The organism is Rhizobium sp. C4, assembly GCF_021026315.1.
In the GTDB taxonomy this organism is placed as follows: domain Bacteria; phylum Pseudomonadota; class Alphaproteobacteria; order Rhizobiales; family Rhizobiaceae; genus Ensifer_A.
On sequence record NZ_JAJNCX010000007.1, the window covers coordinates 1 to 57,671 of the forward strand.

Sequence of the window (57,671 nt, forward strand, 5' to 3'; positions counted from 1 at the left end):
AGCCTCCTGCTCGCGCAGCACCCCAATAATCTGCTCTTCTGTAAATCTCTGCTTCTTCATAAGTCCGTCCTCAATGGGCCGAACTCTAATCAATTTTGGAGGAAATTCTCAGTGGCAGGTCAGCCGCCTGAAGATCACGCTCGTTGATGGGCTCGATTTCTGACACGTAATCAGCCGCCAGGATGACTGGGGCAGGCAGGTTTTCTCTGATCTCTGAAATAACGATCAGGCGGCGCATGTCGCGGCATTCCGACATGAAATAACTGGCAATTCGCTCATGCTTGTCGCTGTCTTCGATGGTCATGACTGCGACATCGGGTTGATGGGATTCAGGTTGCGATCCGAAAAGCTCGGCTTTCGCCCCGTTCAGATAGTCAGAAGCATCGTAGCCTTCCGGCACCAGCAAGAGAGCTGCGCCATCATGGCCTGCGAAGAAAGCTCGATGCTGCTTCAATGCGCGCCGCAGCGAACAATAGAGCGCGTATTCGCGAGGCGTGGATCGAACGCGGCGTTGAAATTTTCCTTGAGACTTGGACATGGTCGTAAACTCGTAACGCAGAAAAAATTGGAAGAAGCGCTCAACCGCGATGGCGGCGTACCAGCGATTCCGGGCTGATCAGCGAGTCGAGGTCGATGTCGACAAAACGCTGCAGAACAAGGCTCGCGAGCCCGGCTATGGGGTTCGTCTCCCTGAACGCATTCAGACTTTCTGCGAGTGATAGTGTGCCGTGTTCTTCGAGACCGGCGAGCAGCCGGATACGATCAGCCAATGACACTTCGACGCCGACATATCGGAGCAGATCGCGCGCGTTCTTCAACCGGATGGGATCGATGTCACCGCGCAAAATCGCTTTGTAACCATATCCTTCACTAACGACGACGTCGTTGATCCAGGTGGGCGGCGCATCTTTCGAAAGGACGTCAATCACCAGGATGCCATTGTCGGTCTCGGCAATGATATCGGGCTTGTGCGTGTCATAGCCGTGACTGAAGGTCAGCTTGCGGCATGCCCATGCAGCAACCGAACTATCGACGTCCAACAGGCATCCAACATCACGGGCCAAAGGGCTCGTAAGGATCACGGGTCCGACACAACGGACATATTGAATTTTCGAGGAGGAATCAGTCGGGCTGAAAGCGCGACGTCTTTGGGTATGAACACTCATAACAGAACCCACAAACAGGCAATGGACCGTGCCCCATCGTCAGGGGCGGCGGATCAAAGCGATATTCGTAGGTTGTGCGAGCGTGTTTTCATGATGAGAACGAATAGAGAACAAAGGCTGAGTTGTCAAGGACTTTTATCGAGTGTTTGGGCGAATACTGACGCGGTGCATGCATTTTAAAAATGCAATGGCATTGTCGATGCTCGTGCCGTTGTCCACGTCGATCTGGAATTTGACACCTCCATCTTCCTCGTGCCGCCAGTCCAACCACGGCAGTGCTTCAGCAATCGCGGCACGCCGATCCATGACCAGGTTAAAACGCCGCTTCGAATGCTTCGGATGAATATGCATTTTCACAGACAAGCCGCCGTCATCACGCTTTTCGGCATAACAGGCGACCGTGCTCGTGGTTGTCGCGATTTTCGCACGTCCGTCTGTGAAGGTCTGTTGCACTGCATAGGGTAAGCCCTCTGTTTGGAGCCGTTCCTTCATGGCTTCCCAAAGCGGGCATGTTGCAACGATGTCATCAGGGTCACGGTCCAAACCAAGCGCGGCTCTTGCTTCGGATCGAACGACAATTGTGCCTCCCAGCCGACCATCCCGAGGGTCGAAGACCGTTCTGATGCCACGGGCGCGAAGGGCAGTGCGAATGTTGCTGGGGCTGCAATTCAAATGCGAGCGGTAGAGCTGCGCATTGGCATATTTCCCGTCAAATGCCTCGAAAGACCGTCTGCGAACCATCGATTTCGTTTTCGAGATGGGAACCAATTTCAGCTGACCCTGCTTCGCCAGGCAGGAAATCGTCTGCATCTGCAACCCGGTTTGCGCCGCGATCTCGGCAAAGGTCATGTCATCGGACCGGCGTTTGATCGCGATCTCATGACCTGCCGGAGCAACATCGACATCAAAACAAAGACTGGCGAAACCCTGATACAGGGGGTCAGCGCGAACAGGTTGCAGGCGACCTTCCAGTACTGCAATCACCACATCGGAGGGCCTTGATCCGATCCGTCTCGCATATCCGCGTAAAGGCAACTGTCCCGACATCGTTTTGGCCTTGGCTGATGGCAGCACCTTGGCAACCAGTCTTTCGACTTCCGATGCCACGTATCGACGCCCCCGCGTCTGCCCCCTCGACACGGCCGTGATCGAATTGATGAAGCCTGCCTTTTCCAGTCTTGAGAACTCATGAGCGCGCAAGCCGGAAATTTCTTCGCTTTCTGTTGCCGTTACGAGCTGATCGATGGTGTCCTTCAATCTGTCCATCATATCCGGATCGAAAAACAGGTTGTAGCGGTCGAGACCAAGGCCCAGGTGCTTTACCAGATTTTTCAATCCGTCTTCGCTGATGTCGAGAACGCGCGATGCCTCCGCAAGGGTCAACTCCAGCCGATTTTCAGAAACCTGGTCCCTCAGAATGCGGGAAATTCTGCCCGTCTTGGCAAGGGCCTCCCTCATGGCTGCGATGCAATCGTCCACTAGGTCCGACCGTTCGCAAGGAACCACGAAGTTCAATGCACCGTAGACGAATTTCGAACCTCTCTTCCGTTCTTCCAGCGTCCAGTTCTCGGTCAGCCATTGCTGGATCGAGGCGACGAGATGCATCCGGCTTGCAGACAGTGCCGCATACGAGAGGGCAATATTTTCACCGCCATTCCGTCCACCCCTACGTTGAAAAATGCGCGACAGGAAAGTGATCGCATCGATAATCTCCGCCAACGGCCTGCCGACAAACAACTCCGGCTCCGGACCGCAGTCATGGCGCAGGCGGTGGATGATGAATCCTTCGAACCGGGTGCAAGCATCGGAATGTCTGCACGCTGTTCGCGCGAGGTCTTCGCCACGAGGCGTTAACGTGACACCCGACTTGACCCACCGGAGCCATTCTCCTGCTTCGCTCTTTCCGTTGAGCTTCAGACCATGCAACGGGCAGTTCTGGAATGCCTGGATGTCCCACCAGACCTTGTGCGTGTGATCCTCGGCGAGACATGCCGGACATAAACGCCGCTTGGTGATGCTCAGCTGACGGACACGAACGGCATCGTCGCCAAGGTGGTAGAGCTTTCCTCTCCGCAATGGCGTTGCCTGGATCAAGACGTTTCTCGACGCTTCATCGAGCCCAAGCGTCAACAGCGAGTTCAGCAGCTCCTCGGGATTGATGTGCTTTCCATTCAGCCCGATTTCCGTCGCATAGATTTTCGTGCTCGAATGACCCTCATCCTCAACCAACCTCGAAAAGTAGCCATAAGATGGCTCTCCTGGTTCCGGCTTGAGGTGCCAACTGGAGAACGGGCGGGCAAGGATGTTCTCGACCTTCATGTCATTCCTCCAGGAAGAAATCGTTGGTCGCGCCGACCGACAGTTCAGACCAGGACTCTTCGTGAAGGTGGCTTCGCATGATGCAGGCCGTTCCGTCGTTGATGGCCCGGTAGGCGGCCCGACGAACAAGGTTCATGACACGGCCGATAATGCCGTCGCTGTAGCGGTAGAAATCATAGGTCCATCCCGCTCTGCTCAAGCGCGAAGAGGCTGTAAACGGCATGCGCTTGTCGATGCCCTCAAGCAGCAGTCGGAAGTGCTCCATGCCGATCTCATCCGTTCCCATCGCCTGGATATGCTTGGCAGGGAAGCCGCCCCGTCCGACAAGGTAATCGATGTTGCGCACGAAGGTCTGCAGCCGCTTCTCGCCAACCATCAGGACATTGAGAGAATTCAAGTCCGCCAGCTGTTTGACGAAACTCTGAAACTCGGCAACATGCTTGCGGTGACGGTCGAAAAACAGAAATTGCGCGTCATCGATGATGACCAGTTCGGTTCCTGCTCGTTTCAGCCGCAGCAGTGCGTTGCGCACCAGCGTCGGGATTTTTACAGACGGCACTGAACGGGCACCGGTCTCGAAGTAAATCCGTTCCGCCATTGTCGCAGGTGTCATTTCCGACGCTGCTGGAATGTAGACGACGGGGTAGATTTCGCCGTCATCCGCCAGTTTGGGCGGAATGTTTTCGGCGTAATACCGGCAGATGGCCGACTTGCCAGTTCGCGAATGACCAAGCAGCCCACCGATGTTGCCGGTGTCCGCGAGACCCCCTTCAATGGGATAATGGAAGCGGCGAATAAACTCCTGGGCAGCCTTGAACTGCGGATAGGGGTAGAGTGCCGTCTTTACCAACATCTGCCGCTCATGAATGGGAAGAGCGGCTGCAGCGCGACGCTCCTCGTCGGTGCGATACGGTGTGATATGGAATGTCTGTCGGCTGGTCATGATCAATCGTCCCATTCTGCGTTGCGAGCGCGGATGTCATCGATCTTGTCGACTGCACTGCTCGCAGACGTTGTTGGATTTTCAGGCGCATCGACAGCTTCTGGAGGCCGTCCATCCCGTTCCTGTTCAGACGCTGCCGTTGCTCGGACAGGGGGCTTTCGCGACGGCACGGTGGGCGCTTCAAAATCGATGCGGCCGCCGCCCTGAGGCGTGGGTTCGACCTCGATTGTCCTGGTGTATTGCAGGCGCTTCTGGTTCGAACCAAGAAAGCGTGCCAGCTTGTGAGCGGTGTTGTGCTTCTTGCGAAGCGAATGCAAGTCCATCAGCTCATTCTGAAGTGCCGCCATTGACTCGTAGAGGGCGGATGCATCCTCAATCGCCTTGTTGCGCTTGAGGTGGTATTGCATCACCTTCTCGTGCTGGAACTTGCTCAGACCCTTGGCATACTTCTGGTCAGACGGCGTTGCCGGGACCAGATAGATGCGATTGGAATACGGGTCGTGGGCCCAGACATGATCAAGGTTCTTTGGGTCCCTGATGACCATGTACTTCCGGCCCTGCTTGTGATGAGGGTGAAGCAGGATCGCCTGGAGCGATGGGTCTTGGTAGATGATATGGCTCCATTGGATGCCGTATTGCTGAATGGTGAGATATTTGCAGTTGCCCGCAAGCCGAACGAAGATTTCTTCGTCGACTGGAACAACCGGCTCGCTGAGCGCAATTCCCTTCTCCCAAAGGTCGGCAGGAACGCCTTTGGCTCGGGCAATGTGACCCAATCCGGCATGAGCCCGACGGTTATGGATTTCGGCAAAATAGCGATAGAGGAAGCCTCTGACTTCCTGCATTGTCAGGATCGGAACGCCCTTCTGCTTGATCTCGTCAAACATCTTGCGTTCGTCGATGGAGCCAGTTGTCGTGCCCGGGAGACGATGGACAAGGTCCTGATTGACCAGATGAAAGAGGTGTTCCTCGGCACCCTTTTCATGCGGGTGCCCCGGTCTGTATTCGACAGTCTGAAAGCCGAGTTGGATCGCTGCGTTCTGGATGTCGTATCCCAGGAAATGAAGCGCATTGTCGACACCAATTTTTGATGGTCTGCCATACCACGGGAATTCCACCCCCTCCGGCAGCTCCTCGGGCCGCTTCGGAAAAATGGCGTTGCGTAAACCGGAAAGGAAAGTATCGAAACTGGGAGTTCCGAAACTCAGTTCAAAACCAAGAACGATGCCGCTGTGCCGGTCTCTGAACGTCAACAGGTCCGGTCTGCCATAAGCGACCGGATGTTCGTCATCGATGACGACAATATCCAGATCGGTGTGGTCGACGTCGACAACATCGAGCGGTCGTGTCGGCCTCTCGATACGAGCCCGCGTCGCATGCTTTCGTTCCGCAAATTCGGGACCGTAGGTCAGGAAATCGTGCGTGAAGTGATCGAGGTCAGACAAACGTCGCTGAACCGTTCGATCCGACATCTGAAACTTGCCGTCTTTGAACATCCAGCCGAGATCGGCATATTCGCCCTCCGGACTGCACAATTTCCTGATGCGGGCGTCAACGGCAAGCCAGGTGCCCTTTGACCCCGATACTGCATCCTGAATTGCCAAGGAGACCATCTCTTCAACCCGCCGCGCAAACACATGTCTCCGGTTTCCCGGACGCGGCATGGGTGCCAGCGCAAGCATCCTGTCGAAATACCGTCCCTCTTCCTGTTTTCCGATCCAGCGGTAAACAGTGGGAACCGATGGAGGCGTCTCACCAAGCTTTTCTGCGACTTCGGCAATGACCCGCTTGATAATCTTCCTGGAATGTTGGCCAAGGCCTGCCTTCCTGCACGCGTCTGCAATTGCGTCCAGGTAGGCCGCCCTGCGCTTCGGCTCCTTCAATTCCTTTGCAGTCATCACCAATGCGCTGCCAGGGACTGCACCGCGATCATCCTTTTGGGAGACGGAGACCGGTCTGATCTGGTTGTTCGCATTCAGATGGGCGATCTGGAAATGGCTGAGGTAAACTTGCGCGCCATATTGCATGTCTTCCAGCACCACACGCGTCGGCGCGTCGCCAGATTTGTGCAACCATTGTTTGACGATGAAATGCCCGTAGGCCTGCCGGTCAGGCGTATAGAGGAAATACCGGTCGTTCACGTTCATCTTGAACTCCTGGGTCTCTTTGACCGAGGGGTCGTGCAACGGTACGGCAAGGGCCTCATGCGAAAGCAGCTTGTGAACCGGGTTCAAGAACTCGAAACGGTCGGGGACGATGCTCATCTTCCACCTCCCGCCACGCGCCTCACGACGCTTGTCTCCGAAAATGGACGGTCGAGATCGATCTCCAATTCGCCAAGGATCACCAGTTGCATGACGCCGGAAAATGTCAGGCTGCGATCCCGTTGAGGTCGCAGAATTTCATCGAATGCCTGGTGCTGCTGGCCGAGTTTCACCTCGCGCAACAACGTGCCAAGCGTCACCGGCATCTGAACGAAGCGGAGCAATTGCCGAAGCTTTGCGAGAGGTACGTTCGATTGCGCAACTGCCCGGTGGGCCCAGAGCGTCTTGATATTGTCGAAAAGCGGCTGCGCGTGGATATGCCGCTCATCGAGGACGGTATAGGCGCTGTCATAGACATCACGGCAGAATTCGCGAAGGTTCAGCTCCCTGTCTTCATAAAAGCTGTTTGCCTGCCGGATTTGATAGGGAACGAAGTCGATGAAGACGACCGAGCCATCCTTTTTAAGGACCGCCAGATCGGGCGTCTGTTCGCGCTTTTTCAGGTTGCCGGACTCGTCCATCACCCCGAACACGAGGGAAAGGGGATAGGGCGAAATCCGCCTCACCTGCGGATCGGTGTCGATATGCATCAACCCGTCCGCCATCAGCGGCGCGCGATAGCGGATTTTTTGTTGCGGTGCCTTGCTCGTTGGAAACCAGCCCGGCAAGGTCTTGTGCCTCAGGCGGACGGGTGGCGACCAGACGGGCTCGTGGCCATCGCTGAAAATGCTCGACAAGGAATGGCGAGCGCGAAAATCTACGCTCATGAGAAGTCTCCCTCAGCACGCAGGCCCATGGCTCGCGCGCAGCAATGATTTCGGTTCTGACGAAAGCGGGATCAGAAACCTATTAGGAGACGGGAGACGGTTGCGCCGGGACGACGCTGATGGTGCCGAAATCGGCTAGTTGAGAGTTGGCAATTGGTGTTCATGTCGACCATCGCTGTTGCATTGAAAGCAGTTCGATGGGACGGGCTCCGCGATTACGCCGAGCCAAAGGTCTGACTCAACGAAAACGAAGGAAGCGGCCGTCCCGCTTGCATAGCTGTCGTATCGATATCGTTGTCACGTTCAGGTCCTTTTAAAACGGGGCGTCAGCCTCGGATGACGGGAATATGTTCTACGTTTGTTCCAAAGTCAAGGAGGTGTTTTATGCGTTTTCGTTTGGTCGCCGTCACTCGGACTGCCCGGTATAGGGGCACGTCCGAGTGACGCTTGCGCCTGTCACAGTCCAAGCCAAGAAGTGAAGCGCTTCCAAAGCTTGCCAAAGAAGCCAAGTTCCTGGGCCTGACGTTCAGCGTGAGCCGCCGCAGAAACACGTTGGTCGTGCACTCGATTGGCTTGTATCTCATCCGCAGAAAAAGCGCGCGTCCATCTGATCTCGTTTCGCGCTATGACGTAATGGGACTGGCAAGCTGAACTCCAATTCCCGATTGACGGATGAAGTGTGACAAGCCCATTTTCGTTTTTCATCTCCCATTTTCCAGGCTTCAGCGGCGTTACGATCTTTACGCCGCAACCGCAGCAGCAATTGTGTGCAGCGGTGCCGAATTCTTCGGAAATGTATAGGACGCCGTCATCCATCACCTTCGGTATTCGGCGAACAAATTCCGGGTGTATCGACTTGAGCTTTGTCATAGATATCATCTTTGCAAAGAAGGCTGTTTCCTATGGTGTATGAGATGAAACGCTCATGGCCAATGTCGAAATAGAAGCCTCTGGTTTTTTTCCATTCGATGACCGCCAGGCAGGCGTTCAGCGCGTTCAGATCAGCAACCTGAATATTTCGGTCGTACTCGTTTTCAACGTCGTCCACTGCGAAGGATATGCGCGCACGCGCTTCCGCACGACGGTCGGGGAGACTACGAACCGTTCGCAAAATGCCGCCAATACTGGCACGCTTTGTGTAAAGACCCATTCCCACGTCGATGAAGGGCGTTCCCAGCGCTTCCAGCTTGTCGATGATCATTCGCTTTGCCGGTCCGCTTTCCATGCAAAGAAACACGAACGACATATTCTGGAGCTGATCGAGATTTTCGCCTGTCAATTTCTCAGGGTGAGCTACGATGCCACGATGCATCTTGGAATAGGTGGCAGCAAAATAGTCGACCTTCTTGGGTCGAAGTCTAAGCTCTTCGAGAGAAGGCGCGCCAGGGGCCCTAAACGCGTTATGAGTTAGGAAGTCGTCATCGTCGAACAGATGGATTCTTCTCGCATTCGTCTTGGCGATCAAGTCCAGGACATACGACCCTGTTCCACCGAGGCCAACGATGGCAATCGCCTCTTCGGCCAGCTTTTCTGCTGCCTCGTTGATTTCGGCACGGGAAGAGGCGGTGTCGAGGTAATGGTGAGGCGACGTTTCGGGATCGCCTTCAACAATGCGAAAAGTTCTGGCTGTTGCATTTGGATCGATGGCTGCCACCTCCCTCGCCAACAAGGCGATATAGGCAGTCATCTTCTCATGATAGTCATTGTAGTAGCCGCAAAGCGGCTTCCTGGAAAAGGAGTGATCGGCCTTCAACCCGCTTCCAAGCTGAAATTCTTGAGTTTGATGCTGCAGGATCACCAACTGGTTCCCATTGCTGTCACATGGAAAGTCGCCACAGAACTTTGCCGTGTGATCCTGCGGACGAACGGTCCGATCCCCTGCCAAATCTAGGTTCGAGGCCAAAGCCCCTAATGCAATGGTTCTGTCGCCTTTGACGTACGGGACGTCACTTATAACCAGAAAATTCTGGTTCGTGATTTGGACGTTGTACCCCTCGTCGCGAAGTCTCTGAAGATCGGGATTAAGAGCGATTAGTGTGTGCGACATCGAAGTTGGTCCCGTGTTTTTTCACAGTGACACTGCCGTTCTGGGCAAGATCACCGTGATGAGGTTTGCTCTTTGCGTGTTCGAAGCTCACGGTAAACGCCGGATCGGTTCCGGTCGGCGGATTTGGAAAAGCAAGCTTCACAAGCTGGTCAAACGTCAGAACGTCATGATCGACGACAAATGGATCGGTGTTGATCGTGATGGAGAAGTGCTTTTCGGGCGCTTCTCCGCTGTGGAAGTGCTCATCCTGCTTCAGGTGTATCGTCGGCTGATCGATCCTGACTAGCTTGTCTTCTTCATTGCCAGTCACTTCTCGATAGAGAACACGGCCGTCACGGACGTGGCCCAGTTCGTACAGGTCGATGCCGCTCGTGGGATTGCGGGAGTGATACTGCTTTTGATCAATGTGGATTCGAACGGAGTTAACTGCATCTTGATTCATTTTCATGCTCGCTTTCGGTATGATTTCGTTCGCTATATCGAACAACGCCATGTAGCGCTTGTCAAGTGCATTTTTGTTCGATATATAGAACAACAGCAAATGTTTGAAAAAACGGGAAAAACATGACTGTATCGCTGCGTGACAAGCTGAAAAAACACAGATTGGAATTGGGGTACTCACTGGACGAGTTGGCAAAGCTGTCCGGTTCGAGCAAAAGTTATCTGTGGGAGCTGGAAAATCGCGAGACCCGTAAGCCGTCGGCAGAAAAGCTTATCAAGATCGCCGAGGTCCTGAATGTTACGACCGACTATCTGATTGACGATAACGCGACGTTTGACGATGCCCAGGTGAAGGAGGTCTTCTTCCGCAAATTCAATAGCCTTGACGACGAGACCAAGGAAAAGGTGATGGACATGATCGACGTCTGGAGTCGCAAAAAGTGAAGCAACCCACGACATGGGATGGTTGGGCTTCACGTGTCTCGCTTTTTGCCCGGGAGGGAAAGAAACTCCTGGACCTTCCACGGTTTCCAATACGGATAGAGGAGTTCGCTGAGGGCTATAGCAGACAGCTTTTCCCCGGCGACCCCATTACGATGATTGATAGCAGGGACTTTGGTGGCAAGTTTGAAGGCGCGTTGGTACCCAACGTCGCTAAAGATGAGTGGGCCATTATATACGATCACGGCCATACGTCCCGAGGCCGGATCAACTTCACTTTGGCTCACGAGTTCGGCCACTACCTCATTCATAGGCGGCTCAGTGGCGATCCATTTTATTGCTCCCGCCGCCAGATGATGGAATGGGACAGCAAATATTCTCAGATGGAAGCTGAGGCCAATAGCTTCGCTGCCTTCGTCCTCATGCCGCCCGACGATTTTCGTGAGCAAACGAAGAATTTCCAGAAGCCGACGCTCCGAGATTTTGAAATCTTGCGCGACCGGTATGAAGTCTCCTTAACTGCCGCAGTTCTTAATTGGCTGAAGTCGACAAGTGTGAGAGCCATGCTCGTGGTCGGACGGGACGGGTTCATCGATTGGTCTTGGAGCAGCTCGACGTTGTACAATTCCGGCGTCTATTTCTCGGCAAGGAAAGTGACCATAGCTTTACCAGAGCAATCACTGGCAGCTTTGGGGCCAACTTGCGGCATTACCAGCCAGCAACACCCCAAGGGTGTCTGGAACGACGATACGGCCGTCTTCGAGTCCGTGGTTTTTGCGGAACACCATGGCATGACGCTGTCGTTGCTAATTTACGGGTGACAAAAGCCGAATTTCCAACAATCCGTTGGCCTTGTTCAGTGTGTATCGAAATCGTTATACGGGCTCCCGCATACGACGCTGACGTATATTTCTAGCAGGCATTGCCGCGTCGGATCAGGTTCGTTGACAAACCGGAATTCCATCGCCCTCATCCGGATCAGGGCGTCGTTGAACGCCCTTAGAAATTCAGCATCGAGCATGAGATTGGCCCGCGATGTCGGTCCGCTCTTGTAATCGCTCTTCAATATGCCGGTCGCTTCGCGAGCGAGCTTGAAGGCGAAAGGTGCATTGTTATGGCCTGTCCCGTGGCGCGTATGTTGGCCATACCGTGATCTGACATTCCTGGTACGGCCGACATAGAGATGACGGCCATTTTCGGAAAATAGGTAGACGCCAGACCCCTTGATATGAGACGGCAATATTCCGTCCGTGACAGGGTCCATCTGCATCAATGTTTCGAATTTCGGGTGCAGAGCCTCGGTAAAGGTCAGGAATTTTTCATGCATGCTCAACAGCTTTTATGATTTGCCACTCAGGCAGTGGGTGTTTCCGTTGGGGGAGCATATGCTGGTGGCCGACGCGCAATCAAAGTCCCGTTTTCAATAATGGTAGCGCCAGGAAAGAGGCTTGCCTCAATGGCTTCTCTTTGAATGGTTCTTGTCGCGTGCGAGTGAGCTATGATCGCTTTGCTGTGCCCTCTGCCAGGAGGAGCGACGCTTACAATAGTTTTCGATGGGAAGCGCGCTTTGAACATCTTCATCGTTGCTAGCTGGTCTGAGTCGGCGGTAACCAAATATGCAACGTCAAAAACATCAAGGTGAGCGTCGCTAATAAGGTGGATCGCGAGATTTACATCGCCTTCCTTTTCGGTGGGATGCAAATAATCATGTCCCTCATGGCAGCGACGTGGTTCCTCAGTAAAGTGGCCCTCAACGCACACCACTCCTGCCCACAGTTGAGCCTTCTTGTATTCGCGCCATCGCAGCATCTTTTGGGTGTTTTTGTTGTTAACTGCCGTGCACCACACAACTCGGACCACCTCTTCCCCATTCCGCGCGAATTGGCGGGAAAGAGCGAACAAATTTACCCACTTTAGATGGGGTGCTCCGAGATCATCAATTGCGTGATAAAGGTTGAAGCCGTCAATATATACAGCGGCTCTAATGGAAACGGCGGCACCAGGGCCGCCGTGGGCTGCCGGTAAACCGACAGCGTTGATGACAGTATTCATAGCCCATCGCCTTGAAAAAATCAATGCCCTTTTTTCTAAACTATGATGTGAAGTCTAAATTTTAGCCTAACGGCCTGGTTGTGATCGAGCAGGTTTGTCAAGCTAACAGGGTTTTAGAAAAAAAGAAGATGCAGCATTTGCCCAGAAAGGGTGTTTTTCCCGGTGTTTTATGAATTAAGTTGCACTCGTTTCCGCCGACAGGCACATTTTATCAAAAATATTACGGAGGCTGCTCTTATGGACGGAGATATTCAAAATGAATTTGTATTGGCGCAATACCTAAAGTTACCAACTGTTCAGATGGATGAATTGATTGATGGCGGTTTCTTAGAGAAACATCTAGGTAAAACCCAAAAAGTAGAATATGCACCCTTCACGCCCCACCAAACTTTGAGAGAAGCTATAGAAGCTGCTAAAGAAAATAAAGACGCAGACTTAATACTTCATATGAAAGGCGGAGTGGTTAAATCTTATTTTATTCTCCCGCATTTGACCGTTGTATATAATCACTCTCACGATGATTTTCAAAGAATCGAAAGTGAGGTTGGCAAGCCCAAAAGAAAGCGTCGCACCGGTAGAATTATCAGGTAATACTGATTTCGGTCGTTCTAGGACCTAATGCAGCGATAGTCAGTTCCCTAATCGGAGGTCCATAATGCGTGGCATAATCGGTTCAGGTACGTGGCAAACATACACCTGGAAGAATGATCTTCACCTTCAATCCAGCCGCGTGGCGGTGAGCTTCGCAGAGTATATGGATGAGGAATATTCTGGCGCGCATGTGCCATTCCACATGCTGGAAAGGGCCTTCGTCCTGTGCGGTTTCATCATGCGTCGGATGATGGAGACCAGGGTCGTTACAGACAAGCTCCGAGAGCGCGAGATCGAAGTGAGATGCCTGGCGAAAGCCGCCGATGAACCGTTCTTCAAACCGTGGGTCAGCAACACGGGTCCGCGTGAATTTCGTCAATATGCGATGGAAGCCCCCGAGCTGGTCAAGATGACGATCCGGGAGTTTGGAAACGAGATCATACACGCCTCGCAATTGGCGATTGCCTATGACTTTGAGCAGTTTGACGACGGTATACTGATTGCGTCTGACTGGCATTATAAGAAGCGACTGCTACACGTCACGCCTGCGGAATTTCAAGCCATCGTTGACCTCGTCCTCAACGATGAAATCACGTCCATGCGAGATGCCTACGACGGCGACCCGGCCGACGGCAAAATCACCTGCATCCGTGAGTAACAGGGCGCGTTAACCATACGAGTCTCATCTCATGTGGCGAGGAGTCTCACCTCATGTGGCGAGAGTCTCATCTTATGTGGCGACCTACAAAAAACTGGTGCTGCAGAGGAGGATTGAACTCCCGACCTCTCCCTTACCAAGGGAGTGCTCTACCACTGAGCTACTGCAGCATCCGTCCGCGACGACGCATATGAGCGTGTCGGGTGAAGCGGGTCGCCTATTGCCACATGTTCCGACATCACGCAAGCGCCGCACCCCAAGTTTTTTCAGAAGCCACCGCAACCTTTCTTGCGGGCGCGTTCTGCGCTATCTGCAATTCTTCAAATGAAACGATGCGAGATGGGGGCAGGGCGATGACGTCCGGCGAAGACGAAACCAGCGACAAGGGCGATGTGCGCGACCGGGAATCGCGCAAGCGTGCGGCCGAAGCGATGCGGCGCGAGAAGGAAGCGGAGAAGAAGCGGCTGGCCGGTGCGCTGCGGGCCAATCTCATGCGGCGCAAGGCGCAGTCGCGGGCACGGCGCGAGGGCGAGGCGGATGAGCGCGACGAGGGGCTTCCCGGCGCGCGCCTGCCGGATGCCGACTGAGGCGAGGACCGGAGGCGATTCGCGCCTGGACTGCCCTCCCTTGGCTTGAAGAACGCAGGGGCTATCGGCCTTCATGCGCAAAAGGGCAGTACACCTGCCCTAAATCATCCTCAATCGCGGCCGAAACAGGTCATCCGACCGGCCGAGGGGGCCTTATTTCCGGCCTTTCTTGAAGGCGCTCCGGCTTTGGGTTATGGGGACCGTCACACCTGACAAGATCGGCGTCATGCGGACGCCTGAAAGAGAAACACTCATGGATCGCATTCGCATTGTCGGCGGCAAGCCGCTGAACGGCATCATTCCCATCTCCGGCGCGAAGAATGCCGCCCTGCCGCTGATGATCGCGTCGCTTCTGACCAGCGATACGCTGACGCTCGAAAACGTGCCGCATCTGGCCGACGTGGAGCAGCTGCTGCGCATTCTCGGCAATCATGGCGTCGATATTTCCGTCAACGGCCGCCGCGAGCACCAGGACGGGACCTATTCCCGCACCATTCATTTCACCTGCCGCACCATTGCCGAAACGACGGCGCCTTACGAGCTTGTCTCGAAGATGCGCGCCTCCTTCTGGGTCATCGGGCCGCTGCTCGCGCGCGAAGGCCGCGCCCGCGTTTCGCTGCCGGGCGGCTGCGCCATCGGCACGCGTCCGGTCGATCTCTTCATTGAAGGTCTCGCCGCCATGGGCGCCGAGATGGAAATCGATGGCGGCTACATCAATGCCAAGGCGCCCAAGGGCGGCCTGATCGGCACGCGCTACACCTTCCCGAAGGTCTCGGTTGGCGCCACCCATGTTCTCCTCATGGCGGCCTCGCTTGCCAATGGCACGATGGTGATCGGCAATGCCGCGCGCGAGCCGGAAATCGTCGACCTTGCCAACTGCCTCAACGCCATGGGCGCCAAGATTACGGGTGCGGGCACCTCCACCATCACCATCGAGGGCGTCAAGTCGCTCTCGGGTGCGCGCCATCGCGTCCTGCCCGACCGTATCGAAACCGGCACCTATGCCATGGCCGCTGCCATGGCAGGCGGCGATGTGACGCTGGAAGGCACGAGCGTCGATCTGCTCGACACGGCGCTTGAGGCGCTGCGTCGCTCCGGCGCCGAAGTCATCGCGCTGCCGACCGGCATTCGCGTCATTGGACACGGCGATGCGATCAAGCCGGTGGATGTCGTGACTGACCCTTATCCGGGTTTCCCGACCGACCTGCAGGCGCAGTTCATGGGCCTCATGACCCGCTCGACCGGCATTTCGCACATCACCGAGACGATCTTCGAAAACCGCTTCATGCATGTGCAGGAGCTCGCCCGCCTTGGCGCGAAGATCTCGCTCAACGGCCAGACGGCCCGCGTCGAAGGTGTGTCGAAGCTGAAGGGCGCGCAGGTCATGGCGACCGACCTCCGCGCTTCCGTGTCGCTGGTCATTGCCGGTCTGGCTGCAGAAGGCGAGACGCTGGTGTCGCGCGTCTACCATCTCGACCGCGGCTTCGAGCGGCTGGAAGAAAAGCTGACCCGTTGCGGCGCAATTGTCGAGCGCATCAGCGATTGATCATCCCTGGCCCGCTTGCTCGCAGTTGCGGGGCGGGCTATCGCTTCTTATCTGCGTATCAAAGAGCGCTGTCTGATAGCAATTCCAGCAAAAGTGCCCGGCGGTTTTGCCTCCGGAATTGCGATGCAATAAAGCGGACGGGCGGCGCGCAAGACGCAAAGGTGAGACTATGAGTGGTTTGAAACTGCTGGCGCTGGACGAAGAAGACCTCGACATCGTATCCGCCCATATGCAGGATTCGGTTTTCAAGGTGGCGGAATGCGCCTTTGACGCCCGCACGATGCAATTTTCCATGACGGCCAACCGGTTCGTCTGGGAAACGGCGTCTGAGCGGGGCCGGCCTTTCGAGCGTCGCAAGGCGGCGCTGGTGTTCAAGCGGGTGAGTGCGGTGAAATCCACCGGCGTGGATCGCAAGAACAAGGACGCCGTGCTGGACCTGCTGGCCATCCGCTTTGAAAAGCGCGGCGAGGGTCCGGATGGCGTGATCGAGCTGATGCTGGCCGGTGGCGGCGTGGTGCAGCTTGATGTGGAATGCATTGAAGCGCAGCTTGCCGATGTTGGCGGCGCGTGGGAAACGAAATCGAAGCCGCAGCATCGGGTTGATGCCTGAGCAGGTCTTTGTTTGACGCAATTCCGGACGCGAAACCGGTTTCCACTTTCGCTGGAATTGCTTTGGTCTAGCCGCCCCTGCCCAGGGGCGGGACGTCGGAAGGGAATGGGGAATTGGCAATTTGGCTTGACTGGAGCGAGGCGGATTTCGAAGCGAAGTTCGCCGCTTTCCTGACGACGAAGCGTGAAGTGTCCGAGGATGTCGGGCATACCGTTCGCGAGATCATTGCCGATGTGCGCGCGCGCGGCGACGCGGCGCTGGCGGAATATACGCTGCGTTTCGACCAGCTCGATTTTGCCGAGACGCCGATGCGCGTCACGGCGGACGAGATCGAGGATGCCTTTGCGCAGGTCGAGCCGGAAGTGCTGGATGCGCTGCATCTGGCCGCTGCCCGCATCACCAGGCACCATGCCCGCCAGATGCCGAAGGACGATATCTATGAAGACGATATCGGCGTCGGTCTCGGCTCGCGCTGGACGGCGATCGAGGCGGTCGGGCTCTATGTGCCCGGCGGTTCGGCGAGCTATCCAAGCTCGGTTCTGATGAATGCGCTGCCGGCCAAGGTTGCCGGCGTGCCGCGCGTCGTCATGGTCGTGCCGGCCATGCGCGGCAAGATCAACCCGACCGTGCTGGCCGCTGCCCGCATTGCCGGCGTGGACGAGATCTACCGCATTGGCGGCGCGCAGGCTGTGGCTGCACTTGCCTATGGCACCGAGACGATTGCGCCGGTCGCCAAGATTGTCGGTCCCGGCAATGCCTATGTGGCGGCCGCCAAGCGCGAAGTGTTCGGCACGGTCGGCATCGACATGATTGCTGGCCCGTCCGAAGTGCTGGCGATTGCCGACAAGGATAACGATCCGGACTGGATTGCCGCCGATCTTCTGGCGCAAGCCGAGCATGACCGCGCCGCGCAGGCGATCCTGATTTCCGACGATGCGGCCTTTGCCAAGTCGGTCAGCGATGCGGTGGAGCGGCAGCTTCGCCTTCTGCCCCGCGCCGATACGGCCGCGGCAAGCTGGCGTGACTATGGCGCGGTGATCATCGTGCCCTCGCTCGACAAGTCGGTGCCGCTGGCTAACCGCATTGCCGCCGAACATCTGGAACTGGCCGTGGCCGATCCCGATGCGCTGATGGCGGAAATCCGCAATGCGGGGGCGATCTTCATCGGTCGCCACACGCCGGAAGTCATCGGCGATTATGTCGGCGGCTCGAACCATGTTCTGCCGACGGCGCGTTCGGCGCGGTTCTCGTCGGGCCTGTCGGTGCTGGAATTCGTCAAGCGCACCTCGATCCTGCGTCTCGGCCCGGATCAGCTGCGTGCGCTCGGGCCATCGGCCATTGCGCTTGCGAAGTCGGAAGGGCTTGACGCCCATGCCCGCTCGGTCGGCATTCGCCTCAATCTCGGGAGCTGATATGGGCGGCAACAGCGCGCAAAGGCTCTGCGATGTCGTTCTGGACGAGACGATCGGCCGTTCGACGCCGGATGTGGAGCATGAGCGCGCCGTTGCCATATTCGATCTGCTCGAGGACAATTCCTTCGCCCCTGAAGGGCACGACAACGGGCCCTACAAGCTCTATCTGTCACTGGTCGAGCAGCGCCTCGTCTTCACCATCAAGACCGAGGGCGACGCGCCTGTGGCGACCCATATCTTGTCGCTGACGCCGTTTCGGCGGATCATCAAGGATTATTTCATGATCTGCGACAGCTATTATCAGGCGATCCGCTCGTCCACGCCCAGCCAGATCGAGGCGATCGACATGGGCCGGCGCGGCATCCACAACGAGGGTTCGCAGACGCTGATGGACCGGCTTTCCGGCAAGATCAGGATCGATTTCGATACGGCGCGGCGGCTCTTCACGCTGGTCTGCGTGCTCTACTGGCGCGGTTGAGCCCATGGAGGAGGAGGGTGCCAGCGAAAGCACGGAGAAACGGCCGGGCGCGATCCTGTTCATGTGCGGCATGAATGCCATCCGCTCGCCGATGGCCGAGGCGCTGGCGAAATCCATGCTGCCAAAGGGCACTTATATTGCTTCCGCCGGCGTGCGCACGGGCGAGCGCGACCCGTTTGTCGATGTCGTGCTGGACGAGATGGGGCTTTCGCTCGGTCGCCGCCAGCCGCAGACGCTGGAGGAGCTGGAGGACGACTATTTCGACCTCATCGTGACGCTGGCGCCGGAGGCGCATCATGCCGCACTGGAACTCACCCGTTCGCTCTCCGTCGATGTCAGCTACTGGCCGACGCCGGACCCGAGCGTGGCGCGCGGCACGCGCGAGCAGATCCTGGATGCCTATCGCGAGGTGCGCGACCACTTGAAGACGCTCATTGCGAAGCGGCTTGCCTAAAGTCTGCGCGGATCATGACTGTTTTTTACAACATGCTTGCCTTTTCGGCCTGTCAGTGGTTCACAAAGGCCCGCGCATTGTGTAGTTTCCGCAAAATTTTCGCCGACGCCTTCAGCGTCTGGCCCATAAACCTCAAAGAAAGACCTGTCTGAATGGCAAAAGAAGAAGTTCTCGAATTCCCGGGAATCGTTACCGAACTCCTGCCGAACGCGACTTTCCGCGTGAAGCTGGAAAACGAACATGAAATCATCGCACACACGGCTGGCCGCATGCGCAAGAACCGCATCCGCGTTCTGGCGGGCGACAAGGTTCTCGTCGAAATGACGCCTTACGACCTGACCAAGGGCCGTATCACCTACCGTTTCAGATAAACCGGAGCCGCGCTGTCCAAGGCGCATCGACCGATCCCCATGGCGACCGAACAAGCCCTCATTCTTGCCTCTGGTTCGCCGCGTCGCGTCGAACTTCTCGCGCAGGCGCGCATCGAGCCCGCCCGTCTCCTGCCGATGGATATCGACGAGACGCCGAAGCGCTCTGAAAATCCGCGCACGCTGGCCCAGCGCCTCGCCCGTGAAAAGGCGGAGGCTGCCTTCGCGGTCGTGCGCGCGGACGAAGAGATGAAGGGCGGCTGGGTTCTGGCGGCCGATACGGTCGTGGCCGTTGGCCGGCGCATCCTGCCCAAGGCCGAGTTCGAGGCCGATGCCTATTCCTGTCTCAACCTGCTCTCGGGCCGTGCCCACTGGGTCTATACCGGCGTGACGCTGATTGCGCCGTCCGGCCACACGCGCAGCCGCATCGTTGAGACCAAGGTGCGCTTCAAGCGCCTTTCCAATGCCGAAATCGATGCCTATGTGCAGAGCGGCGAATGGCGCGGCAAGGCGGGTGGCTATGGCATCCAGGGCATTGCCGGCTCCTTCGTGCAGAAGCTTGCCGGCTCCTATACCAGCGTCGTCGGGCTTCCGCTGACCGAAACGCTGCAGCTTCTGGATGGCGAAGGCTTCGACATCCGCCGGGGCTGGAAAGAAGGCTGACGACCACATGACTGGCCCCGAGACCACCCCGAAGAGTGCCAAGGTAGAACCCTTGCGCAAGCCGCGCCCATGCCCCGAATGCGGGCAGCCCTCGGCGCGCGAACACTATCCCTTCTGCTCCGACCGCTGTCGCAATGTCGACCTGTCGCGCTGGCTCAAAGGCTCCTATTCGATCCCGGTAACAGAGGACGAGGAAAAGGCGGACGGCTTCGAGCGCGACTTTGACCGTTGATTTTCCAAGGTTTTCTGAACTTTGTAATTTTCTTCAAAAAACAGTCAAAAAACTTTGTCGGGGCGCTGGACACACGCGAACAAGATGCTATAACCCCGCTCGCTTCCGGGGAAAACCCGGCGGGTTCTTTCAAAAAGAAACCCGGTCAGTCAAGCGACAAGTGCCCGGATAGCTCAGTTGGTAGAGCAGCGGATTGAAAATCCGCGTGTCGGTGGTTCAAATCCGCCTCCGGGCACCATTTTTCTCGAATGATTATTTGGTTGGTTAATTGGATTGATCGCGGCTTTGTGTTTACTCTTGGCTAATCGAGTTTATTTCGCAAGCTCTCGTACGTGTCTATCAATGTTCGGATGCTCGTTGTTAGTTCCTCGATCCGAAACCTCCTTTTCACACGGTCTGTTTTTACGACGGAATCGTACTCGACGTAGCGTTGGGGAAGGAGTGAGAATTCTTGCTTCTTTATTTCGTCAGCATGCGTAAGCTTGCTGAAGCCTTTCTCCGAGCTCAGCCCTTGGAATATATGGATTATTTTATCTAATTCGATTGTATCCAATACAACTCGCTGGGCGATGCGTTTGCCTAGCTCTCGGGCATCAATCATCAATACGTTGTCACCATCGTGTCCCGAAGTGCCGCGACGTAGAACAAGAATTGCTGTTTCGATTGCCGTGTTCGGCGCAGACAATCGGGCTGGCAGCGCTATAACCGCTGCAAGGGCGCGTTCTTTAATTAAGAATTGACGAATATTTGCGTCATTGCCTCCTCTAAAAAGCACGCCAACGGGAACTAGAACTGCCGCCATGCCCTGATCTTTCAAATGATGATAAGCTGAAAGCAAATAGGCCAGTTCGCTTGATATTTTTCCTCTGTCGTGTTTTAACAAAGCGGGAGTACCCTCCAGCCACTGCAGGTCTTGCAACTCGAATTGGATTCCAAATGGTGGGTTAGTCAATACTGTATCGAACTTGTGTACCTCATCTACTAGTCGCCTTTTACCCCCTCGGTTGTTGCTTCTCTTGTTGATATGAAGCCTTACATTAGGGGTTTCGTTAAGCGCAAACCTTACCTGTGCCCAAGCGGCGGCGTATTCATTGGCCTCATACCCCTCAAGACATGTTGGTCCGATTGTAGTCTTGGATGCAGCCACGAGGAGCGAGCCGCTCCCGCAAGCTGGATCGAAGATGTTGAAGCAATGGTCGTGCCTTGTCAGCATAACCATTAACCTTGCCACCTCTTCAGGTGTTTCATGTGAAAGTGGAATTTCAAGGGAATCCAGCTGTCGCAAGAGCCATGCCTCAAGTTCTTCTTCGGTGTTTTCCCCCGGAAGCGATGAAAGCAGCTCGGATACCGAGGTTTCGTCAAGCCATTGGAGGTCTCCCAAAAGGTGCTCGCTGAATGCTTTGTTTTCCCAACCTAGCATAATTTCTAACTCATGGGCCGAATGCAGAACGTCAGTGCGATGGTTCCATTTAGGGTAATTGTGCTGCGCTCGATGAACGAGAGTGGCGAGCACAATAAGCGCAAGGGCTAAATCAGTATTGGTCCGTGCTACTGAGCGCGAAATAATGTTGCGCATTTTCTTGATTGCATCGTCAAATTGGCTCATCTTTCGGAATTCTCTCTCATGTAATTCCCGACTATTTCTAGTGCCTCGTCTCGAATTAGTTTGGAAATTTCGATAGATTCTCGGTATATATCGTCGGCTGTGCTTATAATATCAGATAGATGTTTTTGCTTCTTGCGTGAAGGAAGGGCGAATTCTAGGCTTGAGATATCTTTGATCGTCATTACCGGCTGAGCCGTGCCAGACACGCGACTTAATACGATCCTCTCCGTTTCTGGTTGCCGTAGGAAAGCGCAGATAAGTTCTGGTTCGATCAACGGATGACGCGGCAAACGTACGATGATGAAGTTGGCGCTCGCGATGCACCCTGAATGCGATTCTCGAACTACGGCGCATTTTAATAGGGTCCCTCTTGCGCTTACGAGCACATCCCCGGGAAGCAGTTTCTGCCGGGTAACAGCGCTTGGGTTAACGCTTGCGGCGTCGAGCTCGCTAACGGGAGCGATCATTCCTGCATCTATATCTCTGACGTGAATAACGTTCACGGAAATTGTGCCGGTTCCGGGTGACAAGCGGGCGATATTGACGCCCACAAAAATCGCCTCCGCCGCCTCTGAAAGTGTCATTCTCGTCATCACCTGATCCAGTTGTATCGGAACTACTACTTGACATGTTCCTCATTCAGACCTATTTGTCAAGCATTGACGCATCTGCATGGTCCGTAGTCTGCGCCAGGTTCGTACAAATGTTGGAGCTCGCATCGCAAATGCATAAAATCGACATCAATCGTATCACGTTGGGCATTTGCTTCATCGTCGTTGTCGGCATTGCGGCTGCAAAAGACTATCGTGTAGAGATTGGCGGCGGCACGTTCAAGTTTGAGAAAAACGTCGAACGGGACAATCAGCGTCCTCCTGTTGAGAAGGCAAGCCGCTAACAAGCTTCAGGCAGCTGAAAACCTGGTTCTAAGTTTTTTCGGTGGTAGTGCTCGCAAGAGGAGGTCAGGTATCCTCAATGCACAAACTGCCGCGTCGCCAGAAACAATATTATCCCCAGTGCCATCACGAAGAACGCGCCGGCGATCTCGATTGTTGTGCCGAGCTTTTCCGCCACCGTCCCATTGCCCGCGAGCTTCACGGCCAGACCCTTTGCCGACACGGCGGTGATGGCCAGCAGCGATACTGTGATGGCGGTGCCGATGGACATGGCGAAGACGGAGAGGATGCCGCCGAGATAGAGGCCGTTGAGCAGCGAGAAGGTCACGACGATGATCGCGCCGGAGCAGGGGCGGAGGCCCACGGCGACGACGGCGGAGAAGGCTTCCTTGAGGCTGAACCTCTCGCCGCCGAGCGATTGCGGGGAGGGCATGTGGGCGTGGCCGCATTCTTCGCAGAAATCGGCGACGGCCTGTTTCTGCGTTTTTCCTGAGCCGAGGAAGCCCTTCATCTGGCCTGTTCTGGAGCCCGATTTGGCAGGGGCCAGTCGCTGGACGCTGGAATGGTCGCAGGCGCAGGCGGCGTCGTAATCGTCATCGCTGTGGATATGCGCGCCTGCCGGCATGCCTGCGAGGGCGGGGGCAGGGGTGGCGCCAAGAGGGTTGCTGCCGGATTTGGCAAACAGGCTGCGCAGCTTGCGCAGGAGCATCCAGAAGCCGAAGCCGGCGACGAGGATGTAGCTTGCCTGTTCGAGAAAGTCGGTGGCGTTGGTCAGCGTGATCGATGTGCTGCGCAGGATGACATAGGCGGCGCCTACGACGAGCAGCGCGGTGATCCCTTGCAGGAAGGACGAGATGATCGCAATCGTGATGCCGCGTCTCAGCTGGATCTCGTTGGCGATCATGTAGGAGGAGATGACGGCCTTGCCGTGTCCTGGGCCTGCGGCGTGGAAGACGCCGTAGAGGAAGGAGAGGCTTATGAGGGTCGAGAGCTTCCACGGGTCGTCGCGCATGGCGATGAGCGCCTGGGTCAGCGCGCGATAGAAGCGCTGCTGCTCCATGTTGACCCACATGAGAAATGGGCCGCCAAAGCCGGATGTGTTGAAGGAGGGTTCGGCGGTGCCGATGCCGAGCGGCGACCCGGCATGGGCCGTCAGCGGGGCGAGAAGAACGGCGGCGGTCAGCGCCAGGACAAGGTGTCTTGTGTTGCGCGCGGTCAGCATGTCACGTCGATCCGCGTTGCGAAGAGCTTGGACATGGTCGTTCCCATCGGGTCGTTGAAGAAGGCTTGTGTCAGCGTCTTCTGGTTCTGCGCGATCACCTCGTCCGGGTTCGGGCGGATCACCTTGTGCTGGCAGGCCTTGAAGCCCGCGCCTTCGACGACAATGTCCTTGTCGGTGGCGAAGTCGAGCGAGGTGTAAAGCGTCGGGTCCCAGACGCCGAACGTCATGTCGCCCTTGAGCGGCATGGGTGTTGCCGGCTTGACGGCAAAGAACATCAGAAGCTGGCCATCCTTGAAATCGACATTGATGACGTCCGGCGGCGAAATTTCGATCTTCTTCCCGTTCTGGGTGATGTTCGTATAGTAGTCGAAATCGGCCAGCGACTCCTTCACCGTCTTGCCGACGGCCTTCAGTTCTTCGGGGTCGAGCTTCAGGTTGGAGTTCTTGTCGAAGTCCAGCAGCACGGTCGAGGAGAAGACCTCGTCGAAGCGCCAGACATTGCGCAGCTCCTTGATGTTGCCGTCGTCGCCGGCGACCACTTCCAGCCGCGCCTCCACGAAGATATGCGGATGGGCGAAAGCGGCGACCGGGGCCAGAAGGCCGAACAGCGTCGTCAGGAATGCAAGCTTGCGGGTCATGGAACCATCGTCTGTCGAAGTTTCATATCAGGCGTTCGGGCGGCACATGCGCATCGCCCGATCGGCTGATCTTTTATCGTATCGCGCCGGCTCGGCGAAAAACCGAAGTCCACCCTGCAGCCAGCGCCTCTGAGTGGGCTTCAATCTGGACGAAAATGAGCCCATTGCGAAGCAGGATGTCGCGGCACCATGTCACGATCGGCAACGGCGACAAAGTTACAATTTCTTAAACCAGGCCTGCAGGAAGTCCACGAAGGTGCGCACCTTGGCCGGCAGATGGCGGCGATGCGGGTAGACGGCATAGATGCCGCGGTCGCTCGGCAGGTAGTCCTGGAAGAGGACGACAAGCTCGCCGCTCTCGATATGCTTGCGCGCGACGAAGTCGGGCAGCAGCGCCACGCCAAGACCGGCCAGCGCGCCCCGCAGCGTCGCCGTCGGGCTGTTCACCTCGATGGGACCTGCGACCTGCACCGAGAAGGAAGAGCCGTCGGGCTCGAAGAAGCGCAGCACGCCCTTGCGGCGGCTGTTGGAATCGATGAGGCACGGCACATGCGACAGGCCATTCGGATGATCGAGATCCTTGTGGCGCGCCAGGAATTCCGGCGTGGCGCAGATGTTGAGGCCGAAATCGGTGATCTTGCGGGCAATCAGCCCGGAATCCTCGAGCTTCGTCACCCGGATGGCGAGGTCGAAACCTTCTTCCACCAGATCGACGAAGCGATCCTCTGCCATGATTTCCAGCGACAGGTCCGGATGCAGCTTGGCGAAGTCGATCAGACAATAGCCCACTTCGGCATCGATGAAGGTGCGCGGCACGGAGACCTTGAGGCGACCCTTCAGGTCCGTATTGTTTTCGCGCACGAGATCGGCGAGCTCGTCGATCTCCTTCAGGATCTCAGAGGCCGAGCGGTAATAGGTCTTGCCGGCTTCGGTCAGGGAAAACTGTCGGGTGGTGCGGTTGAGGAGAAGGGCGCCGAGCTCGTCTTCCAGTTCGCGCACATATTTGGAAAGCAGCGCCTTGGAACGTCCGAGCTTGCGGGCAGCGGCCGAAAAGCCCTCCGCGTCCACGACGTCGATGAAGGCTCTGATCCGCGTGAGAGTGTCCATTTTGCCTCGCTTGATTTTCCCGCGAATATAGGTCCACCGCATGACCCATTTCAATCGCTGCAAAAAAATTGGCAGGGGTCAAAAAAACACTTGATTGCGACAGTGAATATTCTTATCTCCGCTGTTGCCCAAAGTCGCACGTGCCTGTGGGTGTCCGCCGACCCTCGAACTGGGATTTAATCCCTAAGGTGAGGTCATCGGTAAGGTACCTGGAACTAACCGCTCCAGTCGCTATTCCGGCCAACCGGGAAATGCGAGGACATCTTGAAGCAACGACGGTGCGGGCCTTTCTGGTGTCTGCCGGCTCTCCAACAGCCGGGGTTACTGAAGAGGCACACCTTCATTGCCGGAAGTGCGGTCGGGATCTCCCACCAATCCAAGGCAGACAAAGTGAATGATCGCTCTTAGCCGAGCGTTTGTTCGTCATTTGCGTTTGCGTTTCGCTCAGGTTCCGGGGTCTCCACCGGCTGGTCCCTGATCGCATCGTCATCCGCGCTTTGTCCTTCGGGTCTATCTGTAGTCCCGAAGTCATGCCATTCCGACGCCCCGCGCCATGAGCCGCTCGGGACGAAGGGCTTTTGACTCTGGATTTTTGGAGACCCGCCATGACCTCGCAGCGCATCCTCGACTTTTTCAAGACCCGCCAGCCGGAAGGTCCGTGCCTCGTCGTCGATCTCGATGTCGTCGCCGGCAATTTCAAGGCATTTCGTCATGCCCTGCCGGACAGCAACATCTATTATGCGGTCAAGGCGAACCCCGCTCCGGAAGTTCTGCGTCTTCTCGCAGGCCTCGGCTCCAACTTCGATTGCGCGTCCGTCGCTGAAATCGAAATGGCGCTGGATGCCGGCGCGACGGCAGCCCGCATTTCCTTTGGCAACACGATCAAGAAGGAGCGCGACGTCGCCCGTGCGCATGCACTCGGTGTCAACCTTTACGCCGTCGACAGCCACGAGGAAGTCGAGAAGATTGCGCGTGCGGCTCCCGGCGCCCGAGTCTTCTGCCGCGTGCTGACGAATGGCGAAGGTGCCGAATGGCCGCTTTCCCGCAAGTTCGGCTGCGTGCCGCAGATGGCTGTCGACGTGCTCGTCTATGCGCATCAGCTGGGCCTTGAGTCCTTCGGCGTCTCGTTCCATGTCGGTTCGCAGATGACCAAGGTCGATGCCTGGGATGCCGCACTCGCAGACGCCAAGCGCGTCTTCGTGTCGCTGGCCAAGCAGGGCATCGAGCTGAAGATGGTCAACATGGGCGGTGGCTTCCCGACGAAGTACCTGAAGGACATTCCGTCGGCAGAAGCCTATGGCCAGGCGATCTTCGCGTCGCTGTCCAAGCATTTCGGCAACCGGATCCCGATGACCATCATCGAGCCGGGCCGCGGCATGGTCGGCAATGCGGGCGTGATCAAGGCGGAAGTCGTCCTGATCTCGAAGAAGTCGGACAATGACGAACACCGATGGGTCTTCCTGGACATCGGCAAGTTCGGCGGTCTGGCCGAAACGATGGACGAGGCGATCCGCTACCCGATCCGCACGGAACGCGATGCCGACGACATGGGCCTTTGCGTGCTGGCCGGCCCGACCTGCGATTCCGCGGATGTCATGTACGAGAAGAACATGTATCCGCTGCCGCTCTCGCTCACCATCGGTGACGAGGTGCTGATCGAAGGCACGGGCGCCTACACGACGACCTATTCGGCCGTCGCCTTCAACGGCTTCGATCCGCTGAAGTCATACTGCATCTGATCGATCGCGCCCCGGATCATCCGGGGCGTTTCGAGCCGGCCTCGAAACCGTCACGAAGCCTTCATCTGCCGTTCAGACAGGAACGGTTACCAAGGTTTCCAGACTGAATTGAAGCAGGTTTGAAAGACGATCGGTCGGCAACGACCACACGCCGGCGCCCTGGGAAGGGGCGCGGCACTCACCCTCAGTATCCGGGCCGCATTGAGCGGTATTGAAGTTCGGGAGGCCAAAATGGCCCTTGTTCTTGACGTCCTTCGCGCTAGCCATGCGCCTGAATTCACAATCGAGCCGGAAGCTGCCGGCGATGTCGTTGCCCGCGAGCGCCTGCTCGACGTTGCCATGGGCCCGAACCGCCGCAAGAAGTCGTCAGAGAAGCTGCGCCGTGGCCGGCTGCCGGCCGAGGGCCTTGCTTTCGTGGCGCGTGACCGCGCCGGCCACGTCATCGGCACCGTGCGTCTTTGGAACGTTCATGCCGGCATCACGCCGGCAGGCGCGCCGCTGCCGGCCCTGCTGCTCGGTCCGCTTGCCGTCGATGCCGCCTTCGAAGGCAAGGGCATTGGCGCGAGCCTGATGCGCGCGGCGATCTTCGAAGCCCGCCGGCTCGGCCATGGTGCGATCCTGCTCGTCGGCGATGCGCCCTACTACGAGCGTTTCGGCTTCTTTGCCGACAAGACCACGACGCTGATGATGCCGGGTCCGTTCGAGCGGTCGCGCTTCCTGGCGCTGGAGCTGGAAGACGGCTGGCTCAAGGGTGCCGCCGGCCTTCTCGTGCCCTGCGGCCGCAAGCTTTCGGTCGCGCCGATCAAGAAGGCGGCCTGAACCGTCCCTGTTCATGCGTCAAGCTCATGCCGGTTCCGAAAGGGGCCGGCATTTTTGCGTTTGCGGGTGGTGAGCGACATGCCCCCGGCGCGGGACTCGCAGGCGTTGCATCCGCATTGTAACAATCGCTGTCGCAAAGGCTGCGCACGGCGGCGTTTGCCCGGCCATTGCTGAAATATGGTTAACGTTTTGATAATATGTGGCTTTCCGGGAGGCGCCCCTGTGCCGTTCCGGGCTGTCATATATCCTTCATACAAGTGTCACATAAGCGTAACTCCCGGAGCCTAATGAACCCCCGAAGCCGCGATCCTTGTGAGAGGGACGGCCTGAAGGAATTACCATCACGTACAGGGAGAACTGCCGTGAACCTCATCCGCAAATTCGCAGTCGGCGCCGCCGCTGCCGCACTCAGCCTCACGCTCGCAGGCGCATCTTTCGCAGCCGACATCACGGGTGCAGGCTCCAGCTTCATCAACCCGGTTCTGTCCAAGTGGGCTGAAGGCTACAAGGCTGCCACCAGCAACACCATCAACTACCAGTCGGTTGGTTCGGGCGCTGGCATCAAGCAGCTGCTCGCCAAGACGGTTGTCTTCGGCGCTACCGACAAGCCGATGAGCGACGCCGACCTCGAGAAGAACGGCCTTGCCCAGTTCCCGATGATCTCCGGCGGCATCGTCGTGACCTATAACGTCGACGGCGCAAAGCCGGGCGAGCTGGTATTTGACGGCGAAACGCTCGCCGGCATCTTCCTCGGCAAGATCACCAAGTGGGACGACGCTGCTCTCAAGAAGCTGAACCCCGACGTCAAGCTGCCCTCCACGCCGATCTCGGTTGTTTACCGCGCTGACGGTTCGGGCACGACCTTCAACTTCACGAACTACCTCTCGAAGGTTTCGCCGGAGTGGAAGGAAAAGGTTGGTTCGGACACGGCCGTTCAGTGGCCGGTCGGCTTCGGCGCCAAGGGCTCTGAAGGCGTATCCACGACGGTCGCCCAGACCGCCGGCTCGATCTCCTACGTCGAATACTCCTACGTTGTAGCCAACAAGATGGGCTTCTCGAAGATGAAGAACGCCGCTGGCAAGATCGTTGAGCCGAAGCTCGACACCTTTGCCGCTGCCGCTTCGAACGCCGACTGGAAGGGCGCGAAGAACTTCAACGTGATGATCACCAACCAGGCTGGCGACAACACCTGGCCGATCGCTGCCTCGACCTGGGTTCTGCTCTACAAGACCCCGACCGACAAGGCTCTGAACGACGGCGCTCTCGACTTCTTCAAGTGGGCCTATGAAAAGGGCCAGAAGGACGCCACCACCCTGAACTACGTCGCCATTCCGGACGCAGTATCGAAGATCGTGGTTGAATCCTGGAAGAAAGACTTCGCTACGAAGTAATCTGCGCCACGGCGCGAAATCGGCGGACAGAGATAATCTCTGTCCGCTTTTTATGACCGGGACAGGGGTTGCAGAATGGTCGATGCGACGACAAACGGGGCTGATTTTTCGCGGGTGGACGTTGCTGCCATCACGAAAACATTCAAGCTACAGGACCGCATATTCTACTTCATGACACTGGCATCGGCCGCACTGGTCGTCCTGATGCTGCTCGCCATTCTCGTCGTTCTGGTGATCGACGCGCTTCCGACGTTCCAGACCTATGGACTGTCCTTCCTCTGGGGCACGGTCTGGAGTGCGCCAACGGAAAAGTTTGGCGCTGTTCCCGCTGTTCTCGGCACGATGATCAGCTCGCTGATCGCCATGCTGATCGCCGTGCCGCTCTCCTTCGGCATCGCCATATTCCTGACGGAACTCTGCCCTGGCCCGCTGCGCCGCCCGATCGGGACGGCCATCGAACTGCTCGCCGGCGTTCCCTCCATCATCTACGGCATTGTCGGCCTCTTCGTGCTCGTGCCGCTGATGCAGCTTTACATCCTGCCCTTCCTGATCGCGACGGTCGGCCAGGTTCCGGTTATCGGCTACCTGTTCCAGCCGCCGGCGCCGGGCGTGGGCCTGCTGACCGCCAGCCTCGTGCTCGCCATCATGGTTCTGCCCTTCATCACGGCCATCACCCGCGACGTGTTCCTGACCGTCCCGCCGATGCTGCGTGAATCGGCCTACGGGATGGGCATGACGACCTGGGAAGTTGCCCGCAATATTCTCATTCCCTATACCCGTCGCGGTCTCGTCGGCGGCGTCATGCTTGGTCTCGGCCGTGCGCTGGGTGAAACCATGGCCGTGACCTTTGTGGTCGGTTCGGTAACGCGCCTGCAGGCCTCGATCATCTCGCCCTCCACCACGATCTCTGCGCAGATCGCCAATACGTTCGGCGAAGCAGACGGGCTGCAGCTTTCGAGCCTGATCGCCCTTGGCCTCCTGCTCTTCATCCTGTCGTTCTGCGTGCTCGCGCTGGCGAAGTGGATGATTGGCCGCTCTGACTCGCTCTGAGGATTGAACCATGGAAGATACCATTCGTCAGAACATCATGTCGCGGCGCTACGCGCGCAACCGGTTGATGATGACGCTCTCGCTCGTCGCCACCGCTCTTGGCATGTTCTTCCTCGCGGTGATCCTCGGCACGCTTCTTTTCCACGGCGTGTCGTCCTTGAGCATCGACGTCTTCACGATGAGCATTCCTGCCGAAGGTTCGCGCGGCGGTCTGCTGAACGCGATCTACGGAAGCTTTCTCCTGACGTTCTTCGCGATCCTGATCGCAGCGCCGATCGGCATTCTTGCGGGCACCTATCTCGTGGAATATGCCAACGGTTCGAAGCTCGCTGAAGCCGCCAAGTTCATCAACGACATCCTCCTGTCCGCACCCTCGATCATCATCGGCGTCTTCGTCTATGGCGCGATCGTGGTGCCGATGCATGGCAACTCGGCCATCGCCGGTATCGTGGCTCTTGCGCTGATCGCGCTGCCGGTGGTGAACCGGACGACACAGGACATGCTTCTGCTGGTGCCGAATGCGCTGCGCGAAGCGACCGCCGCGCTTGGTGCGCCGCGCTGGAAGTCGATGGTCATGGTCATCTATCGTTCCGCGTGGACGGGTATCCTCACGGGTATTCTGCTCGCCACCGCCCGCATCAGCGGCGAAACGGCGCCGCTGCTCTTCACGGCAGGCTATTCCAAGTTCATGAATGGCGGCTTCACTGGTCCGATTGCCACGCTGCCGGTTGCCATCAATACCCTCGCCGCCGATCCGGGCGAGGATCTCAAACGCCTGGCTTGGGCCGGCGCGCTGATCATCACCGTCGCGATCCTCGCCATCAACATCATTGCCCGCCTGATGGGCGGCCGCCGCCAGTGACGCTGACGCAAAGATAGGAATGGAATTATGAACATGACCGATATGAATTCCCAGAGCGTCATCCAGAACCGTGGCGGCTCCTTTGGCCCGGCAGATCTCGAAATGCCGGTGAAGGTCGAAGTCAAGAATCTCGACTTCACCTACCAGAACGGCCATCGCGTGCTGAAGAACGTCAACATGAAGATCCGCGACAAGACGGTCACGGCCTTCATCGGCCCGTCGGGCTGTGGCAAGTCCACGCTGCTGCGCACCTTCAACCGCATGTACGATCTCTATCCGGGCCAGAAGGTCGAGGGCGAGATTCTGCTCGACGGCAAGAACATCCTTTCCAAGGATGTCGACCTGAACAACCTGCGCGCCAAGGTCGGCATGGTGTTCCAGAAGCCGACGCCGTTCCCGATGTCGATCTACGAAAACATCGCCTTCGGCGTTCGTCTTTACGAGAAGATCTCGAAGTCCGAGATGAACGACCGCGTTGAGGCGGCGCTGACGGAAGCAGCCCTCTGGGGCGAAGTGAAGGACAAGATCAACCAGTCGGGTCTCGGTCTTTCCGGTGGTCAGCAGCAGCGCCTCTGCATCGCCCGCGCGATCGCCGTGAAGCCCTCGGTGCTCCTCCTCGACGAACCGGCCTCGGCGCTCGACCCGATCTCGACGGCGAAGATCGAGGAGTTGATCGAATCACTCCGTTCGCAGTATTGCATTGCCATCGTGACGCATAACATGCAGCAGGCAGCCCGTACCTCGCAGTACACCGCCTTCATGTATCTCGGCGAACTGGTCGAATTCGACTCGACCGACAAGCTCTTCAGCGCGCCGAGCCAGCAGCGCACGAGCGACTACATCACCGGCCGCTTCGGCTGAGTGGACCGATCCGGAACGTTCGCGTTCCTACCGGCGGGTTGTCTGGAGGCGGCCCGCCGGTTTTTTTGTTTTTGGGCAGGGTCTTGTTGCGGTGCCTGTCGGTGATTGTGGCACCCCCCTCTGCCTTGCCAGGCATCTCCCCCGCAAGGGGGGAGATCGGCAAGGCGGCACCACATCCGTCTCCCCCCTTGTGGGGGAGATGGCGGCAGCCAGAGGGGGACTTTGCCAAAGGCGCCGAGCAAGCGGAAAAAGACCCCTCCCCAACCCTCCCCACAAGGGGGAGGGGGAGTGACCGTTGTGCCTTATCACGGATACCGATGCTGCCCGCCGCGATAGTCGGTGACGGTGAGGCCGGCATCATCGCTGCCATGCTCGGCGGCATTCACATAGGCCTTGCCGTGGCCGCCCGGAATGTCGAGCACGTAATGCGGCTGACAGAGGCCGGAGAGCCGGCCGCGCAGCGAGGCGACCAGCGCCTGGCCTTCCTCGACCGTCAGACGGAAATGCGCGGTTCCGGGTGCGAGGTCCGGGTGGTGCAGGTAATAGGGCTTGATGCGGTTTTCGACGAAGGTGCGCATCAGTCGTGCCAGCACCTCCGCATCGTCATTGACGCCATTGAGCAGCACCGATTGGCTGACCATGGCAATGCCGGCATCGGTGAGGCGCGCGCAGGCCTTGCGCCCGGCGGCGGTGAATTCGTCCGGATGGTTGGCGTGGAGCGCGACATAGACGGTCTTGCCGGTGGCGCGCAGCAGCGCGATCAGTTCACCCGAAATCCGCTCCGGATCGACCAGGGGCACGCGGGAATGGAAGCGGATCACCTTCACATGGTCGATCTGCGAGAGCGGCTCCAGCAGCTTTTCCAGCCGGCGCGGCGAGAGAACCAGCGGGTCGCCACCGGTCAGGATGACTTCCCAGATCTCCTTGTGCTCGCGGATATAGGCGAGCGCCGCATCGAGCTTTTCGGCGGCCAGCAGGCCGTCACCGGCGGGGCCGACCATTTCGCGGCGGAAGCAGAAGCGGCAGTAGACCGGGCAAACATGCACTGCCTTGAGCAGAACGCGGTCCGGATAGCGATGCACCACGCCCTCGACCGGCGTGAAGCGCCTGTCGGAGATCGGGTCGGCGCTCTCTTCGGGCAGGATATCGAGTTCGCGGGCATCGGGGATGAACTGCCGCGCCATGGCGCTGTCCGGTCCGGCGCGCTCGATCACGGCCGCCATTTCCGGCGTCACGGCAACCGCATAGCGCGCCGCCACGGCCTCAAGGGCAGGGGACGGCGTAACGAGCCCGGCGAGGGCCAGATCATCCAGCGTGGTCAGCGATGCGCCGGCCTTGATCATGGCGCGAACTCCGCCGCAAATTCCGCCACCGGGGTCCAGATGACATCCTCGATCCGCCGCGCGCCGGTGGCGAGCATGGCCAGCCGGTCGAAGCCGAGTGCGATGCCGCTTGCTTCCGGCATGATGTCGAGTGCGGCCAGAAAATCCTCGTCGATCGGATAGCGCTCGCCATAGATGCGGGCCTTTTCGGCCATTTCCATCTCGAAGCGCCGGCGTTGCTCGGCGGCGTCGGTGAGTTCGCCAAAGGCGTTGGCGAGTTCCACGCCGCAGGCATAAAGCTCGAAGCGTTCGGCCACGCGGGCATCGCGCGGCGCGCGGCGGGCAAGGGCGGCTTCCGCCACCGGATATTCGCAAAGGATCGTGGCGCGGCCTTGGCCCAGATGCGGCTCGACCTTGCCGACGATCACCTTGGAGAAGAGATCGGCCCAGGTGTCGTCGTCGGAAACGCTGAGGTCTTTTGCGCGCATCTGCGTTGCCAGAGCCTCGCGGTCCGTCGTTCCGTCGGGATGGATGGTGGCCAGCAGATCGATGTCGGCATGGCGCTGGAAGGCGTCCGCCACGGTCAGCCGTTCGGGCTCGGCAAAGGGGTCGCATTCGTGGCCGGCGAAGCGGAAGCGGTCCATCCCGGTCGTGCGGGCGGAAAGTGCCAGCAGGGACGCACAGTCGCGCATCAGCTGATCATAGGTCTCGCCGGCGCGATACCATTCCAGCATGGTGAATTCTGGATGGTGCAGCGGACCGCGCTCGCGGTTGCGCCAGACATGGGCGAAGGTGCAAAGCCGCGTTTCGCCGGCGGCCAGCAGTTTCTTGGCGGCAAATTCCGGCGAGGTGTGGAGATAGAAGGGCAGGGCGCGGCCATCGATCGTCAGCGCCTGCGTGCGGAAGGCGTGCAGATGCGCCTCGTTGCCAGGCGAGACCTGAAGCGCGGCCGTCTCCACCTCGACGAAATCCCGCTCGGCGAACCACAGGCGGAACGCGGCCATCAGCCGGTTGCGGCCCATCAGCAGGGGCCGGCGGTCGGCGTGGATATGCGGTTGCCACCAGGGGCTTGTCTGAAGGCTCTGCCGGGGGGGCATCGGGGTCATCGTCCGGTTACTCTTGAAGTCCGGCGAAATCTTCGCGTGCGGACTGGCCTTTTGCCTGAAATTGCGTTAGTGCGCCCGCAATGAACATTTCGGAACGCGGGCGGGCCATGCCGGTCCTTTAAGGCGCGTTTCATCGAGATACAAGGACGTCTTATGGTCAAGATCATCGCCTCTTCGGTCCGCAAGGGCAATGTCCTCGAAGTCGAGGGCAAGCTTTATGTCGTACTGACCGCCCAGAACTTCCACCCCGGCAAGGGCACGCCGGTCACGCAGGTCGACATGCGCCGCATCGTCGATGGCGTGAAGGTGTCGGAGCGCTGGAAGACGACCGAGCAGGTGGAGCGCGCCTTCGTCGAGGATTCCGCCTATTCCTACCTTTATAATGATGACGAAGGCTTCCACTTCATGAACCCGGAAACCTATGACCAGCTGGTCATGGACAAGGATTCCGTCGGCGATGCCGCTGCCTATCTCGAAGAAGGCATGAGCGTCATCCTGCAGGTGTTTGAAGGCCGCGCACTGGCGATCGAACTGCCGCGCCACGCCACGCTCGAAATCATGGAGACCGAGCCGGTCGTCAAGGGCCAGACGGCTTCGTCCTCCTACAAGCCGGCGATCCTGTCGAACGGCGTCCGCACGCTCGTACCCGGCCACATCACCCCCGGCACCCGCGTCGTCATCCTGACGGAAGACGGTTCCTACGTCGAACGCGCCAAGGATTGATCGGGTCGCTGCCTGCCTCTTCCGGATGGGAGAGGGGTGGCGAAACGGTTTTCAGTTGTTCCGGTGTTCGCCGGATTCATTCAGCCCGCGTTTTGCGGGCTGAATTGTTTCTTGGGGTCTGCTTTTGGGTGTGGATGTCAGGGCATCGCGAACGCCGCACCATACCCCCCTCTGCCCTGCCGGGCATCTCCCCCTCAAGGGGGTAGATCGGCAAGAGGCACCGGCATACCTCACCCTGAGGCGCCTGCGCAAAGCGCAGGCCTCGAAGGGTCATTGCCACAAGCGCATCCTTCGAGGCCGCCCTGCCGGCGGCACCTCAGGATGAGGGTGGAGCGAGAGGCGGGCCGCCAATCTCCTGCCCCGCATCCTAAAAGCCATATTGAACTCCCTGCAAAAAAAGATGTTCGGAAAACTGTCACAGAACTGTCGCGTCCCAGTTCTAGGACTCGCAGCGTCGTCGAGGGGGCGGCATCGATTATTCCCGGACGGACGGGCCCGAAGGCGGGTCTGGGCCCGTTCGCCATTGAGGCAAAGGAAACCCAATGACGACCCTCTCCAACGCCCGGCGGCTGCTTGCCTGCGGGGCGGCGCTTCTCACGTTTCAGATCCCGTTCGCGCAGGCCGACGAGGTGAAGACTGCCACGCCGATCAAGCATCTGGTGGTGATCTTCCAGGAAAATGTCTCCTTCGACCATTATTTCGGCACCTATCCCAAGGCGGCCAACCCGGCTGGCGAGCCGGCCTTCACGGCGGCGGCCAATACGCCGGCCGATATCGATACGCTCGCCCATGCCGGTCTTTTCGACAACAATCCGAACAAGACCAATCCGGGCAATGGCGCGGATGCGACCGCACCGTTCCGCCTCGACCGTTCGCAGGCGGCGACCGCCGACCAGGATCACGGCTATACGGCCGAGCAGGCGGCTTTCAACGAAGGCAAGATGGATCTCTTCCCGGCCCATACCGGCAAGGGCTCCAAGGGCGCTGCCGGCGTCTTCGGCTCCAAGGGGCTGGTCATGGGCTATTATGACGGCAACACCGTCACGGCGCTGTGGAACTATGCCCAGCACTACGCCATGAGCGACAATTCCTTCTCGACCGTTTTCGGCCCCTCGACGCCCGGCGCGATCAATCTGATCTCCGGCCAGACGAACGGAATGGAATTGCCGGCGGGTTACAAGCTTGAGGCCGACGGCACCTATGACAAGGGCCGCGTCGTGCCGGACGGCAATGGCAACTGGACGATGATCTCCGATCTCGACCCGACCGGCGATGTCTGTTCGAGCCCGAAATATCCGACCGCGCTGATGACGGGCAGGAATGTCGGCGACCTTATGAACGAGGCCGGGATCACCTGGGGCTTCTTCGAGGGCGGCTTCGACCTGACGGCGAAGAATGCCGATGGTTCGACGGGCTGTGCCCGTTCGACCGCCGCGACGGTCACGGGCGCCAAGGTGGCGGATTACATCCCGCATCACCAGCCGTTCCAGTATTACAAGTCGACGGCCAATTTCGATCACAAGCGCCCGTCCTCCGTCGATGCCATCGGCACCTCGAAGGATGGCGGGGCGAACCATCAGTATGACCTGACCGATTTCGAGGCCGCGCTGAAGAACGGCAACCTGCCGGCCGTCACCTTCCTCAAGGCACCGGGCTATCAGGACGGCCATGCGGGCTATTCCAACCCGATCGACGAACAGACCTTCCTCGTCAACACGATCAACGAACTGCAAAAGTCGAAGGACTGGAACGATACGGCGATCGTCATCGCCTATGACGATTCCGACGGCTGGTATGATCATGCGATGAAGATCGTCAATCCGTCCGACATTCCGGTGAAGGGCTATGACGTGCTGAACGGTCCCGCCTGCGGCACCGGCACGCCGCTTGCCGGCATTGACGGCAAGCCGGCTCAGGGGCGTTGCGGCTATGGCACGCGCCAGCCGCTTCTCGTCATCTCGCCCTATGCCAAGGCGAACTATGTCGACCACACGCTCACCGACCAGACCTCGATCCTTCGCTTTATCGAGGACAACTGGCTCGGCGGCAAGCGCCTCGGCCAGGGCTCGTTCGATGCGATTGCCAACCCGATCGACGGCATGTTCGACTGGCAGCATGCGACCAACACCACCCTGACGCTGGACCCGGCAACGGGCGAGACGAAGGGCTGATGTTGAAGGCAGGTGCCTTCCTTCTGGCTGCCGCAGGCGTGACGCTTGCGGCGGTCGGGGCCTCGGCTCAACCGGTGGCGTTGAGCGCGATGGCTGAGCTCGGCAAGGACATGTTCTTCGACCGCAGCCTGTCGGGCAGCGGGGTCATGTCCTGCGCCACCTGCCACGATCCGGCGCATCATTTCGCGCCGGCCAATGATCAGGCCGTGCAGATCGGCGGGCCGTATCTGAGCGAGCCCGGCATTCGCGGCACGCCGTCGCTGACCTATCGCTCCTTCACGCCGACCTTCTCGGTCGGCCCGGCGGATGAGGCAAGCGAGGCGGGCGATGCGACGCCGATGGCGGCGGCCAATGGGGCTGTCAGCGGCGGTCCGGCCGGCCAGCTGGGCGCTGCACCGCCTGCAACCGGCAAGAGCGGCACCGACAACGCGGCCAATATGGTGCCGCGCGGCGGCATGTTCTGGGACGGGCGTGTCGATACGTTGCAGGATCAGACAATGGGGCCGCTGATGTCGCCCTTCGAGATGGCGAACCCGGATATTGCAACGCTGGCCGACAAGATCCGCAAGAGCTATGGCGAGCGGATTGCGCAGCTGGCGGGCAAGACCGTGCTCGATGATCCGCAGGCGCTGGTGGGCGAGGCGGGCTTCGCCCTTGCCCGCTATCAGGTCGAGGACCCGGCCTTTCATCCGTTCAACAGCCGCTATGACGATTATCTGGCGGGCAGGGCGTCGCTGACCGATCAGGAAATGCGGGGCTTGAAGGTCTATGAGGATCGCAACAAGGGCAATTGCGCCGATTGCCATCCGAACAAGCCGGCCGCCGATGGCACGCCGCCGCTCTTCACCGACTTCCAGTATGAGGCACTCGGCGCGCCGCGCAACATGGCGATCCCGGCCAATGCGGACCCGAAGTATTTCGACCTCGGCATTTGCGGGCCGATGCGCGATGACGAGTATGCCAGAGAGAAGGCCAATTGCGGTCTCTTCAAGACGCCGAGCCTGCGCAATGCGGCGGCCCGCGGGGTCTTCTTCCACAATGGCGTGTTCCATTCGCTGGAGGATGTCATGCGCTTCTATGCGGATCGCAACACCGATCCCGGCCGCTTCTATCCGAAGGGCGCGGATGGTGTGGTCATGGCCTATGACGACATGCCGGCGGCGTATCGCGGCAATATCGATGTCATCGATCCTCCCTTCGATCGCAAGGCGAGCGACAAGTCAGCGCTGAACGATCAGGATATTGCCGACCTCGTCGCCTTCCTGAAGACGCTGACGGATCGGTGAACCGCATCTGTTGATCGAAGAGGTGGCATGGCGGGATGTGCTTCCCATGCGGAGGTGAACGCGGCAACGTGCCGGCTTGATCTCAAGCCGGAGCCTCTGCATGTCCTTCCATACCCGTCCTGTCCCGCCTGCCGATGCCGCCGCGCGCCGCGCCGTCAAGCCGGTCGTCTGCTATCCCGTCGAGACATTGCCGGTGCCGGATATGGATCGTCTGTCGGCCGTGCGGGAAACGCTGACGAAGATCGACGAGGTCATAGTGCCGCCGCGCGAGGGCAAGGCGTTCAACGTGCCGAAGGGGCATTTCTTACGCATCGTCAGCGTCGAGGGGCCGCAGGTCGGCGACCTCAACCTCTGGAACGCCAACGATCTCAATGAGCGCTTCTTCAGCGGCAAGACGCGGGCGCTGCATGCCACGCATGTCACGACCGGCAACCGGCTGTGGAGCAATCTGCCGAACCTGCGCCCCATGGCGACGATCACGCATGACACGCTCGGCTGGTATGGCTTCGATGAATATGGCGGCGGCGTTCATGATGTGATCGGCACGCGCTGCGATCCCTACACCAACCGTCTGCTCTCCGGCGGCGACTATCACCATTGCTGCCACTCCAACCTCTGCGGCGCGCTTTCCGAGGCGCGCGGCATGTCGCTGAAGGAGGCGGAGCCTTACGTCCATGATGTGCTCAACGTCTTCATGTGCACCGGCTTCACGCACGATACGCATCAGTATTTCATGAAGGCGAGCCCGGTGCGGCCCGGAGACTTCCTGGAAATGTTCGCGGAAATCGATCTTCTTGGCGGGCTGTCTGCCTGCCCCGGCGGCGATTGCAGCGCGGAACATTCGAGCGATACGGCGGCCTGCCATCCGCTGAAGGTCGAGATATTCAGGCCGGACATGGCGCTTCTGGCCCACTGGCCGTTCCCGGAGCGCAATCCCTATCGCGGCAGGCCTTGAGCCGGGCGCTCGTGATCCTGATCATTCGGGCTGTGGCAATTGCGTGACGCAGCCCCACCAATGGGCTGGTCGGCTGCGAAGGTCGCCCTCATTTCATATTCCCCATTGCACAAATCGGTGGCGTGACTAAAGATTTGGCAATTGTCTGTTCCGGCGCGATGAGGGCCAATGTCAATCAAAGCCAGTATTTATCACCTGACCCATTACAAATACGACAATCCCATCGTACTGGGGCCGCAGATCATCCGGTTGAAACCGGCCTCGCATTCCAAGACCAAGGTGATCAGCCATTCGCTGAAGGTCACGCCGGAAAACCACTTCGTCAATCTCCAGCAGGATCCTTACGGCAATTATCTCGCCCGCTTCGTCTTTCCGGAGCCGGTCACGGAGTTCAAGATCGAGGTCGATCTTGTTGCCGACATGACGGTCTATAATCCGTTCGACTTCTTCGTCGAGGAACAGGCCGAGCACTATCCCTTCGACTATCCGGAAGACCTCAAGGAAGACCTGTCGATCTATATCAAGCCGGAGCCGGCCGGGCCGCTGCTGACCAAGCTTCTCAAGGGTATCGACCGTTCGCGCCAGCGCACTGTCGACATGGTGGTCGGCATCAATGCGATGCTGCAGAGCCAGACCGAATACACAATCCGCATGGAGCCGGGCGTGCAGACGCCGGAAGAGACGCTGAAGCTCGCCAAGGGCTCCTGTCGCGATTCCAGCTGGCTGCTGGTGCAGATTCTCCGCCATCTGGGCTTTGCCGCGCGCTTCGTCTCCGGCTATCTCATCCAGCTGACGCCGGATCTGAAGGCACTCGACGGGCCGTCGGGCACCGAAGTCGATTTCACCGATCTTCATGCCTGGACAGAGGTCTATCTGCCGGGGGCAGGCTGGGTCGGGCTTGATCCCACATCCGGTCTGCTGGCCGGCGAAAGCCATATTCCGCTTGCCGCGACACCGCATTACAAGAATGCCGCGCCGATCTCCGGCGGCTATTTCGGCGAGGCGAAGACCGAGTTTGACTTCGACATGAAGGTCAACCGCGTCGCCGAGCATCCGCGCATCACCAAGCCGTTCTCGGATGAGAGCTGGGAGGCGCTGAATGCGCTCGGCGAAAAGGTCGACGCCTATCTCGACACGGCGGATGTGCGCCTCACCATGGGCGGCGAGCCGACCTTCGTCTCCATTGATGACTTCCAGTCGGACGAGTGGAACACGGCAGCCGTCGGCCCGCAGAAGCGCGACCGTGCCGATGTGCTGATCCGCAAGCTGCGCGAGCGCTTCGCGCCGGGGGGCTTCCTGCATTACGGGCAGGGCAAGTGGTATCCGGGCGAAAGCCTGCCGCGCTGGACCTTCTCGCTCTACTGGCGCAAGGACGGTCTGCCGGTCTGGAACACGCCGGAGCTGATCGCGGCGGAAGCCAAGGACTACAAGGTCTCCCACGAGGATGCCGGCAAGTTCGCGGCAGCGCTCGCAATCGAGCTCGATGTGAAGCCGGAATTCGCCACGCCCGCCTTCGAGGATACGGCCGAATGGCTGATCAAGGAGGCGAACCTTCCCGAGAATGTCGATCCCGCCAATTCGAAGCTGGAAAATGCCGAGGAGCGCAGCCGCATCGCGAAGGTCTTCGAGCGTGGCCTGACCAAGCCGACCGGCTATGTGCTTCCGGTTCAGGCGTGGAATTCGCGCGCCAGCGGACGCAGCTGGATTTCGGAAAAGTGGAGCACGCGGCGCGGCCGGCTGTTCCTCATTCCGGGCGACTCGCCCATCGGCTTCCGCCTGCCGCTCGGCTCGCTGATCTATATCCCGCCGTCGCAATTCCCCTATATCAACCCGAGCGATCCTTCGATCCCGCGTCCGCCGCTGCCCGATTACCGGCAGGACAGGGGCCGGCTGATGCCGGAACATTCGCTGCAGCCGGAAAAGGCGCAGACCCCGGTCCAGCAGCAGGCGCTGTCGGAGATCGAGGGGCGGGTGCGCACCGCCATCTCCATCGAGCCGCGCGACGGACGCATCTGCGTCTTCATGCCGCCGACCGAGACGCTGGAGGATTATCTCGACCTCATCGCGTCTGCCGAGCGGGCCGCCGCCCATCTCAAGCTGCCGATCCATATCGAGGGCTATACGCCGCCGCAGGATGAGCGGCTGAATGTCATGCGGGTGACGCCCGATCCGGGTGTCATCGAGGTGAACGTGCATCCGGCCTCCAACTGGAAGGATTGCGTCGAGATCACCACGGCGCTTTACGAGGAAGCCCGCCAGTCGCGGCTTGGGGCCGACAAGTTCATGATCGATGGTCGCCATACCGGCACCGGCGGCGGCAACCATGTCGTTGTCGGCGGGGCGAACCCGAATGACAGCCCGTTCCTGCGCCGGCCGGACCTCTTGAAGAGCCTCGTGTTGCACTGGCAGCGCCATCCGTCGCTCTCCTATCTCTTCTCCGGCCTCTTCATCGGGCCGACAAGCCAGGCGCCGCGTATCGACGAGGCGCGGCATGATGCGCTCTACGAACTGGAAATCGCGCTCGCCCAGGTGCCGCTGCCGGGCAAGGGCCTGCCGCCGCTGCCCTGGCTGGTGGACCGGCTGTTCCGCAATCTTTTGACCGACTCGAGCGGCAACACGCATCGCTCGGAAATCTGCATCGACAAGCTGTTCTCGCCCGATGGGCCGACGGGCCGCCTCGGTCTGGTCGAGTTCCGTGGCTTTGAAATGCCGCCGAATGCGCGCATGAGCCTTGCCCAGCAGCTTCTCGTCCGCGCGCTGATCGCCCGCTTCTGGAAGAACCCGATCGAGGGCAATTTCGTGCGCTGGGGGACGTCGCTCGCCGATCGCTTCATGCTGCCTTACTTCGTCTGGAAGGACTTCCTCGACGTGCTGGCCGACCTGAAGGCAAACGGCTTCGACTTCCGGCCCGAATGGTTCTCAGCCCAGCTCGAGTTCCGCTTCCCGTTCTGCGGTGAGGTCGAGTACGAGGGCAATAAGCTCGAAGTGCGTCAGGCGCTCGAACCCTGGCATGTGACGGGCGAGCAGGGCGCCGTCGGCGGCACGGTGCGCTATGTCGACAGTTCCGTCGAGCGGCTGCAGGTGAAGTTCGAGACCGCAAACCTCGATCGCTATCAGGTCACCTGCAACGGCCGCCTGATGCCGCTGAGGCCGACTGACGAGCAGGGCGTGGCGGTTGCGGGTGTCCGCTTCAAGGCGTGGCATCCGGCGTCGGGCATCCATCCGGTGCTGCCGGTCAACGCGCCGCTCACCTTCGACATCTATGATACGTGGTCGAGCCGGTCGCTGGGCGGTTGCGTCTACCATGTCGCGCATCCGGGTGGTCGCAGCTACGACACATTCCCTGTGAATGGCAACGAGGCGGAGGCAAGACGCCTTGCGCGCTTCCTGCCTTCGGGGCATACCGGGGGCTTGTGGCTCTACAGGGCCGATCCGCCGCCTCCGGAATTCCCGATGACGCTGGATCTCAGGCGGCCCTGAGAGCGGCCTATTAGGGGTATTTGAATTGGCAGGCGGGACTGCGGCAGACAAGAGACCGACGGCGGGGGGCAGGGTGGACGCCCTGCTCGGCTATCGGCCGTTGCCTGGCATTGCCGACGAGATGATCGATCCGCAGGGCAAGGTGCGTCCAGTCTGGCAGCATCTGCTTGGCTATCTCGGCCGCCAGGACGAACAGTCGATCGCCGACCGTTTCGCCACCGCCGACCGTTATCTGAGTGACGCGGGCGTGTTCTACCGGGCCTATGGCGGGCCGGGAACATCGGAGCGCGACTGGCCGCTCTCGCATATCCCGGTGATGATTGCCGACGCCGAATGGGCGAAGATTTCGGAAGGGCTGGTGCAGCGCGCCGAGCTTCTGGAGCATATCGTCGCGGATATCTATGGCGATTGCCGGCTGGTGCGCGACGGCCTGCTGCCGCCGCCGCTGGTCGCGGCGAACCCGGAATTCCTGCGGCCGGTCGTCGGGCTTCAGCCCTCGGGCGGCCATCACCTGCATTTCTGCTCCTTCGAGATCGGGCGCGGGCCGGACGGCAACTGGTGGGTTCTGGCCGATCGCACGCAGGCTCCGTCGGGTGCGGGCTTTGCGCTTGAAAACCGCGTGGCAACCGCGCGCGCCTTCTCCGATCTCTATGCCGAAATGCATGTGCATCGGCTGGCCTCCTTCTTCGGCACGTTCCGCGACACGCTGCTCAACAAGCGGCAGAGCCGCGAGGAGCGCGTGGCCGTTCTGTCGCCTGGCTCGGCCAACGAAACCTATTTCGAGCATGCCTATCTCGCCCGCTATCTCGGCTTCATGCTGCTGGAAGGCGAGGATCTCGTCGTCGTCAACGGCAAGGTCATGGTCAGCACCGTGTCCGGCCTGAAGCCGGTCGGCGTGCTGTGGCGGCGCGTGGACGCAAGCTTCACCGATCCGCTGGAGCTGGACCAGAACTCCTATATCGGCACGCCCGGTCTCGTGCAGGCCGTGCGCAGCGGCTCGGTGATGATGGTCAACGGGCTGGGATCGGGCATTCTGGAGACGCGGGCGCTGCTCGCCTTCCTGCCGCGCATCTGTCGTGAAGTGCTAGGCGAAGACCTGAAGCTGCCGTCGATTGCCACATGGTGGTGCGGGCAGGATGCGGAGCGTTCGCATGTGGCCGCCCATCTCGACCGCATGGTCATTGGTCCTGCCTATTCGCGGCTGCCCTTCTTCGACGACAAGGGACAATCCGTGCTTGGTGCCTCGCTGCGCGACCGGGCAAAGGAATCGATTGCCGGCTGGCTGCGCACCGAGGGGGCGAAGCTCGCAGGGCAGGAGGCCGTAACGCTTTCGACCACGCCGGTCTGGAACGACGGCAAGCTTGCGCCGCGGCCGATGTCGCTGCGCGTCTTTGCCGCCCGCACGCTCGACGGCTGGAAGATCATGCCCGGCGGCTTCGCGCGGATCTCGTCCGGCGAGGATGCGGCGGCGATCGCCATGCAGGCCGGCGGCAACGCGGCCGATGTCTGGATCGTCTCGGAAAAGCCGGTCGAGAAGACGACGCTGCTGCCGCCGGATTCCAGCTTCACCCGCAACATGCCGGGCAGTCTCCCGAGCCGTGCGGCGGACAATCTCTACTGGCTGGGGCGCTATATCGAGCGCGCCGAAGGCACGATCCGCATTCTTCGCGCCTGGCATGCCCGCTATGCCGAGGCGGCCGATGCGCGCACGCCGCTGCTCGGCGACGTGACCGACTATCTCGAGAGCCTCGATATCGAGATCGATCCGGCGATCCCCAACAGCCTGATCACCAATATCGAAAGCGCGCTCTACAGCGCATCCCGCATCCGCGACCGGTTCTCGCCGGATGGCTGGCTGGCGCTCGCCGATCTGGCCAAGACGGCGCGCGAGTTCAACCGCAAGGTCAAGCCGGGCGACGATGCGACGCGGGCCTCGACGATCCTGTTGCGCAAGCTCGCGGGCTTTGCCGGTCTCGTGCATGAAAACATGTATCGCTTCACCGGTTGGCGGTTCCTGACCATCGGCCGCATGCTGGAGCGCGGGCTGCACATGACGCGTCTGCTCGGCCACATGGCGGGCGAGGATGCGCCAGACGGCACCTATGACATGCTGCTCGAAATCGGCGACAGCGTCATGACGCATCGCCGCCGCTACAATGTGGCGACCGCGCGCGTCACGGTCACCGACCTGCTGGCGCTTGATCCGCTCAATCCGCGTTCGATCTTCTACCAGCTGAACGAGATCAAGACGGAAGTCGAGCATCTGCCGAATGCCTATGTCGACGGCCAGATGTCGCCGCTCTATCGCGAGGCGCTCCGGCTTCATTCGACGATTGCGCTGATGACGGCGGACACGATGACGCCCGAGGTCTACAAGGAGCTGGAACGCGAAATGGAACAGCTCTCCGACGTCCTCGCGCAAACCTACCTGAATTGACGGTCTCCATGCTCTACGACGTCAAGCTCAAGATCGCCTATGACTACGACGTGCCGGCCTCCGGCGCGCGGCACATGGTGCGTGTCCTGCCGATGTCGATCCCCGGCCGGCAGCGGCTGATCGCGGGCACCGTATCGATCCTGCCGGCGCCGGAAGAGCGGGCCGATATCATCGATTTCTTCGGCAATGCGGTGACCTCGGTCTATTTCCGCTCGGCGCATTCGCATTCGGAAGTGAACATGCAGGCGCGGGTGCAGGTCGACACGCAGGCGCCGGGGCTGGGGCTCTATTGCCGCGCCGACGAGATCGCCGCCGAACTGCAGGCCGTCACCTCGATCGGGCCGGATTCACCGCATCATTTCATCGGCGAAAGCCCGAAGCTCAGGGACATTCCGGTGATTGCCGCCTATGCCCGCAGCTTCTACCGGCCGGACATGACCGTGGACGAAATCGCCCGGGCAATCTGCGCCGACATCTTCAAGACCTTCCAGTATGATCCCAACGCCACGGACGTGGACACGTCGGCGGCGGAAGCCTTCGAGCTCAAGGCCGGGGTCTGCCAGGACTTCACCCATATCATGACCTCGGCGCTCAGAAGCCTCGGCATTCCCGCCGGCTATGTCAGCGGCTACCTGCGCACCATCCCGCCGCCCGGCAAGGAGCGGCTGGAAGGGGCGGATGCGATGCATGCCTGGGTGCGTGTCTGGGCCGGGCGTGACGCGGGCTGGCTGGAATTCGACCCGACAAACAACATCCCGGCGGGCCAGGATCACATCGTCGTCGGCTATGGCCGCGACTATTCCGATGTGGCACCCATTATCGGCGTCTTGCGCAGCTATGGCGGCCACAACAATGTCCAGTCGGTGGACGTTGTGCCAGTCTGAAACACGTCTCTAGCGTAGAGTGTCTCTGTCGTTGAGACAGCGCAAAAATTGAGAACAATTCGATTTAAGTCTTCATGTAAAAATTAAACGCGAAACAATATATTCCCGCTAACTTATCTTCGTTCGACCATAGCCGTGCATAAAAAGACTTGGGGCGATCGTCTTTTTGTTCAGTTTTGCATTGATATCTCAGGTTGTACTCTGAAGTCAATGCGTGGGCGGGGGTATTCGTTTTGGTTCTACGCGAATGTCAAAGGCTTCTGTCTGACCTTGGGGCAGACAAGAGTGGAAATTTCGCAGTTCTTGCCGCATTCCTGATCCCGGTGGGCATGGCCTCTGCCGAGCTCGCCATGGACATTTCGGGTCTGATGGCCGAGCGGGCTCGGGTCCAGGCGGCGGCGGACGCGGCGGCCATTGCAGCGGGGGCTGCACTTGCCAACGAGACGGCGACGATCGATCAGGCCAAGCAGCTGGCGCTGAACTTCGTGAAGGGCCAGCTGAACCCGGAACTCGGCGTGATCGCGCAAAGCCAGCAGAAATCCGGTCCCAGCGGTCCTTATGGAAATTTCGAAATCGGCGGCTGCACCAGCGTCGATGTCACGCAGAGCACGGGCGTGGGGACGACGAAGGTGTTCGACGTCACCGTCTCGACCTGCCTGCCGAAGAAGCTGACGGTGCTCGGCGCCTTCTATGGCAGCAGCGTGCAGAACCTGAAGGCCACCGGTTCGACGAAGAGCATGACGGCCTCGCAGAAGGCGCTCTCCATGTATCTCGTCCTCGACCGCTCGGGCTCGATGGGGGATAATACGGATACCGCGACGGGCACGGCGACCTACACCTATTCCTGTGGCTGGCGAAAGACCTGCACGGGGACGAAGACCACCTATCTGATCAAGATCGATGCGCTGAAACAGGCGGCCGCAGCCCTGATGAAGCAGATTTCGACCGCCGATCCCGACCAGTATTATGCCCGGCTCGGCGCCGTCTCCTACAATTCCGCGATGGACACGCCGCAGGCGCTCGGCTGGGGAACGGTCGCAGTGTCCAACTATGTGAATGCACTGGTCGCCTCGGGCGGGACGGATTCGAGCAATGCCTTCAAGCAGGCCTATCAGGCGCTGACCGCGTCGACGGAAAACAGCCTGCACCAGTCGAAGAATGGCCAGACGCCGGACAAGTTCATCGTCTTCATGACCGACGGCGAGAACAATTATGCCTCAGCCGATACCGCGACAAAGCAATGGTGCGATAGCGCGAGATCGGCTGGCGTGCAGGTGTACTCGATCGCCTTCATGGCGCCGGATACGGGCAAGGCGCTCTTGAGCTATTGCGCCACGGACGCGAACCATTTCTTCGCGGCGGAGAACGCCAGCGACATGATCGCGGCCTTCAAGTATATCGGCGAGAAGGCGGTTTCCGCAACCACGCGGCTCACGCAATAAACCATTCAAAAGAAATCGAATTTTCTGCGGCCGGGAGTTTCCTTCCGGCCGTATTGCTGCGCGCGCAAGGAATTTCGCAATTGCAAAAACGATGTTGCAACGGCCGGGGAAGAATGCATTAATTGCCGACATAAACCGATTAATTCATGTTGGGTCAGGCTTGGATTTCACAAATGAATACACCGTCTTCCGAAACGCTCACGCCCGCTCCGCGCACCTCCGATCCGGAGCAACTCGCGACAGAAATTCTGGAAAGACTGAAGTATCGAATCGGCAAGGATCCCAAGGTTGCCAAGCCGCATGACTGGCTGACGGCGGCCATCCTGGTTGCCCGCGACCGCGTCACCGACAACTGGATGGACAGTACCAAGCGCACCTATGCGGAAGGCCGCAAGCGCGTCTACTATCTCTCGCTGGAGTTCCTCATCGGCCGGCTGATGCGCGACACGATGACCAATATCGGCATCATGGACGAGATGCGCATCGCGCTCGCCTCGCTCGGCGTCGATATCGACGTGATTGCGGAACTGGAGCCTGACGCCGCGCTCGGCAATGGCGGTCTTGGACGACTGGCCGCCTGTTTCATGGAATCCATGGCCACCGTCGACGTGCCGGCCTATGGCTACGGCATCCGCTATGTGCACGGTCTCTTCCGCCAGCAGATGTCGGACGGCTGGCAGGTGGAACTGCCTGAAAACTGGCTGGCGCACGGCAATCCGTGGGAGTTCGAGCGCCGCGAAAGCTCCTATGAAATCGGCTTCGGTGGCTCTGTCGATACCATCGATGTCGGCGATGAAGCGATCCGCTATGTCTGGAAGCCTGCCGAGCGGGTGATCGCGACGGCCTATGACACGCCGGTTGCCGGCTGGCGCGGCCAGCGCGTCAACACGCTGCGTCTGTGGACTGCGGCGCCGATCGACCCGATCCTGCTCGACGCCTTCAATGCCGGCGACCATATCGGTGCGCTGCGCGAGAGCAACAAGGCGGAAAGTCTCGCCCGCGTTCTCTACCCGGCGGATGCGACGCCGGCGGGGCAGGAACTGCGCCTGCGCCAGGAATTCTTCTTCTCCTCCGCTTCGCTGCAGGACATCCTGCGCCGTCACCTCCAGCAGTTCCCGGACTTCACCTCGCTGCCGGAGGCCGTGGCGATCCAGCTCAACGACACCCATCCGGCTGTCGCCGTTGCAGAGCTTATCCGCCTTCTGATGGATGTTCATGGGCTGGACATCGAGCAGGCCTGGGGCATTGCCAAGGAGACCTTCTCCTACACCAACCACACGCTGCTTCCCGAAGCGCTGGAAAGCTGGCCGGTGCCGCTGTTCGAGCGCCTGCTGCCGCGCCACATGCAGATCGTCTACGCGATCAACGCCATGATCCTCATGGAGGCCCGCCGGCAGAAGACGCATACGGACCAGCAGATCCGCTCGATCTCGCTGATCGACGAGGGCGGCGAACGGCGCGTGCGCATGGGCAATCTCGCCTTTGTCGGCTCGCATTCCATCAACGGCGTGTCGGCGCTGCACACCGAACTGATGAAGGAAACGGTGTTTGCCGACCTGCACCGGCTCTATCCCGACCGCATCAACAACAAGACCAACGGGATTACGCCGCGCCGCTGGCTGATGCAGTGCAATCCGGGTCTGCTTTCGCTCATCCGCGAGGCGATCGGCGACAAGTTCATGGACGACACCGAGGCGCTGACGGATCTCGAGAAATTCGCGACCGACAGCTCGTTCCAGGAGAAGTTCGCCGCGGTGAAGCGCGAGAACAAGGTGCGCCTTGCAAGGCTGGTGCGCGAGCGCATGGGTGTGCGGATCGATCCGTCCTCCATGTTCGACATCCAGACCAAGCGTATTCACGAATACAAGCGCCAGCTTCTGAACATCATCGAGGCGATCTCGCTTTACGATCAGATGCGTTCCCATCCGGAACTTGATTGGGTTCCGCGCGTTAAGATCTTCTCCGGCAAGGCAGCGCCCAGCTATCACAACGCGAAACTGATCATCAAATTGGCCAACGACGTCGCACGAGTCATCAATAACGATCCTGCCGTGCGCGGGCTGCTGAAGGTCGTCTTCATTCCGAACTACAACGTCTCGCTGGCGGAAGTCATCATTCCGGCCGCCGACCTGTCGGAGCAGATCTCGACCGCCGGCATGGAAGCCTCGGGCACCGGCAACATGAAGTTTGCGCTGAACGGCGCGCTGACGATCGGCACGCTCGACGGCGCCAATGTCGAGATGCGCGACCATGTCGGTGCCGACAACATCAAGATCTTCGGCATGACCGCGGAAGAGGTCGCCAAGGTTCGGGCAGATACCTACAATCCGCGCGCCATCATCGAAGGCTCGAAGGAACTGCAGCAGGCGCTGTCGGCGATTGCCTCTGGCGTCTTCTCGCCGGGCGATACGGGACGCTTCGCGGATCTGGTCGACGGGCTCTACAGTCACGACTGGTTCATGGTGGCGGCCGATTTCGACGCCTATGCCAAGGCACAGCGCGAGGTGGACGCGCTTTGGGCCGACCAGCCGACATGGTATAACAAGACGATCCTGAACACTGCCCGCATGGGCTGGTTCTCGTCTGATCGTACGATCAGGCAATATGCGCGTGAAATCTGGAGAGCTTGATGGGGAAACAACCCGAACCACCGGACGCAACCAGCGAACCGGTGGTGCCTGCCCCGGAGGAGATCAGGGCGATTATAGACGGGTTGCATACTGACCCGTTTGCCGTGATGGGGCTGCATGAGTTTGATGGCGGCTTTCAGGTCCGCTGTTTCATACCTGGGGCGGAGACCGTCGAGGCGGAGACGATCGGCGGCAGGCTGATTGGCGAGCTTCAGCGCCTTGACCGCGATGGCTTCTTTGCCGGCAAGGTCGATATCCCGCATCGCCAACCGATCCTTTACCGCGCCCGCCGCGGGTCGTCCGAATGGACGGTGGTCGATGCCTACAGTTTCGGGCCCGTGCTTGGGCCGATGGACGATTACTATATCCGCGAAGGCTCGCACTTAAGACTGTTCGACAGGCTCGGCGCGCATCCGATGATGCTCGAGGGCGTGTCGGGTTTCCATTTCGCCGTCTGGGCGCCCAATGCGCGGCGCGTTTCCGTCGTCGGCTCGTTCAACAACTGGGACGGGCGCATGCATGTCATGCGGCTGCGCCGCGACACCGGCATCTGGGAAATCTTCGTGCCGGACGTGCCGGCAGGCGAGGCCTACAAGTTCGAGATCGTAGCACCCGATGGCACGGTTCTTCCGCTGAAGGCCGATCCGTTTGCGCGCCGTTCGGAACTGAGGCCGCAAACCGCTTCCGTGACGACGCCCGAGCTGCACCAGGACTGGGAAGACGAGGCGCATCGGGCGCATTGGGCGTCCGTGGATGCCCGCCGCCAGCCGATCTCGATCTATGAGGTGCATGCAGGCTCATGGCGCAAGCATCCGGATGGACGCTTCTATTCCTGGGATGAGATGGCGGATCACCTGATCCCCTATTGCGTCGACATGGGCTTCACCCATATCGAATTCCTGCCCATCAGCGAATTTCCCTACGACCCCTCCTGGGGCTACCAGACGACCGGGCTCTATGCGCCGACGGCCCGTTTCGGCGAGCCGGAAGGCTTTGCCCGCTTCATCAACGGGGCGCACAAGGCAGGGCTTTGCGTGTTGCTCGACTGGGTGCCGGCGCATTTCCCGATGGACGCACATGGCCTTCGCGAATTCGACGGCACGGCGCTCTATGAGCATGCCGATCCGCGCAAGGGCTTCCATCCCGACTGGAACACCGCGATCTACAATTTCGGCCGCAACGAGGTGTCATCCTTCCTCGTCAACAACGCGCTCTACTGGGCGGAGAAGTTCCATATCGACGGGTTGCGCGTCGATGCGGTCGCCTCGATGCTCTATCTCGACTATTCGCGCAAAGAGGGCGAATGGATCCCCAACGAGAAGGGCGGGCGCGAAAACCTGGAGGCGGTGGCCTTCCTCCAGGCGATGAACAAGGCCGTTTACGGCAGCCACCCCGGCATCGTCACCATTGCGGAGGAATCCACCTCCTGGCCGAAAGTGTCGCAGCCGGTGCATGCCGGTGGCCTCGGTTTCGGCTTCAAGTGGAACATGGGCTTCATGCATGACACGCTGAAGTATTTCGCCCATGAGCCGATCCATCGGAAATTCCACCACAACGACCTGACCTTCGGTCTCGTCTATGCCTTCTCGGAAAACTTCGTGCTGCCGCTCAGCCACGACGAAGTGGTGCATGGCAAGGGCTCGCTGATTGCCAAGATGGCCGGCGACGAGTGGCAGAAGTTTGCCAACCTGCGCGCCTATTACGGCTTCATGTGGGGCTATCCGGGTAAGAAACTGCTCTTCATGGGGCAGGAATTTGCCCAATGGGCGGAGTGGAACCACGCCAAGGAGCTCGACTGGCATCTCACCCAATATCCGCAGCATGGCGGCGTGCAGCTGGCAGTCCGGGATCTCAACCGGCTCTATCGCGACACGCCGGCACTGCACGGGCGCGATTGCGAGCCGGAGGGCTTCGAATGGCTGATCGTCGATGACAACGACAATTCGGTCTTTGCGTGGCTGCGCAAGGCGCCGGGCGAGAAGCCGGTGGCGGTGATTTCCAACCTCACGCCGGTGATGCGCGAGAATTACGAGGTGCCATTGCCGGCAGCGGGGCTGTGGCGCGAAATCTTCAACAGCGATGCGGAGATCTATGGCGGCAGCGGCAAGGGGAACGCCGGTGAATGCCATGCCCGCAAGACCGCGTCGGGACGGGTGGCGGCAAGTCTGCTTCTGCCGCCTCTTTCTACCATCATGCTGGAACTGGCTTAGCAGCTTAAGAAACGGGAGGACTGCCATGACAAAGATAAGAAGACCCCAACCCCTTGCCCGCGATGCCATGGCCTATGTGCTTGCCGGCGGGCGCGGTAGCCGCCTGAAGGAACTGACGGACATGCGCGCAAAGCCGGCCGTCTATTTCGGCGGCAAGACGCGCATCATCGACTTCGCGCTGTCGAATGCGATGAATTCCGGTATCCGCCGCATCGGGGTCGCGACGCAGTACAAGGCGCATTCGCTGATCCGCCACCTGCAGCGCGGCTGGAACTTCTTCCGCCCCGAGCGTAACGAAAGCTTCGACATTCTGCCGGCCTCGCAGCGCGTGTCCGAGACGCAGTGGTATGAGGGAACCGCAGACGCCGTCTATCAGAACGCCGACATCATCGAGCCCTATGGTCCGGAATACATGGTCATCCTGGCGGGCGACCATATCTACAAGATGGACTATGAGATGATGCTGCAGCAGCATGTCGACAGTGGCGCCGACGTCACGATCGGCTGCCTGGAAGTGCCGCGCATGGAAGCGGTTGGCTTCGGCGTTATGCATGTGGACGAGAAGGACGTGATCATCGATTTCGTCGAGAAGCCGGCCGATCCGCCGGGCATTCCCGGCAACCCGGAGATGGCGCTCGCCTCGATGGGCATCTATGTCTTCCACACGAAGTTCCTGATGGAAATCCTGCGCAAGGATGCCGCCGACCCGAATTCCAGCCGCGACTTCGGCAAGGACATCATTCCTTACATCGTGCAGCACGGCAAAGCCGTTGCACACCGCTTCGCCGAGTCCTGCGTGCGCTCCGAGACCGAGGCGCATGCCTACTGGCGCGACGTCGGGACGGTGGACGCCTATTGGCAGGCGAATATCGACCTGACCGATATCGTTCCGGAACTCGACATGTATGACAGCAGCTGGCCGATCTGGACCTATTCCGAGATCACGCCGCCGGCGAAGTTCGTGCATGACCTTGAAGGCCGTCGCGGTTCGGCCGTGTCCTCGCTCGTGGCCGGCAATTGCATCATTTCCGGTGCGTCGATCCACAAGACGCTGCTCTCGACCGGCTGCCGCATCAACTCCTTCTCCAAGCTCGACCAGGCGGTCGTGTTGCCGGAAGTCGTGGTCAGCCGTCATGCGCGTCTCACAAATGTCGTGGTAGACCGTGGCGTCATCATTCCGGAAGGGCTCGTGGTCGGCGAGGATCCTGAACTCGACGCCAAGCGCTTCCGCCGCACAGAAAGCGGGATCTGCCTCGTCACGCAGGGCATGATCGACAGATTGGGATTATAACGCATGAAGGTTCTGTCGGTCGCCTCCGAGATCTATCCGCTGATCAAGACCGGCGGGCTCGCCGACGTGGCGGGCGCGTTGCCGCTGGCCATGGGGCACCATGGCGTGGAGATGCGCTCGCTGATCCCCGGTTATCCGGCGGTGATGAAGAAGATCGGCAAGACGAAGAAGGTGGCGACGATCCCATCGCTCTTCGGGGTCAAGGCGACCATTCTCTTCGTCGTGCATGAGGGGCTGGAGCTCTATGTGCTCGACGCCCCGGCCTTCTTCCAGCGCGATGGCGGGCCTTACACGGACGCGCTCGGCAAGGACCATCCCGACAACTGGAAGCGCTTTGCGGCGCTTTCACTCGCGGCCGCGGAGATTGCGGCGGGGCTCATCCCGGCGTGGAAGCCGGATCTCGTCCATGCGCATGACTGGCAGGCGGGTCTTGTGCCCGTCTACATGCGCTTCGGCCGCGCGCCGGAGACGCCGTCCGTCATCACCGTGCACAACATCGCCTTCCAGGGACAGTTCTCGCCGGCGATCTTCCCGGAACTGGCGCTGCCGCCGCAGGCCTATTCGATGGATGGCATCGAATATTACGGCGATGTCGGCTTCCTCAAGGGTGGGCTGCAGATGGCGCATGCCATCACCACAGTCAGCCCGACCTATGCGCGGGAAATCCATCAGGGCGAATTCGGCATGGGGCTCGAAGGGCTGATCCGTGCCCGTGCCGGCCATGTCAGCGGCATTGTCAACGGCATCGACACGGCCGTCTGGAACCCGCTCACCGATCCGATGCTGGCCTCGCCCTTCTCGGCCAAGCAACTGACCAAGCGCGCGACCAGCCGCGAGGCCGTCATGCGGCATTTCGGGCTCGATGGCGACGGGCCGATCTTCTGCGTCATCAGCCGGCTGACCTGGCAGAAGGGCATGGACCTTCTGGCGGAAGTGGCCGGCGACATCGTGGGCCATGGAGGCATGCTGGCCATCCTCGGGTCCGGCGACAGGGCGCTTGAGGGCGGGCTGGTGCAGGCCTCCTATTATCACAAGGGCCGGATCGGCGTTCATATCGGCTATGACGAGCCGCTTTCGCATGTCATGCAGGCGGGGTCGGACGCCATCCTCATCCCGTCGCGCTTCGAGCCCTGTGGCCTGACGCAGCTCTATGCGCTGCGCTATGGCTGCGTGCCGGTCGTTGCCCGCACCGGCGGGCTTGCCGATACCGTCATCGACGCCAACGAGGCGGCGCTTGCCGCCGGCGTTGCCACCGGCTTCCAGTTCTCCACCATCACCGCCGACGGGCTGCGTCAGGCGCTCGCCCGTGTCTTTGAAGTCTGGCGCGATCCTGATACATGGCGCCAGCTGCAGAAAAACGGCATGAAATCCGATGTTTCCTGGGACAAGAGCGCCGCGGCCTATGCCGCCCTCTACACCCGGCTCATTTCGAAAGGCAATTAATTGATGATCAAGACCGTCGCCACCACTCCCTTCGAAGGCCAGAAGCCCGGCACGTCGGGGCTCCGCAAGAAGGTTCCCGTCTTCGCGCAGCCGAACTATGCCGAGAACTTCATCCAGTCGATCTTCGACAGCCTGGAAGGCTTTGCCGGCCAGACGCTGGTGATCGGCGGGGATGGGCGTTACTTCAACCGCGAGGTCATCCAGATCGCCATCAAGATGGCTGCCGCCAACGGTTTCGGCAAGGTGATGGTCGGGCAGGGCGGGATTCTGTCGACGCCGGCGGCCTCCAATGTCATCCGCAAATACAAGGCCTTTGGCGGCATCGTGCTTTCCGCCAGCCACAATCCCGGCGGTCCGAACGAAGATTTCGGCATCAAGTACAATATCGGCAATGGCGGCCCGGCGCCGGAAAAGATCACCGATGCGATCTATGCCCGCACCAAGGTGATCGATGCCTACAGAATAGCCGATGTCGCCGATATCGATCTGGACAAGGTCGGGACGCAGACGGTGGAAGGCATGACGGTCGAGGTGATCGACCCGGTGGCCGACTATGCCGCGCTGATGGAAAGCCTGTTCGATTTCGATGCGATCCGGGCGCTGATTGCCGGCGGCACGCGCGTTGTCATCGATTCCATGGGCGCCGTCACCGGGCCTTATGCGACGGAAATTCTCGAGAAGCGCCTTGGTGCGCCGGCAGGGTCCGTGCGCAACTCGACGCCGCTGCCGGATTTCGGCGGGCATCATCCTGACCCGAACCTCGTTCACGCCAAGGAACTCTATGACGATGTCATGAGCCCGGAAGGCCCGGATTTCGGTGCCGCCTCCGATGGTGACGGCGACCGCAACATGGTGGTCGGCAAGGGCATGTTCGTCACTCCCTCCGACAGTCTGGCGATCATCGCGGCCAATGCCACCGTCGCGCCCGGCTACAAGAAGGGCATTGCCGGCATTGCGCGCTCCATGCCGACCAGTGCAGCGGCCGACCGCGTGGCGGCCAAGCTCGGCATCGGCATGTATGAAACGCCGACGGGCTGGAAGTTCTTCGGCAATCTGCTGGACGCCGGCATGGCGACCGTCTGCGGTGAGGAAAGCTTCGGCACGGGCTCCGACCATGTGCGCGAGAAGGACGGGCTCTGGGCCGTGCTGTTCTGGCTGAACATTCTCGCCGCCCGCAAGCAGAGTGTCGCCGAGATCGTCAAGGCGCACTGGGCCGAATATGGCCGCAACTACTATTCGCGCCACGACTATGAAGAAGTGGACACGGATGCCGCCAACGGCCTTATGGCGCATCTGCGCGACAGCCTCGCGACGCTGCCCGGCCAGACCTTCGGCGCGCTGGAAGTGGAAGCGGCGGACGACTTTGCCTATCACGATCCAGTCGATGGTTCTGTCTCGAAGAACCAGGGCATCCGCATCCTCTTCAAGGGCGGCTCCCGCGTCGTCTTCCGCCTCTCCGGCACGGGCACGGCAGGCGCGACACTCCGCGTCTATGTCGAGCGCTACGAACCGGACGCGGCCCGCCACGGCATCGACACGCAGGAGGCGCTTGCCGACCTGATCGCGGCTGCCGAGCATTTCGCGGAGATCAAGACGCGCACGGGTCGTGAGGCACCGACGGTTATCACTTGATGCCGATATGGGCGTTTCGTGCCTGCGAATTGCCCCAAGCTATGTCGTACCGGACTTGAGCCGGCATCCAGTCAGCCCGTGTTTGCGGGCTGATATGTTTTGCTGCGTTGCGAGGCGGAAGACGACTTGGGAACAAGCATAGGTCTCAAAGAGGACGCATTGTAGTTTCAGCATGATGTTTTGATGTGGAGCTGCTTCATGCTGTGGTTGCTTTTAAGGGATCTATTTTTCAGAGACGTGAAGACGCTAAAGCAGGAAAAAATTTTCTACGATAAATACGGAAATAACGTAACCCTTAAGAGAGTTTCTATAAAGGGCCGAATTTATATTGATATTATTGTCAATTGGTTTGCATATAATCGTTTTCGAATTGAAAACGAATATTTTATTTCTCAGATTGAGATATCTAGGAAATTAAATGAAATATTTCTT

Annotated in this window: 52 protein-coding genes and 2 tRNA genes (1 of these 54 running past the window's edge); 35 read left to right on the top strand and 19 right to left on the bottom strand. The window is 59.6% G+C overall.

Annotation, left to right across the window (positions count from 1 at the left end; translation table 11 throughout):
- Positions 1–85: 85 nt before the first annotated feature.
- From LQK84_RS13395 to LQK84_RS13435, 9 genes are all read right to left on the bottom strand, one after another.
- Positions 86–538 (bottom strand): hypothetical protein, encoded by a 453-nt coding sequence (locus tag LQK84_RS13395; protein ID WP_230829238.1) that lies wholly within the window; start codon positions 536–538, stop codon positions 86–88.
- Positions 539–578: 40 nt separating this feature from the next.
- Entirely contained in the window at positions 579–1,040 is a 462-nt protein-coding gene (locus LQK84_RS13400; RefSeq protein ID WP_230829239.1) for a hypothetical protein, read from the bottom strand.
- A gap of 261 nt (positions 1,041–1,301) precedes the next feature.
- Positions 1,302–3,485, bottom strand: coding sequence for a TniQ family protein (locus LQK84_RS13405; protein ID WP_230829240.1), 2,184 nt, complete (start codon positions 3,483–3,485; stop codon positions 1,302–1,304).
- A gap of 1 nt (position 3,486) precedes the next feature.
- On the bottom strand, positions 3,487–4,428 hold the full coding sequence (locus LQK84_RS13410; RefSeq protein ID WP_230829241.1) for an ATP-binding protein: 942 nt from the start codon (positions 4,426–4,428) through the stop codon (positions 3,487–3,489).
- 2 nt (positions 4,429–4,430) lie between these two features.
- On the bottom strand, positions 4,431–6,692 hold the full coding sequence (locus LQK84_RS13415; protein ID WP_230829242.1) for a hypothetical protein: 2,262 nt from the start codon (positions 6,690–6,692) through the stop codon (positions 4,431–4,433).
- On the bottom strand, positions 6,689–7,459 hold the full coding sequence (locus tag LQK84_RS13420) for a hypothetical protein (protein ID WP_230829243.1): 771 nt from the start codon (positions 7,457–7,459) through the stop codon (positions 6,689–6,691). Before LQK84_RS13420 ends, LQK84_RS13415 begins: the two co-directional genes overlap by 4 nt.
- Before the next feature lie 456 nt (positions 7,460–7,915).
- On the bottom strand, positions 7,916–8,275 hold the full coding sequence (locus tag LQK84_RS13425) for a DUF6527 family protein (protein WP_230829244.1): 360 nt from the start codon (positions 8,273–8,275) through the stop codon (positions 7,916–7,918).
- Positions 8,268–9,506: a ThiF family adenylyltransferase gene (locus LQK84_RS13430; RefSeq protein ID WP_230829245.1), complete on the bottom strand. Its 1,239-nt coding sequence runs from the start codon at positions 9,504–9,506 to the stop codon at positions 8,268–8,270. Before LQK84_RS13430 ends, LQK84_RS13425 begins: the two co-directional genes overlap by 8 nt.
- Positions 9,481–9,999, bottom strand: a complete 519-nt coding sequence (locus LQK84_RS13435) for a multiubiquitin domain-containing protein (RefSeq protein WP_230829246.1) — start codon at positions 9,997–9,999, stop codon at positions 9,481–9,483. The genes LQK84_RS13430 and LQK84_RS13435 overlap by 26 nt, the downstream gene beginning before the upstream one ends.
- Before the next feature lie 71 nt (positions 10,000–10,070).
- Between LQK84_RS13435 and LQK84_RS13440 the strand changes: the two genes are divergently transcribed.
- Positions 10,071–10,391: a helix-turn-helix domain-containing protein gene (locus tag LQK84_RS13440; protein WP_230829247.1), complete on the top strand. Its 321-nt coding sequence runs from the start codon at positions 10,071–10,073 to the stop codon at positions 10,389–10,391.
- On the top strand, positions 10,388–11,209 hold the full coding sequence (locus LQK84_RS13445) for an ImmA/IrrE family metallo-endopeptidase (protein ID WP_230829248.1): 822 nt from the start codon (positions 10,388–10,390) through the stop codon (positions 11,207–11,209). The genes LQK84_RS13440 and LQK84_RS13445 overlap by 4 nt, the downstream gene beginning before the upstream one ends.
- A gap of 35 nt (positions 11,210–11,244) precedes the next feature.
- Here LQK84_RS13445 and LQK84_RS13450 read toward each other — a convergent pair whose 3' ends face one another.
- Positions 11,245–11,715, bottom strand: a complete 471-nt coding sequence (locus LQK84_RS13450; RefSeq protein ID WP_230829249.1) for a GIY-YIG nuclease family protein — start codon at positions 11,713–11,715, stop codon at positions 11,245–11,247.
- 26 nt (positions 11,716–11,741) lie between these two features.
- The gene (locus tag LQK84_RS13455; RefSeq protein ID WP_230829250.1) at positions 11,742–12,440 is read right to left on the bottom strand and encodes an NYN domain-containing protein; all 699 of its coding nucleotides are present in this window, start codon (positions 12,438–12,440) and stop codon (positions 11,742–11,744) included.
- Between the two features lie 237 nt (positions 12,441–12,677).
- On the opposite strand from LQK84_RS13455, the gene LQK84_RS13460 reads away from it, so the two are divergent.
- Positions 12,678–13,031, top strand: coding sequence for a hypothetical protein (locus tag LQK84_RS13460; RefSeq protein WP_230829251.1), 354 nt, complete (start codon positions 12,678–12,680; stop codon positions 13,029–13,031).
- 64 nt (positions 13,032–13,095) lie between these two features.
- Positions 13,096–13,689 (top strand): hypothetical protein, encoded by a 594-nt coding sequence (locus tag LQK84_RS13465; protein ID WP_230829252.1) that lies wholly within the window; start codon positions 13,096–13,098, stop codon positions 13,687–13,689.
- A 95-nt stretch (positions 13,690–13,784) separates the two neighbouring features.
- Here LQK84_RS13465 and LQK84_RS13470 read toward each other — a convergent pair.
- Positions 13,785–13,859: transfer RNA gene (locus tag LQK84_RS13470), tRNA-Thr, on the bottom strand.
- Between the two features lie 183 nt (positions 13,860–14,042).
- Between LQK84_RS13470 and LQK84_RS13475 the strand changes: the two genes are divergently transcribed.
- The 10 genes from LQK84_RS13475 (at position 14,043) to LQK84_RS13520 (ending at position 20,277) form a co-directional block, all read left to right on the top strand.
- Positions 14,043–14,276 carry a hypothetical protein gene (locus tag LQK84_RS13475; protein WP_230829487.1) on the top strand — a complete coding sequence of 78 codons (234 nt, stop codon included), beginning with the start codon at positions 14,043–14,045 and terminating at the stop codon, positions 14,274–14,276.
- Between the two features lie 253 nt (positions 14,277–14,529).
- Positions 14,530–15,822: a UDP-N-acetylglucosamine 1-carboxyvinyltransferase gene (gene murA, locus LQK84_RS13480; RefSeq protein WP_230829253.1), complete on the top strand. Its 1,293-nt coding sequence runs from the start codon at positions 14,530–14,532 to the stop codon at positions 15,820–15,822.
- Between the two features lie 169 nt (positions 15,823–15,991).
- Positions 15,992–16,432, top strand: a complete 441-nt coding sequence (locus LQK84_RS13485; protein WP_230829254.1) for a DUF2948 family protein — start codon at positions 15,992–15,994, stop codon at positions 16,430–16,432.
- Positions 16,433–16,545: 113 nt separating this feature from the next.
- Positions 16,546–17,844, top strand: a complete 1,299-nt coding sequence (hisD, locus tag LQK84_RS13490) for a histidinol dehydrogenase (RefSeq protein WP_230829255.1) — start codon at positions 16,546–16,548, stop codon at positions 17,842–17,844.
- A gap of 1 nt (position 17,845) precedes the next feature.
- Positions 17,846–18,322 carry a UPF0262 family protein gene (locus LQK84_RS13495; RefSeq protein WP_230829256.1) on the top strand — a complete coding sequence of 159 codons (477 nt, stop codon included), beginning with the start codon at positions 17,846–17,848 and terminating at the stop codon, positions 18,320–18,322.
- Between the two features lie 4 nt (positions 18,323–18,326).
- Positions 18,327–18,776: an arsenate-mycothiol transferase ArsC gene (locus LQK84_RS13500; RefSeq protein WP_230829257.1), complete on the top strand. Its 450-nt coding sequence runs from the start codon at positions 18,327–18,329 to the stop codon at positions 18,774–18,776.
- Positions 18,777–18,928: 152 nt separating this feature from the next.
- On the top strand, positions 18,929–19,147 hold the full coding sequence (infA, locus tag LQK84_RS13505; protein WP_112631247.1) for a translation initiation factor IF-1: 219 nt from the start codon (positions 18,929–18,931) through the stop codon (positions 19,145–19,147).
- A gap of 39 nt (positions 19,148–19,186) precedes the next feature.
- Positions 19,187–19,807, top strand: a complete 621-nt coding sequence (locus LQK84_RS13510; RefSeq protein WP_230829258.1) for a Maf-like protein — start codon at positions 19,187–19,189, stop codon at positions 19,805–19,807.
- 7 nt (positions 19,808–19,814) lie between these two features.
- Complete coding sequence (gene yacG / locus LQK84_RS13515) at positions 19,815–20,039, top strand: DNA gyrase inhibitor YacG (RefSeq protein ID WP_230829259.1); 225 nt, start codon at positions 19,815–19,817, stop codon at positions 20,037–20,039.
- 162 nt (positions 20,040–20,201) lie between these two features.
- Positions 20,202–20,277, top strand: a tRNA-Phe gene (locus LQK84_RS13520).
- Positions 20,278–20,340: 63 nt separating this feature from the next.
- Here LQK84_RS13520 and LQK84_RS13525 read toward each other — a convergent pair.
- Positions 20,341–21,645 carry an HsdM family class I SAM-dependent methyltransferase gene (locus tag LQK84_RS13525; protein ID WP_230829260.1) on the bottom strand — a complete coding sequence of 435 codons (1,305 nt, stop codon included), beginning with the start codon at positions 21,643–21,645 and terminating at the stop codon, positions 20,341–20,343.
- Positions 21,642–22,229 (bottom strand): hypothetical protein, encoded by a 588-nt coding sequence (locus LQK84_RS13530; RefSeq protein WP_230829261.1) that lies wholly within the window; start codon positions 22,227–22,229, stop codon positions 21,642–21,644. Before LQK84_RS13530 ends, LQK84_RS13525 begins: the two co-directional genes overlap by 4 nt.
- Positions 22,230–22,369: 140 nt before the next feature.
- Here LQK84_RS13530 and LQK84_RS13535 point away from each other — a divergent pair, with 140 nt between their 5' ends.
- Positions 22,370–22,540, top strand: coding sequence for a hypothetical protein (locus LQK84_RS13535; protein WP_230829262.1), 171 nt, complete (start codon positions 22,370–22,372; stop codon positions 22,538–22,540).
- Positions 22,541–22,614: 74 nt separating this feature from the next.
- On the opposite strand, the gene LQK84_RS13540 is transcribed toward LQK84_RS13535, so the two are convergent.
- From LQK84_RS13540 to LQK84_RS13550, 3 genes are all read right to left on the bottom strand, one after another.
- Positions 22,615–23,760: a nickel/cobalt transporter gene (locus tag LQK84_RS13540; RefSeq protein WP_230829263.1), complete on the bottom strand. Its 1,146-nt coding sequence runs from the start codon at positions 23,758–23,760 to the stop codon at positions 22,615–22,617.
- Positions 23,754–24,398, bottom strand: a complete 645-nt coding sequence (locus LQK84_RS13545; RefSeq protein WP_230829264.1) for a DUF1007 family protein — start codon at positions 24,396–24,398, stop codon at positions 23,754–23,756. The genes LQK84_RS13540 and LQK84_RS13545 overlap by 7 nt, the downstream gene beginning before the upstream one ends.
- A 216-nt stretch (positions 24,399–24,614) precedes the next feature.
- Positions 24,615–25,505, bottom strand: a complete 891-nt coding sequence (locus LQK84_RS13550; protein WP_230829265.1) for a LysR family transcriptional regulator — start codon at positions 25,503–25,505, stop codon at positions 24,615–24,617.
- Positions 25,506–26,110: 605 nt separating this feature from the next.
- Here LQK84_RS13550 and odc2 point away from each other — a divergent pair.
- The 6 genes from odc2 to pstB all read left to right on the top strand — a co-directional run bounded on the left by odc2 (position 26,111) and on the right by pstB (position 32,227).
- Positions 26,111–27,244 carry an ornithine/lysine decarboxylase gene (odc2, locus tag LQK84_RS13555; protein WP_230829266.1) on the top strand — a complete coding sequence of 378 codons (1,134 nt, stop codon included), beginning with the start codon at positions 26,111–26,113 and terminating at the stop codon, positions 27,242–27,244.
- 231 nt (positions 27,245–27,475) lie between these two features.
- Positions 27,476–28,063: a GNAT family N-acetyltransferase gene (locus tag LQK84_RS13560; RefSeq protein WP_230829267.1), complete on the top strand. Its 588-nt coding sequence runs from the start codon at positions 27,476–27,478 to the stop codon at positions 28,061–28,063.
- 362 nt (positions 28,064–28,425) lie between these two features.
- Positions 28,426–29,454 carry a phosphate ABC transporter substrate-binding protein PstS gene (gene pstS / locus LQK84_RS13565; RefSeq protein ID WP_442966962.1) on the top strand — a complete coding sequence of 343 codons (1,029 nt, stop codon included), beginning with the start codon at positions 28,426–28,428 and terminating at the stop codon, positions 29,452–29,454.
- A 75-nt stretch (positions 29,455–29,529) separates the two neighbouring features.
- Positions 29,530–30,504, top strand: coding sequence for a phosphate ABC transporter permease subunit PstC (pstC, locus tag LQK84_RS13570; RefSeq protein WP_269072061.1), 975 nt, complete (start codon positions 29,530–29,532; stop codon positions 30,502–30,504).
- Between the two features lie 10 nt (positions 30,505–30,514).
- A complete protein-coding gene (gene pstA, locus LQK84_RS13575) occupies positions 30,515–31,366 on the top strand; it encodes a phosphate ABC transporter permease PstA (protein WP_230829269.1) in 852 nt (283 codons plus the stop codon).
- A 42-nt stretch (positions 31,367–31,408) separates the two neighbouring features.
- Positions 31,409–32,227: a phosphate ABC transporter ATP-binding protein PstB gene (pstB, locus tag LQK84_RS13580; RefSeq protein ID WP_330166413.1), complete on the top strand. Its 819-nt coding sequence runs from the start codon at positions 31,409–31,411 to the stop codon at positions 32,225–32,227.
- Between the two features lie 305 nt (positions 32,228–32,532).
- On the opposite strand, the gene LQK84_RS13585 is transcribed toward pstB, so the two are convergent.
- Positions 32,533–33,570: a lysine-2,3-aminomutase-like protein gene (locus tag LQK84_RS13585; RefSeq protein WP_230829271.1), complete on the bottom strand. Its 1,038-nt coding sequence runs from the start codon at positions 33,568–33,570 to the stop codon at positions 32,533–32,535.
- Positions 33,567–34,655 carry an EF-P lysine aminoacylase EpmA gene (gene epmA, locus LQK84_RS13590; RefSeq protein ID WP_442966963.1) on the bottom strand — a complete coding sequence of 363 codons (1,089 nt, stop codon included), beginning with the start codon at positions 34,653–34,655 and terminating at the stop codon, positions 33,567–33,569. Before epmA ends, LQK84_RS13585 begins: the two co-directional genes overlap by 4 nt.
- Before the next feature lie 153 nt (positions 34,656–34,808).
- Here epmA and efp point away from each other — a divergent pair, with 153 nt between their 5' ends.
- From efp to LQK84_RS13660, 14 genes are all read left to right on the top strand, one after another.
- Positions 34,809–35,378, top strand: coding sequence for an elongation factor P (efp, locus tag LQK84_RS13595; RefSeq protein WP_230829272.1), 570 nt, complete (start codon positions 34,809–34,811; stop codon positions 35,376–35,378).
- A gap of 542 nt (positions 35,379–35,920) precedes the next feature.
- Complete coding sequence (locus LQK84_RS13600; protein ID WP_230829273.1) at positions 35,921–37,549, top strand: phospholipase C; 1,629 nt, start codon at positions 35,921–35,923, stop codon at positions 37,547–37,549.
- Complete coding sequence (locus LQK84_RS13605) at positions 37,549–38,835, top strand: cytochrome-c peroxidase (RefSeq protein ID WP_230829274.1); 1,287 nt, start codon at positions 37,549–37,551, stop codon at positions 38,833–38,835. The genes LQK84_RS13600 and LQK84_RS13605 overlap by 1 nt, the downstream gene beginning before the upstream one ends.
- A 100-nt stretch (positions 38,836–38,935) precedes the next feature.
- Positions 38,936–39,790 (top strand): urea carboxylase-associated family protein, encoded by an 855-nt coding sequence (locus tag LQK84_RS13610; RefSeq protein WP_230829275.1) that lies wholly within the window; start codon positions 38,936–38,938, stop codon positions 39,788–39,790.
- Positions 39,791–39,958: 168 nt separating this feature from the next.
- Complete coding sequence (locus LQK84_RS13615; protein ID WP_230829276.1) at positions 39,959–43,270, top strand: transglutaminase family protein; 3,312 nt, start codon at positions 39,959–39,961, stop codon at positions 43,268–43,270.
- A gap of 73 nt (positions 43,271–43,343) precedes the next feature.
- Positions 43,344–45,707 (top strand): circularly permuted type 2 ATP-grasp protein, encoded by a 2,364-nt coding sequence (locus LQK84_RS13620; protein ID WP_330166412.1) that lies wholly within the window; start codon positions 43,344–43,346, stop codon positions 45,705–45,707.
- An 8-nt stretch (positions 45,708–45,715) separates the two neighbouring features.
- Entirely contained in the window at positions 45,716–46,591 is an 876-nt protein-coding gene (locus LQK84_RS13625) for a transglutaminase family protein (protein WP_230829277.1), read from the top strand.
- A gap of 233 nt (positions 46,592–46,824) precedes the next feature.
- The gene (locus LQK84_RS13630) at positions 46,825–48,033 is read left to right on the top strand and encodes a vWA domain-containing protein (protein ID WP_269072062.1); all 1,209 of its coding nucleotides are present in this window, start codon (positions 46,825–46,827) and stop codon (positions 48,031–48,033) included.
- Positions 48,034–48,206: 173 nt separating this feature from the next.
- Entirely contained in the window at positions 48,207–50,663 is a 2,457-nt protein-coding gene (locus LQK84_RS13635; protein WP_230829279.1) for a glycogen/starch/alpha-glucan phosphorylase, read from the top strand.
- Entirely contained in the window at positions 50,663–52,873 is a 2,211-nt protein-coding gene (glgB, locus tag LQK84_RS13640; protein ID WP_230829280.1) for a 1,4-alpha-glucan branching protein GlgB, read from the top strand. Before LQK84_RS13635 ends, glgB begins: the two co-directional genes overlap by 1 nt.
- A 25-nt stretch (positions 52,874–52,898) precedes the next feature.
- The gene (gene glgC / locus LQK84_RS13645) at positions 52,899–54,164 is read left to right on the top strand and encodes a glucose-1-phosphate adenylyltransferase (protein ID WP_230829281.1); all 1,266 of its coding nucleotides are present in this window, start codon (positions 52,899–52,901) and stop codon (positions 54,162–54,164) included.
- A gap of 3 nt (positions 54,165–54,167) precedes the next feature.
- Positions 54,168–55,607 carry a glycogen synthase GlgA gene (gene glgA / locus LQK84_RS13650; protein WP_230829282.1) on the top strand — a complete coding sequence of 480 codons (1,440 nt, stop codon included), beginning with the start codon at positions 54,168–54,170 and terminating at the stop codon, positions 55,605–55,607.
- 3 nt (positions 55,608–55,610) lie between these two features.
- Positions 55,611–57,239 (top strand): alpha-D-glucose phosphate-specific phosphoglucomutase, encoded by a 1,629-nt coding sequence (locus tag LQK84_RS13655; protein WP_230829283.1) that lies wholly within the window; start codon positions 55,611–55,613, stop codon positions 57,237–57,239.
- A gap of 198 nt (positions 57,240–57,437) precedes the next feature.
- On the top strand, positions 57,438–57,671 hold the 5' end (the start) of the coding sequence (locus tag LQK84_RS13660) for a hypothetical protein (protein ID WP_230829284.1). Its footprint extends 291 nt past the window's final position; the window shows 234 of its 525 coding nt (coding positions 1–234); the start codon lies at positions 57,438–57,440; its stop codon lies beyond the right edge, outside the window.

Bases quoted from the DNA above. Each gene is read 5' to 3' on its own strand.
- LQK84_RS13495 (WP_230829256.1), top strand. From the start codon at position 17,846: ATGGGCGGCAACAGCGCGCAAAGGCTCTGCGATGTCGTTCTGGACGAG.
- LQK84_RS13525 (WP_230829260.1), bottom strand. From the start codon at position 21,645: ATGAGCCAATTTGACGATGCAATCAAGAAAATGCGCAACATTATTTCG.
- LQK84_RS13500 (WP_230829257.1), top strand. From the start codon at position 18,327: ATGGAGGAGGAGGGTGCCAGCGAAAGCACGGAGAAACGGCCGGGCGCG.
- epmA (WP_442966963.1), bottom strand. From the start codon at position 34,655: ATGACCCCGATGCCCCCCCGGCAGAGCCTTCAGACAAGCCCCTGGTGG.
- pstC (WP_269072061.1), top strand. From the start codon at position 29,530: ATGGTCGATGCGACGACAAACGGGGCTGATTTTTCGCGGGTGGACGTT.
- LQK84_RS13600 (WP_230829273.1), top strand. From the start codon at position 35,921: ATGACGACCCTCTCCAACGCCCGGCGGCTGCTTGCCTGCGGGGCGGCG.
- glgB (WP_230829280.1), top strand. From the start codon at position 50,663: ATGGGGAAACAACCCGAACCACCGGACGCAACCAGCGAACCGGTGGTG.
- LQK84_RS13415 (WP_230829242.1), bottom strand. From the start codon at position 6,692: ATGAGCATCGTCCCCGACCGTTTCGAGTTCTTGAACCCGGTTCACAAG.
- LQK84_RS13530 (WP_230829261.1), bottom strand. From the start codon at position 22,229: ATGACACTTTCAGAGGCGGCGGAGGCGATTTTTGTGGGCGTCAATATC.
- LQK84_RS13430 (WP_230829245.1), bottom strand. From the start codon at position 9,506: ATGTCGCACACACTAATCGCTCTTAATCCCGATCTTCAGAGACTTCGC.
- LQK84_RS13435 (WP_230829246.1), bottom strand. From the start codon at position 9,999: ATGGCGTTGTTCGATATAGCGAACGAAATCATACCGAAAGCGAGCATG.
- LQK84_RS13605 (WP_230829274.1), top strand. From the start codon at position 37,549: ATGTTGAAGGCAGGTGCCTTCCTTCTGGCTGCCGCAGGCGTGACGCTT.
- infA (WP_112631247.1), top strand. From the start codon at position 18,929: ATGGCAAAAGAAGAAGTTCTCGAATTCCCGGGAATCGTTACCGAACTC.
- yacG (WP_230829259.1), top strand. From the start codon at position 19,815: ATGACTGGCCCCGAGACCACCCCGAAGAGTGCCAAGGTAGAACCCTTG.
- LQK84_RS13410 (WP_230829241.1), bottom strand. From the start codon at position 4,428: ATGACCAGCCGACAGACATTCCATATCACACCGTATCGCACCGACGAG.
- LQK84_RS13550 (WP_230829265.1), bottom strand. From the start codon at position 25,505: ATGGACACTCTCACGCGGATCAGAGCCTTCATCGACGTCGTGGACGCG.
- murA (WP_230829253.1), top strand. From the start codon at position 14,530: ATGGATCGCATTCGCATTGTCGGCGGCAAGCCGCTGAACGGCATCATT.
- LQK84_RS13460 (WP_230829251.1), top strand. From the start codon at position 12,678: ATGGACGGAGATATTCAAAATGAATTTGTATTGGCGCAATACCTAAAG.
- LQK84_RS13440 (WP_230829247.1), top strand. From the start codon at position 10,071: ATGACTGTATCGCTGCGTGACAAGCTGAAAAAACACAGATTGGAATTG.
- LQK84_RS13615 (WP_230829276.1), top strand. From the start codon at position 39,959: ATGTCAATCAAAGCCAGTATTTATCACCTGACCCATTACAAATACGAC.
- glgA (WP_230829282.1), top strand. From the start codon at position 54,168: ATGAAGGTTCTGTCGGTCGCCTCCGAGATCTATCCGCTGATCAAGACC.
- LQK84_RS13405 (WP_230829240.1), bottom strand. From the start codon at position 3,485: ATGAAGGTCGAGAACATCCTTGCCCGCCCGTTCTCCAGTTGGCACCTC.
- LQK84_RS13455 (WP_230829250.1), bottom strand. From the start codon at position 12,440: ATGAATACTGTCATCAACGCTGTCGGTTTACCGGCAGCCCACGGCGGC.
- LQK84_RS13510 (WP_230829258.1), top strand. From the start codon at position 19,187: ATGGCGACCGAACAAGCCCTCATTCTTGCCTCTGGTTCGCCGCGTCGC.
- LQK84_RS13465 (WP_230829252.1), top strand. From the start codon at position 13,096: ATGCGTGGCATAATCGGTTCAGGTACGTGGCAAACATACACCTGGAAG.
- odc2 (WP_230829266.1), top strand. From the start codon at position 26,111: ATGACCTCGCAGCGCATCCTCGACTTTTTCAAGACCCGCCAGCCGGAA.
- LQK84_RS13395 (WP_230829238.1), bottom strand. From the start codon at position 538: ATGTCCAAGTCTCAAGGAAAATTTCAACGCCGCGTTCGATCCACGCCT.
- LQK84_RS13485 (WP_230829254.1), top strand. From the start codon at position 15,992: ATGAGTGGTTTGAAACTGCTGGCGCTGGACGAAGAAGACCTCGACATC.
- pstA (WP_230829269.1), top strand. From the start codon at position 30,515: ATGGAAGATACCATTCGTCAGAACATCATGTCGCGGCGCTACGCGCGC.
- LQK84_RS13425 (WP_230829244.1), bottom strand. From the start codon at position 8,275: ATGGATGACGGCGTCCTATACATTTCCGAAGAATTCGGCACCGCTGCA.
- LQK84_RS13585 (WP_230829271.1), bottom strand. From the start codon at position 33,570: ATGATCAAGGCCGGCGCATCGCTGACCACGCTGGATGATCTGGCCCTC.
- LQK84_RS13635 (WP_230829279.1), top strand. From the start codon at position 48,207: ATGAATACACCGTCTTCCGAAACGCTCACGCCCGCTCCGCGCACCTCC.
- LQK84_RS13450 (WP_230829249.1), bottom strand. From the start codon at position 11,715: ATGCATGAAAAATTCCTGACCTTTACCGAGGCTCTGCACCCGAAATTC.
- LQK84_RS13560 (WP_230829267.1), top strand. From the start codon at position 27,476: ATGGCCCTTGTTCTTGACGTCCTTCGCGCTAGCCATGCGCCTGAATTC.
- LQK84_RS13625 (WP_230829277.1), top strand. From the start codon at position 45,716: ATGCTCTACGACGTCAAGCTCAAGATCGCCTATGACTACGACGTGCCG.
- LQK84_RS13420 (WP_230829243.1), bottom strand. From the start codon at position 7,459: ATGAGCGTAGATTTTCGCGCTCGCCATTCCTTGTCGAGCATTTTCAGC.
- LQK84_RS13475 (WP_230829487.1), top strand. From the start codon at position 14,043: ATGACGTCCGGCGAAGACGAAACCAGCGACAAGGGCGATGTGCGCGAC.
- glgC (WP_230829281.1), top strand. From the start codon at position 52,899: ATGACAAAGATAAGAAGACCCCAACCCCTTGCCCGCGATGCCATGGCC.
- LQK84_RS13655 (WP_230829283.1), top strand. From the start codon at position 55,611: ATGATCAAGACCGTCGCCACCACTCCCTTCGAAGGCCAGAAGCCCGGC.
- LQK84_RS13540 (WP_230829263.1), bottom strand. From the start codon at position 23,760: ATGCTGACCGCGCGCAACACAAGACACCTTGTCCTGGCGCTGACCGCC.
- LQK84_RS13610 (WP_230829275.1), top strand. From the start codon at position 38,936: ATGTCCTTCCATACCCGTCCTGTCCCGCCTGCCGATGCCGCCGCGCGC.
- LQK84_RS13535 (WP_230829262.1), top strand. From the start codon at position 22,370: ATGCATAAAATCGACATCAATCGTATCACGTTGGGCATTTGCTTCATC.
- efp (WP_230829272.1), top strand. From the start codon at position 34,809: ATGGTCAAGATCATCGCCTCTTCGGTCCGCAAGGGCAATGTCCTCGAA.
- LQK84_RS13545 (WP_230829264.1), bottom strand. From the start codon at position 24,398: ATGACCCGCAAGCTTGCATTCCTGACGACGCTGTTCGGCCTTCTGGCC.
- pstB (WP_330166413.1), top strand. From the start codon at position 31,409: ATGAATTCCCAGAGCGTCATCCAGAACCGTGGCGGCTCCTTTGGCCCG.